The sequence below is a fragment of the Paenibacillus sp. NPDC057967 genome, assembly GCF_042887015.1.
Lineage (GTDB): Bacteria > Bacillota > Bacilli > Paenibacillales > Paenibacillaceae > Pristimantibacillus.
The window spans coordinates 230,687-288,357 of record NZ_JBHVQB010000003.1 but is presented as its reverse complement, the minus strand read 5'-3'; the positions used below and the strand labels follow the sequence as shown (position 1 = coordinate 288,357).

Genomic DNA, 57,671 nt, shown 5'->3' with positions numbered 1-57,671 from the left:
ATCAAAACGATTCTTTTTGCCATAGGCGTGATTCTCGACAAGGGTATAAGCTTTGTTTGCAAGTTGCTCATCTATGTTTCACCATGAGCCATCCTGATGAATTTATTAACTTGGACACTTTGGATGGTGGCAGCATCTAACGCAATGAGAAGCTTTATCCCTGCGCTCTCCGTGAAACAGTGCCCAAGTCAACCGTGTTTTACATACTGTAATAGTTGTTGAGTCCACTTACCAAAGCTTCTTAGACAGATGTAATCGACGCGTAGTTTCACGATATTAACTTCAAATTAGAAAGTGAGATAAACGATTGAATAGCTCGTAAGGAACTTCGCTCGGTTTGCAAGAGACGGGGGCCAAGCCGCAAGACTCCGTTTATCCAACGCCAGAGCGATAACCATCTGAATGCCTTAAGTAGCCTGCATTTAGATAAAACAACTGATACTTGGTGTAGTTAAGTGTCGTATCTTCAAAAGCCAAACTTGATAAGAATTTGCACATCTTCTTTTTTCAATAAAGATTGAACAAGGTTTGTGAACGTAGCAGACTTTTTCATGAGGTCGCCCCTTTTGAGTCGAGATCTGTGGTGGAATCGATATTACTGAAAGGACGATCTTTTTTTGATTTATAGACATTTAATTTAGGTTAATCAACAGGATTGACATAAGGGGTGAAAATATTGGATATAGCTTCATTAAAGGTTTTGGAGGAGTTAACTAATTCAAGTAGTATAGCTGGAAACGAATTGGAAACAAGAGATGTGATGAGAAACTATCTTAGAAATCTCACAGATAAAATATATACAGATAAAATGGGTAATTTGATTTGTGAAAAAAATGGTGACCAATTACTCCCCAAGGTAGGATTGGCATGTCATATGGACGAAGTTGGTTTTATAATCACTGAAATAAATGCAGAAGGTTATATATTCTTCCACAATATTGGTCGGATATGGGAACCAACTATTATATCTCAAAAAATGAATATTATAACTAGAAGTGGAAAAAAAGTAGTGGGGGTTGTAGGATCCATACCTCCACATATTATGACAGAGCAACAAAGGAATAATCCAGTAACAATAAATCAAATGTTTATAGATGTGGGTTGTTCGAGTATGTTTGAAGTAATGGCATTAGGTGTTAATGTAGGAGATGCAATATTGCCTATCAATAATTTCTCATTAATTGGAAATGAAAATATGATCATGGCAAAATCACTTGATAATAGAGTTGGTTGTGCTGTATTAATCGATATAATGAAAGAATTAAATACTACTACACACCCAAACTTAGTTTGTGGTATTGCAACTGTTCAGGAAGAAGTTGGTCGAAGAGGAGCAATTGTTGCTGCAAAAATCGTTAAACCAGATATAGCAATAGTCGTAGATACCGGAGTTCCTGGTGATACTCCTGGAATAGTCGGGAGGAATATTACGACGAGACTAGGTAACGGACCTCAGATTCTTTTACTAGATTCTTCTCATATAGTGAACCGTAATTTATTTGATTTCGTTATTGAAACTGCAAAATTAAATGATATCCCTTATCAGGTTGATATTATGCCTTGGGGAGGGACCGACGCGGGTAGCATAAATACTGCAAATGAAGGTATCCCAACTATCTCCATACTAGTCCCAACAAGATATATTCATACACCTAATTCTATTATTTCTATTGAAGATTATAATAACACAGTAAGACTTATAACTAATATTATAAAACGTATGGATTTAAGGAGTTTTGAATCAATAATAAAATACTGAAAGGCGGAAACTATAGCATAATCATAACTTCCCTTTAGGATCATTGCGGTCAATGGCACTCCTTCTTCATTCATTGGGAATGGAAGCATGGCCCTGATTTTTGAAAGTAGAAGTGAAAAACGATAAATGCTTCAATAATTTTAAATAATAACTTTTAAGATCGATTTTACCAAACTCATACCGTTGGATATATTCATCCTGCAACAAGAAATGATTGGAAGTGATAAATCGTGATTGGGTGGATCACTTCCGACATCAAATCATTGAAATCGATTTTTTGGAGGATGTAGTGTGAGAAAAGTAATGACATACGGAACTTTTGACTTATTACATTATGGACACATCAACTTATTAAAACGAGCAAAAGAATCTGGAGACTACTTAATTGTAGGTCTCTCAACCAATGAGTTTAATGAATTGAAACATAAGAAAAGTTTTTTTAGTTATGAAGAAAGAAAAATGCTGCTAGAATCCATTCGGTATGTGGATTTGGTCATCTCAGAGAGGAGCTGGGAACAAAAAGTAGAGGATATTAAAGAATTTAAAGTAGATTTACTTGTCATAGGAAATGATTGGGAAGGTAAATTTGACTTTTTGAGAAAATATTGCGAGGTTGTGTATTTAGAAAGAACACCTGAAATTTCAACAAGCATTATAAAAGAAGAGTTAGGCGACTATGAAGAAACAAATCAAGTTCATAATAAGAACCGGAGGTAATAGGAGACTATGATCTTTTAGTGTCAAGGTTTAAGGGAGAACCGTTAAAAAGTTAAGGTTTAAAGTTATTCCCCGTGGTTTTTTTTGTTGAATATACAGAATATTTCTTTCATTCACTCAATTCCAGGTTGAAAAATCCGATTTTTTCTTATCCTTAATTCGGTGATGTAGCACAAATAGAGTTAATTATTTGACAACCCGCGATCCGTAACAAGGTAAACGTTATACTTCCTTTTGTTCTAGGGATTTAATCAACTTATGTAAATTCGCTCAGTTTTCTTGTGGTGTCTGCAATGAACCTGGCAACGAGTGTGGAAGAAGCTGATAGCCATTTGGCCGTGGGGGCAGCTTTCGTCACTCGTTTTTTCTTTGTTTAGATGCCACAGCGTATAGGATAGCAAGGTTTCGGCAGCAAAAACCATTTCAAGATGGGCGAACTGGTGCGCTTCCGAAATCGAGTGGCACTCTTCAAAACCGAGTTCCTGTTTGGCCGTGCGAAAGAAAACTTCAATCCGCCAGCACTTTCCTTAGACGTCGAGCACTTCCCGGGGCGTCGTGGCGGTTGCTCACAAGCAATAAGCTCCTTTAAGTGGCCGTTTCATCATCCATATCCACGCGATTGGGCTTTTTCGTGTTTGTTAAGTGGTTTTTATCGGTAATATGCGTACAATTTAATGGGATATATGATCTTCTAGTATTTGGGACGAACCGCATAAGATAATTTATACTATGTAGGACAATTGTTGATAATACATCTAATGTCCACAACAACAGTGTTTTTTCTGCATTTTGAAACAGATGTCTTGAATAAAAGGATTACGCAAATGGAATTTAAAAACTTTATTCCGTTTAAATTGTAATTATTCTGTATTTTTGGAGGAGAAGAGATCGAATATAATAAACTTGTACGCGACAAAATTCCACAAAAAATTAAGGCAAGGGGTATGATAGCAGATATACGCGTTATGGATACTATTGAATATGTTAAGATGCTCAATGTTAAGATTCATGAAGAACTGGATGAATACTTTAATGCTAATGAAAATGATCAAATTGAAGAATTAGCTGATTTGATTGAGGTTGTTTATGCAATTATAGAGAGTAAGGGTGTTAGTATTGTTGATTTTGAAAAGGTAAGAATGGCTAAGAAAGAAGATAAAGGGGGATTTAAGGAAAAACTGCTTTTAGTAAGTGTCAAGGAATTATAAAAAAGATGAATAATTTGAACAATAAATTAGGATATTGGGGGTACGAGCATGTCTACACAATTCAATAGCTCAAACATTGATTTATATGACTCCGGTTTTTCCCGTAAAAATGAACAAGGATCTTTTATGTGTGTAGTGTGGTTAACAGGTCTATCGGGGGCAGGGAAATCGACTATTGCTAATGAACTTGATAGAAAATTTAGTGCAATTCAAGTAAAGTCTGTTGTGCTAGATGGAGATCATTTAAGGAATGGGATTAACGCTGACCTAGGCTTTTCTCGAGAAGATAGAGCCGAGAACGTTCGCAGAATTGGACATATCTCGAAATTGTTTTTTGACACGGGTATCGTTACATTGGTAGCATGCATATCCCCCTACCGAAATGACCGTGAAATGGTCAAAAAAATATTTAAGGAAGGCACATTTATTGAGGTGTTCGTGAAATGTCATATTGATGAATGTATGTCTAGGGATCCTAAGGGTCTTTACTCTAAAGTAATCGAAGGGAAAATTACTCAATTTACGGGCATTTCATCACCTTATGAGGAGCCGGAAACGGCTGATATAGTCGTTGATACGCAGAAAGAATCATTGGAACAATGTACGGAGAAAATCTTAAACTTCCTATTAAAGAAGCAAAGCTGTGTCTGACGTATATTTTTCGTCTTCATGCATTTTCAGAAAAATCGGATAGCATGATTCAATACAAATTCGTGTTCAACAACAATTGTCGGTATTACGATATATGCTGGCGAAATAGTAGCAGCTTTTTATTACCATCCGAATGATATGTTTATTGGTCTTTATGTACAGTAGGAAAGCAACGATAAGTTTAATTCTATTCAACTATGGGCTAAAGCGGTATAAAAGTTCTAGAAGAAGTCGTGACCCGATAGATTAAGTGGTTCAGATTCTGGAATATATACATATTCCCCGTGTCCATCGATTTGCCCTGTAATCACTTAAATGGAGCATTTACTTCAGATAGATGGGTGCGAGTAATCCAAAATAAAAGAAACAGAAAAGAGTATAATTGGAAACTATTTGTGAAGAAACATGTGAATACTTAAGAGTGGAAGTGTTACCGGAGTGGGAAATGCTTAACGTAGTGCCGGTAAAGCGACTTTATGGCTTCTTAAATCCCTGTAGTTACTCGTCTCTCTCTTTACATAATCACACCCACTGATGTTGATGTCCATTTGAAGAACGTTTCAATCGCCTAGCGACTTCGGTACATGTCACTGATTTCGTCACATTCAGGTCGCAATCTCACATGATATCAAGATAGATCTCGATAGGAGCAGATATTTTGGCATTGAGGATTTGAGGTAGAAATTGAAATCGCAGCCATTATAGAATCCGACATACATTGAAAATATGCTAATTATTCATTATTTAGGAAGAGGGTATTCCATCTGTCTTTCAAAGTTAATCATTACAATTATGTTATATCAGGTGAAAATGGAATTATAAATATTGGTTTAAATGTTAATCGCATAATTATACTATTAATAGAGGATGATGAAATATACATTAGCGTTGACGTTGGGGGTATTAAGTTACCCTATTATGCTATAGAGAATATTAAAGATAAATTAAATTTAGGAAAGGTTATAAGCAAAGAATTTGGTTTGTTATGTGAAAATCTTTTTGATTTGGGGATTTCTCAAAGTTACGAAAAATTAACCACATATTTGATGTGTTCAAAAGTTGAAAGGCTAAAAACCATAAAAATGAGTAATCTAGTGAAAATGAAAATTATAGATTTTGAGAAGGGGATTCAAGATGGTACGATTAACGATAGTATTTCAATCCATATATTTTATTTAGCAAAACAAAAAGGAATGCTTTACATAAATAATAGTTTTTCATAATGGAGAAAACGTATGAATCTGTCCATTAAAGCTGGATATCGTCATTTTGATACAGCATGTATTTACGGAAAATGAAGAAGCATTGGGGCGTGGAATACAGAATAGTGGTCTTCCGCGAGAAGATTTCTTTCTTACTTCAAAGGCATGGACAACCGATCTGGAGTGAGGAGGATATGGAGCGAATTGCGAGGCTGGATACTGGGAAGCGATATTCTGTCAATCCAAGAGGATATCAGGGGAATACAAAGATCGAGAATGATAGACATTTAATAGGCAACCGTTCGGAATGAACTGCACCCACGTTATCCCTAACAAGGGCAGGTGCAACTCAAGCGAACGGCTTTTTTGTGCTAGCTGCTGGCAGAATTCTGAATAGCTGCAGGTTTCTTGTTCGATTTTTTAAACCGAATATTGCTGCTAACAATCCCTATTAAAATAACGATCACGCCAATCCACTGAGGCAGACTAATGACTTCTCCCAGTACGACAGAGGACATGATAATGACGACCGGCAATTCGGATGCAGTCAGAATGGTTCCCAATCCGGAGCCGACATGCGGCATTCCAATGGAAAACAATAGGGGAGGAAGCACGACACCGAATATGCCGAGCGCCAATCCATATGGAGCTACTCCCATTAATACATCCAGATCAAATAAGAACGTAGGAGGGAATGCGCAAAACACGACGATAACCCCACCTGTGGTTAGCAGTGCGCTTTTTAGAATCGGAGGGGTCGCTCTCTCAACGATGCTGCTCAAAAAGATGAACATAGTGAAGCTGAATGCAGCAAGCAAGCCCCAGATGCATCCAGCCAAGGATAATGTCATCCCTCCCTGGAACAGTATATTTGCGGCTAAGACAGAGCCGATCAGAAGCAGACCAATGGAAAAAAGCTTGCTCCCTGTCGGCTTTTTCTTATGGAACATCCACTCTAACAGGGCCCCGATCCAAACAAATTGGAACAGAAAAATGATCGCCAGTGATGCATTTAGCGTTTGCAGAGCCTGGTAATAAAAGACACCTGTCAATCCGAATGGAATGCCCGATAGTAGCAGCTTGGTGATTTGGATGCGAGTCAGCTTCGTTTTTTTGGTAAATAAAACAGCCAGCCAAGCAAGTACAGCTCCGAATAAGTATTGGCCCCCGGTTACGTCCGACACCGAAAAGCCTGCCGCATACGCCAGTTTGACAAAGGTGGACAAGATTCCATAACAGCAGCCTCCTAAAAAAACGATCAACGCATAATGCCATAATTTCATTGTAATCCCCCTTTTTGAATGCAAAAAAGCCACACCAAAGGCCAATAAGCCTTTGTGTGGCGAAAATAGAGAGTGTTCTCCAGAAAAGTCCACATACATCCCAAACAGGTTTTATTATTTCGTTTCGGTATTCAGTATAAAAACACTTTATGATCGTTGTCAATCCTTAATTGCAAAAAATGGGGCTGGCTAATCGAAAATCCATCTTGCTGCCCGAATCACCAGACGCGGCACGTATAGCAATAACTCTATCAAAAAATCTAAAATGAATGAGCCAGTATCCAGCTTTTTTCGTGATATACGTTTCATCATAACCTCCGACGATCCAGTTTTTAGGTAATACGTTGCTGGAATGAAATGGTTTCTTCGGTTGAAAGGATTGAATGATGACGTATTATTATCTGCTGCCGGAAGATCTGACGAAGATGGAGACGATACTGCCGATGATCAGGATTGGAAAGCCGCAAATTTCATTGATATACTGGATTTATGTTTGGTTCATGGCGATTCAAGGAGGGGAACAACATGGAAGTGTTTGCTGAATATGTAGCGAATATTGTGAACGAACAGCATCGGGCAAGGACCGAAGAGGTGATGACATGGGTAGCCGAGCGATATCCGAATTTGGAGCCAAAGATCGCGTGGAAGCAGCCGATGTTCACCGATCATGATACCTTTATTATTGGCTTTAGCGTATCTAAGCAGCACTTGGCTGTTGCGCCTGAGAGGGCGGGGATGATTCAATTTGCGGAAGAAATTGTTCAAGCTGGCCATGATCATACCAAGGAGCTGGTTCGGTTTCGGTGGAATAATCCTGTTGACTTCTCATTGCTTGAGAAAATGATCGAGTTTAATATGGTGGACAAGGCAGACTGTACGACTTTTTGGCGGAAATGAATTGAAATAACGCTGAAAGAACGCGAATTTAAGGCAATAAAAAACCGATTGAGTCCTATGACTTCAATCGGTTTTTCTATTGTTTGCGTTGCTTGGGCGTCCTTCGACGCCCCAATCAATTCACTTTTAAATCAATTTTTATTTCGAAGCTGGCTTCCTGGCTGTCAAACATTTTTATTTTTTGGAAGGTATCGTCTCTTTGAACCGACAAATAAACTTGAGCATTTTCCTCGATTAAACTTAGTTTAGGGTAAGGAGGTATAATTACATATTCTTTTTTTATTTTCTGGCAGTGAACCTCCATCAACCATTCATTGCCCCAATAAGCGTGAACAATGATACGTTCAGGTTTGAGGGTATATTGATTTATTTCTTTTGGCCACCTGATAAATAGTAATTCTAAATTGTTCATTATGTATCGTGCAAATGCATCGTCGGAGCGGGATTCAATATTTCTCATCTCCCATGTTTTCATATATTGAAGAAAGAGTTCAGGTACCAATTTTATATTAAGCTGCATCGTTTTATTTTGATCGTTGTACTCGACAAGAGGATCAGAAAGGTCAATGACATGGCGTTGTGAAAAATAAACCGACTCAAAATAAGAGCGGATCAAAGTATCGGTAGGCGTTTTATATAAATTGATTTGATGGTTTACTTGAGGAATGACAATTGAAAGTAAAATCGGCAACAATAAGAGAACAGCGAGGAGCCGTTCGACCGAAAGCCACTTTCTCGTCATGAAGAACATAATAATCGCAAATAAGAGACTGGCATAAGGAGCAATGGTAAACAAAGGAGCTACAAAAATACCAATGAATGTGTAGTGGGCAAGTATGTATATGGCTAGCCATCCTATTAACCCTGCGAATAAAGTAATTAAAGTTAATCGCCTGTAGTCCATCCTAAATTTCCCCTATATCAAAATATAATCTAATGTATATCATTGATATCGACAAAATGATAAATTTATATAAATATACAGATATATACAACGAAGAGGTGTAAGTTGAAATGATGAAAAAAGGGAGGTTCATGGGCATGAACAAATCGTTATGCGCGGTAGATTCTGTAATCGAATTGCAGCAAGCTGAGCGAGAGCGGTTAGAGCAATATTTTCGAGTAGAGACAGTGGATTTCAAGCAGCTAGAAGGCGATGTACTGGCGAAATATGAGCTGGCGCTGGTTCATTCCAAGCTGACAGCTGCTGCTATATCCACTATGGACGCCTGTCGTTATATCGGCGTGCGTGCACACAATACGGATTATGTTGACCAAGCTGCAGCACAGCAGCAAGGCATCCTTGTTCAAGGCATTGATCAAATGGGCGTGCAAGCGGTCGCGGAGCATACGATTTCTTTGCTGCTGGCTATTGCCAAGCAACTGCTTCCTTATCATACGAATGTCGCCTCAGGGAGATGGAGAGAGGGGCTGCGGCCCAGCTATGAGTTGAAGGGTAAAACGCTTGGCATCATCGGCTACGGCAAAATCGGAGAACGAGTCGCAACGCTAGGTCATGCATTAGGCATGAATATTGTAATTGCGTCCGGAAACAAGGATCATGCAGAGCAAGCAGGCAGACTCCCCCTGGAAGATGTGCTAGCCCAAGCGGATATTGTGACCTTGCATGCTTCTACTCGAACGCTAACAGGTCCGCTGCTGACGAAAACCATGATTAATCTGCTGAAACCGCAAGCGATCGTCATCAATACGGCTCGGGGAGGATTAATGGATTACGCTGCATTGGAAGATGCGCTCCGGCAGGGCAAGCTGTATGGGGCGGGATTAGATGTATTTCCAGAAGAGCCGGTAACCGAGTCGAGGCTTTCCCAGTTGCCCAATGTGATCTGTACGCCTCATTTGGCGTATTATACGGATGAGACAATCAGATTAATGAATCAACAATTGATTCAGCGAGCTATTGATTACTTGTCATCCCAAAGCCCCTCCTTGACTCCTAACTAGAGGTAGTTTATAGTTGTTTCATACCCTCAGGGGTATATGTTGAGCGTAGTGCAGCAAGGTGATAAAACGAACTATAACATCAAGACGGAGGATAACGTATGGATAGCGCAACAATCATTAATCTTCTCATTGCAGCGGTGATAGGCTTCTTTTTATGGAACCGATTCGGAACGGCAAGGGGACTGAAAAATATGAGTCCGATCCGGTTCGAGCAAGAGCTGGTCGATCATACAGATGCACTGCTCATTGATGTCCGAGAGCCTCATGAATATCAAGCTAGCCATATTCCGAATGCAGTCAACATTCCGGTGTCCCAGTTGCAGGACAAGCTGACGGAAGTCCCGAAGGACCACAAAGTGCTCCTTTATTGTCAAAGCGGTCTCAGAAGCAGGAAAGCAGCGAGAATTCTGAGCAAGCTGGGCTATCGTAATATGGGGCATCTATCGAGCGGCATTATGGCATGGGGCGGACCTTTGAATACTAAGAAGTAAGGCCTATCTATCATGAGCTGTCAATCATACACATGTTTAAGCCTTCCACTTAGGAAGGCTTTTTTAACGGATCGGTAACATCCCAGATTGAGGCTGTTTCTGATGATGAGCTCTCCATACAGGAATTGGAACTGAAGAGATGCCCTCAATTTGTCCATCTTCTCCGAAGGGTATAAGAGAGGTGAACAGGAATGAAGAAACATTGTTTGTTTTGCAACGAACTGATTGATATGAAACAGGATGAAGAATTCGATCGTTATTCGGGGTGCATGTGCGCGCCCAATACGTATTATCATTTGAGCAAAGATGCTTATTCGCATATCCAGGCGTTCTCCTACGCCAAGAAACGGCAGGTGCTGCCTATCGTATCGGCCTATATTCGCGAGCGGGCCGAGAATGGGGAGCGACTATTGCTTACACCGGGCAAGATAGAAGAGATGATGGTCGATCCCGATATCCCGATGACGACGGAGGAGAAGGAGAAGAGACTTCTCCAATATTTGTACCGCCGGACGGAAGCGGCAATGGAGCCTGTTAATTTGCATCCGTTATCCAAAAGTTACAATTTGACGTATTCCACGAACTTGCAGGAGTTTGTCTATATTATGGAGAAGCTGCGGGAGACGGAACTGCTTGTCAGAGAAGGCTCCATCTTGAAGCTGACGGATCAGGGCTGGAGCGAAGCTGCGGCTTTCTCGGGAGGCGGCAAGCGCAAGCTGTTCAGCGTCATGGTCGGGGACGAGCAGATTGGCTTGGAATGGTCAGCTCAATTGCTGCCGGGCCTTGAGCAATGCGGCTACGATACCCGCCTGCTATTGCCGTCGAGCTTGCGCAAGCAAGATTCCGAGCTGCTTGAAGCACTCGCTGAAAGCCATTATATTTTGGCCGACTTGACGGGAGCCGGTCCTGAAGTGTATTTCGCTGCGGGGTATGCGGCAAAGGCGGATATCCCGTTAACATGGACCGTCAGAGCAGACCAGATCGACAGCCTGCTTACGCAAAGCGAATGGATACGGCCGATTCCGTGGGAGGATACGGAAGAGCTGGTTCAGCGGTTTCAATTAAGAAGATAGCAGGGCAGAATATGACTTAGGAATGGAATGGATAACAGCTTCAGGCTCGCCGCCGCGCGGGTCTGAAGTTTTTTTATGCCTAGGAGAACAAGTCGATTCACTGGCATGAAGATGTAAAGCGAAGGGGTGTTGACGCATGCTTATCCTTGCTACAATAAATAGATCAGGCAGACAACGAGAAGGGGAATTACGGATGAGGGGTTTCGCCATTTTTATCGCATTTCATTTGATGGGTATAGCATTGGAGAAGGGATTGTCTATTCCGCTGCCTGCGAATGTAATCGGGCTGGGGCTGCTTGCGGCCGCTTTGTTTCTAGGATGGATCAAGCTGGAGTGGGTCGAGGCAAGCTCCAAGATCGCGATACGGCATATGGGACTGCTGTTTGCCCCGGCGATTGTAGGCACGATGGTCATTACCAAGCAGATCCAGTCGGAGTGGCTGGCGATCGGCTCCAGCATTGTCATCGGCACGCTGGTGACGATGCTGGCAACTGGGCTTGCGATTAAGCTTTGGCCTGACAGGAGGGAACAGCATGACGCTAATGAATCCCATTCTGCATAGTCCGGTTTTTGGAATCGCGCTGACCATCAGTTTATATTGGGGTGCAATCAAGCTGAAGGCAAGACACCGCTGGGTACACCCGCTAATGTTCACGGCTGCCGCTATTATTGCCATTCTGCTCCTAAGCGATATTCCCTATGAGGACTACCGCATAGGCGGCGAGTGGCTCAACTGGGCGCTCGTTCCTGCGACAGTTGCGCTTGCCGTGCCGTTATACAAGCATGCATCGCTTATCCGAAGCAAGCTTGCTCCAGTCATGACGGGTATTACGCTAGGCGCAATCGTATCTGCTGGTATGACGGCTGGCATCTTTTATTTGACGGGCGCCTCCATGGAGCTGATGTTCTCCGCTATTGCCAAGTCATCGTCCGCACCATTCTCGATGGAAATTGCGAGACGGATTGGCGGTATTCCGGAGCTGGCAGCGGCCATATCAGTCATTACCGGGCTATTCGGGAGTTTGGCGGGACCGACATTTCTTCGGCTATGCGGCGTGAAGTCGGATATCGGCATAGGAGCTGCCATCGGCACATCCTCCCACGGGATCGGGACTGCGCGCCTGATGGAGACTTCCGAGCTGCAGGGCAGTGTAAGCGGCTTCGCAATGGCAGCCGCAGGCATCATATCCACGTTGCTGATGCTGCTTGTCTACTGGTGGTTGCTGTCGACGTAGCAAGCCTAATCGAAAGGGCCGCTTAACGGTAAGCCGTTACGGCTTGCCCTTAAGCGGCCCTTGTTCGTTCAGCCATTGCTTCTCGTAATAAAATTCGCAGGGTCGGCGTTCAACTCGCTAACGATGTTTTCGACTTCAGCCCATGCCTGGTCGAAGGTGATTGAGCCGGAAGCCGCTGCGCCTAATTGCTTTTGCAAAATGCTATCAAATTGCAGGTAAGCGGCATGCTTCAGCGTTTCGACCGATTTAGGGGCGGCCCTGCCTTCCGACTGGTAGATCACATCGGTGGGGAAGTCGCCGATATTAACGAATTGCGGGTAGGTGACGAAGCCGCTCGACAGGGAATTGGAGCTGATCAACGATGCGCCTTCTTCGCTCATCAGATAGACAATTACTTCCCATGCCTCATCGATATGCTTGCTCGATTTGTCCAGCGACAACGCAGCAGTCAGTAAGTAAGGGGCAGGTCCTGTATATCCTAGTCCTTTCGGCAATTCAATCATAGACCAGCCCTCAGCCGTGGCGTTGCTGGAGAGCATATTGTGGACGTAGCTCGCTCTCTCTACGAACATGCCTGTACGCGAGCGCTCTTTAAAGTCAGGGTTATAGCCGTCATTTTTGCTGACTTGGTTGCTGTAATCCTCGATAAGCTGCTCGGTTATAGCCCGCCATTCCGGCCGATCCAGTGTTAATTGGCTATTCTCAATCCAGCGGAGTCCCATCATCGTTTCGCCTACGAGGATAGGATAGTAGGACCACCAGGAACCGCTCATTTCGTAACCGGATAAGCTCTGATTTTTTTCTTTCAAGGCTAGAGCTGTCTCGCGGAAGAGCTCCCAGCTCACAGGCGCGGTTGGTTCTGCAATATGGTGTTGCTGGAACAGCTTGCGGTTGATATAGAGCACGTAACGGTCAATAGATGGGGATAAACGGGTCAGCACTCTCTCCGAATCAATCGTAGAGGCGACAACTTGCTGCTGAATCTCATTTAATTGAACGTGATCCCGCTCCAGCAGGGGGGACAAATCGACAAGTCTGGATTCCTCCGTATAGTAATCCGGCGAAAAGCTATAGTAGAGATCGGGCTGTTCCTCTTCGATGATTTGGACCGCACGACTTTCCCGCTCAGTCGCGGGTGTATTCTCTTCCCGCAGCTTGCCGTTCACATCCACTACTTCAAACGACAAATGAGGGAACTTTTCCTTTAATAATGGCACGTACGCGTTGAATTGACTGGATGATGCCAGTACTTTTAACGTAATCTTGGATTTATCCTTTGATCCAATACCTATGCTGGAGCAGCCTTGCATAAGAAGTGCAGCGAGCAGCAGAAGCGGCACGCATTTCCAAACCTTCTTCATGAAATGATTCCTCCCGTCAAATGGGGTCTCCACCTATAGAACACAGCATCAAATGGAATAGTTGCAAAATTATTGTTCAAATGAGTTCGGATCGGCATTCAGCTCTTGCACTTTTTTCTCGACGCTCGCCCATGCGGTATCGAAGGTAAGCATGCCCTTGGCCGCCGCTTCAAAATTTCCGTTAAAGCTATCGGTCAAGATGCGATGGGCGTCCTCGGTTAATGACTCAGCAGCAGGGGACCAAGGCTCTCCGTTGATGGCAGTGATGGGTTCTATAGGGTAATCCCCGATCGACATCAGATTCGGATAAGTAACAAAGCCATAGACAAGACGCTCTTCTACGAGGCGGGCCGCTGCTTCCTCACCCATCAAATAAGAGACGACTGCCCAAGCATCTTCGGTATGGGTGCTTTCGCCATGGATGGAATACCTGCTGGTCGCTGTGAAAGGAGTCATTTGAGTATGTGACGGATCTCTTGGCAGCTCTACAATTGTCCAGTCATCAGTCGTTTTTTGCTCATACAACAATTGGTGGACGAAGGCGGCAGACGTAAGATACATGCCTGAGAGCTGCGGGTCCCGTTTCGGACTGGCCCCAAGGCTTTTGAACGATTCCTTCATCATGTCCTCGTACAGCTGTTCGAATAGCTGGCGCCACTTGGGACCTGCAATGAGCAGCTGTCCGTTTTCGATTTGTTTCCAGCCCATGATATGATCCGCGACCCAATAGAAAGGCTGCATCCATGTCTCGTTCAAGACATAGCCGTGCACAGTTGCGTCTTTCTCTTGCAGCGCCAAGGCTGACTCCCGGAATTGCTCCCAGGTCATGGGACTTTGCGGTTCAGGGACGCCAAGCTCGTGGAAAACGTTCCGATTAATGAATAGTACATTCCGGTTGAAGGCATTGGAGAGCTCAATGATTCTGCCGTCCTTGCCTCCTGCTGTGTCAGCGAGCAATTGCTGGATGTCATTCAGCTGGATATTGTCTCTTGTCAGCAGCGGAGCCATATCTACGAGCGGGAAATCTGCGAGATAATTTGCGGGCGGATAATTAAAGTACAGATCGACATCCTCTTCTTCAATCATCTTGGCAATACGATTGTTCCATCCATCGACAGGTATTTTATCTGCCTTTAACGTAATCATTGGATCGATAATCTCATAGCTGATATGCGGAAACTTCTCTTCCAATAGGGGCATCATTCTTGTAAATAGATCGGTTTGCCCCATCACTTTGAGCGTGATGTTCTGCTTCTCTTCCTTTCCAATCCCAATGGCCGAGCAGCCTTGCAGCAGAAGCGCGGCAATCAATACGGCAGAAATCCAACAAGCGGTTCTTTGTTTCATCTCTATCCCCCTATAAGCAATGATACAAATCTGTGACGCCGGAGCGGGTATTGAACAATTGTTTATTCCGAATTATTCTCGAAATTAGCCGGATTCGCGTTCATTTCATTGACGATCACTTCAAGCTGGTCCCAAGCCTCGTCCAGGCCAATGTCTTCGTTCACGACAAGGTTTAACTGCCGGTTCAACGCTTGAAATAACGCCGTATTGCCGGAACGGGATAATCGGCTGGGGGACGAAGGCTTCGCGTTGGCCGGCCGGTCTCCTATTTGATTCAACACATCAAGCTGGAGTCCGCTGGATAAGATATGCTCGGTATATGTTACTGCGTAAGTAGATAGATTTCTGCTTGTAATGTCCATTGCAGCTTCTTCGCCAAGCAGATATTCGAGCATTTCCCAAACCTCATTAATATAGCGGCTGGAACTGTCGATCGAGAAGATCTCGCTCATATGGAGCTCGCTGTCATATGCTTCAGGAGAATAAGGAAACGCCATGACGGTCCAGTCTTCCGGATTTTCATTCCCTAATGCAAATTTGTGAAGATCTGCAGTCGATCCCATGTACATCGCGGTTCGGGACCATGGCCTTTCGGAAGTTGGTGCACTGGCCAGCTTGGCGGTTCCGTTCTTCAGATCGCCGACGAGTTGTCTTGCAAGCTCTCTCCACGGCTCTTGGTGGATCATCACTTGTCCGTTCTCATCCACGGCAGAAAGTCCTATTACATTAGAAATTCTGTACAGATTGGAGATCAAGTCAACGGAAGGCAGCATATACCCCGACTTTACAGGGGGGCTCGCGAACGGTTCCGCCAGCTGCCGGAATTGATCCCAGGACAGATGCGACGAGGGCTCTGTTATATGATGGCTTTGGAACATCTTTCGATTTATAAAGAGCAAATCCCTGATGTAGGTGGGCGATACGACTTCCAGTTTTTTGTCGAACGACTGATCCAATCCGAAGAGGCTGCGCTGAACAGGATTCAGCGTGATCTGGTTGAATTGAAGCAGCGGATTAAGGTCGACCAGCTCTGCCTGATCAGAATATGGGGCAGGGATGTATCCGAAATAAAAGTCCGGTTGATCGTCTTCGATAATGGAACGATTCAGCTCCTGGAATTTAGTCCAATCCTCCGGCTGCTTGAGCGTCAGATCGATCATCTCTCCTTGAGCTCTATCCAATACACCGATGACGTCAAATGTCACATGCGGAAATTTCTCCTCCAAATAACCTTTGAATTTAGCGAATTGGCCTTCGGATGCCACTGCCGCTTTAAGGGTAACGGGTTCGTTTTTTTTTCCTTTTGGTTCATTCGAGCAAGCCGACGCCACAGCGGTAAGCAGAACACCGAGCAATAGCAGTGAAATATATCTCCTCATGACAAGACGGCCACGCTTATAGCTCTGCATTGATTTGTTCGGCAGCTCTAACAATGTTAGCCCAGAAATTATTGATGCTGACGTTACCGGAGGTTAAGCTTTTAAATTCATCATCGATCAATCTGCTGATTTGTCCTACTGATTCCCAATATCTACTGTAGTCGTCCCTAACCCAGGTGCCTTGGCTGGTCAGCAAATGATCAATTGAGATTTCGCCCGTATTGTTGTATTCGGGGAACATAAGGAAGCTCTGCGGAAGCTTGGCTGCCAGATCAGGCGCTGCATCCTTGCTCATCAAATATTCGATCACTTGGGACGCTTCGTTCACATGTTCGCTTCGGCTGTCGATGGCGAATGGATCAAGCAAGAAATAAGGGGTGGTCATGCCATTGCTTGGCAAATATGGCATAGGCGCGATCAGCCATTTATCCGCGTATTGCGCATCGCCGATTTCTTGGAAGATGTCGTTCAACATGGAAACTTTGAGCGCAACGGTTTCTCCGTTATCCTCGCTCATATGCGTTTGGCGGATAACGCTGTTTACGTTATCCTCTGCAATTTGCATCGCCACAGCTTCCCATTCCGGCTGATCCAGAATAAGCCGGCCATTGTCATCTGCTACAGATAGACCGTTCACTTTTCCCGCCCATTCCAGAATGGTAAACCAGTTGTAATATTTCAGCTCGTAGCCATATCGACGAAGCGAAGCGTCAGTCGCTTGCAGAGCTATTTCTCTAAATTCATCCCATGTCCAGGTCGGACCGGGCTCGGCTACATTTTTGTCTTGGAGCATACTGCGGTTAATATAGACGACGGGCATGCTAAAGGTAGGCGACAGCTGCGTGATCTTGCCGTTATCAACGAGTGCTTGGTTGTACAGCGTCTGTTGAATATCGCTTAGCTGGTTTTGGTCTTTGATCATAATGGGCGAGAGGTCGATTAAATCAATCTCATCCGTATAATTAGCAGGATCATAGCTGTAATAGAGATCTGGCTTCTCCGCGAGAATCAAGTCCACGATATCTTCATCGCTGGCGTTAGGCTCTTTGGGAACAAGGGTGTTCAGCTTGATGTTCGGAAAACGGGCTTCGACCAATTGTATCAGCTCATTGTAGCCGTAGCCGCTGGCATACCTCGTGAAAATCTTCAATTCTACTTCTTTCTCTTTCTTGAATGAGATTTGCGAGCATCCTGAGGCCATGATGGAGACAATGAGCATAAGTGCGATAAAACGTAATGATTGCAAGATGTAGATCCCCCTTAACTACATTGATTTTCTTCCTTATGTAGAAATTTATGTATAACTATATACTAAAGTTGGTTTTTGATGCAGTCAACTTCCAGTTGCATCATGCTAGATAGTGTATAGCGTCTGCCATTAGAGGAAAGCTAAGGAGCATATCCATATGAAGGTGGAGGTTGCCAATGAAAAGGCTAAAGCTGTATATGATCGGCTTATCACTTATGCTTGCAGTCGCAGCGCCTGTCTATGCGGCAAGTTCAGAGGAGGACACGGGCGCTACAACCAGGGAAGTGAGGCAGATGCAGCTGCAAGCGGAGCGGGCAAAGGCACTGCGGAGTCCCGGTTACCAGCAACGCTCAGACTTGAATTCGTACTCTATGACATCCGTGCCGGCGGCAGATAAGGGACCCAATTGGAACTGGCTAGGCTTGCTGGGTTTGCTCGGGTTGACCGGGCTCAGACGAAGGAACCGTAAAGAGTCTTAACTCCACGACTGAACAAAAGGAACCATCTGGCCGCTTATCGGCAACAGATGGTTCCTTTTGTTAATAGGTTGTAGGGCTTGCTCGCAATTTGCTTAGTCTAAGATTAAGTTGCGAGGCGAGGTAGAGGCGATTTGCGATGATGACAGCCATGAGCCTAGTGCTGCGGGGATGAGGCTTAAGCATGCGGCAATGGCGATACCGGTCCAATCCAGCACGATGGGCAAATATAGGATGCCATAACCGTGCAACAGCGACTCAATGGAACTGGGCAGTACGAAAATTCCGGTAAGAACACCGACGATAGCGCCCGCGAAGGCTAAGCCAGCAATTCCGCTCAGGATGGATAACCGTATACGGGACGAGGTCAAGCCAATCGTTTTGTAGATGCCGTACGTCTTGCTTTCTTTGCGTATTTGAATTTTGCATGTGCTGTAGATGATAATGGCCGATACCGCGATGAACAGCAGCGCGATAAAGCCTAACGGCAGAAGCAGCAATCCTGTCGCTTCCTTGTAGACAGAATCCAGCAGCTGCTTCTGCGTGACAATCGTCATCGAGGATTGGAATCGCTCATTGTATTCAAAGGCAACGCTGTCCGCCTGCTCCAAATCGAATACGTTAATAAATGCCGTGTCCGGTTTAAAGCTGGAGGCGCCTTTGCCATCAAGAATGGCTTCTGACGAGATGCGCGCCGAATAGGACTTATTGGCGATCGCTTGATAGATGCCGGATACGACAAAGGTTCGCTTCACTCCCTGGATGTAGACCTCGGCATGCTGACCGATACCCACATTCAGCTGCCGGGCTACATTAACGCCAAGCGCGATTTCATTGCGCAGCTGCGGATTAGTACCTTGGATAGTAGTCAGTCCTGTCTCCTCAAAGCTTCCATCCAGCACACTGATATTCATATTGATCGGACTGTCTGTTACGACTACACCGTTCACCGTCGAAAGCCAGGCGAATGACCGGATTCGATTATCCTGTACCAGAGCTTCGTTAAGCGCCTCCCTGGAGAAGGAGGCAGGATTGATGGCGATGGCGGCTATATGCGAGGAATCATATCCCCATTCGCCTGCGCGCTGATCAATCGAAGCGACACTATTGACTAGCGTATAGCCGAAGGATAGCGCAGCGGCCGTTACGCATGTGATGATGAAGATGAGCCAAGAGCCCTTTTGATGACTCCGTATATTTTTCCACGCCAGCACAATAGAAGGTGAGAAGCGGTCGAGCCGGAACCATCCGGCCTGTCTTTTGCTGAAGCGGGCGTTGTCTTCCTCTGACATGCCGTAACGAATCGCCTGTGCAGGCATGATGCGGCGGGATTTGTTGACGACGGCAAAGGTACAAGCGCTGACGAGAAGCAGCACAAGCAGTCCGATGGACAGCATGGCGCCTCCTTGGAAGACAGGGCCTTCTTGATCCAGTCTCAGATTGGACAAGGTCCCGTCCATAATAAAACCTGATATGAGGCCGCTTAGAGCAAGTCCAGGGATGACAGCAACTACCGTAAGAAGGATATATTGCATCATGAATACGGCTAGCGTCCGGTTCGACGTCATGCCTAACGATTTGATAATGCCGATTGAGCGGTATTGGATAAGGATGGCGTCGGATACCGTAAAGCCGATTGTAAGAAGAGCGATAACTAGCATCGTCGCACCAAGCGCAATCATCAGATAGCCGATGAGCTTGTTCAAGATGAAATAGAAGGAAGACATCTCTTCATAAGTCAGCTTGGTTTCGATATATGGGCTGTTCAGCGATGTTTCGAATTGCTCCCATAACGCGGATCGGTCTGCCGCAGCATCGTATCGCAATCCCAGCATATAGCTGTCGCCTGCAACGCTTGTGAGTTGGCTCTTGAAATCCGCCGGATTCATCCAGACTCGGGATGAAGTGGAGAATGGCGCTCCGTACGGCAGATCAATGACAATTGCACTGACGGAAAGCTCGAACGTGCGGCTGCCGCTTTCGAACGCCAGCCGGTCGCCGACCTCAATGCCTTGTTTGTTTGCCAGCGAGGACGGCAGCCAGATGGTGCCTGGCGCTGGCTGGGTGCTCTCTTCGCCGTGTGCCACCAATAATTGGTCGACTGTCATAGGCGCGTTAGGCGTATCCATTAGATAGATGAAAACGTTGGAGATGACGTTGCCGTTCATAGACACCTTGCTTATGGTTTGATAGGGCAGCAGAGGCGTAGTGGAGACGCCCGCTTGCTCCGACCACCACTGCTGCACGTCTGCTGGAGGATGAATGCCTTGGTCGAGCAGGAGCAGCTCATGCGAGCCATTGGTTCTGTCGTGCATATCTAGGAAGACATTATCCGTATTCGCAAGCAGGATCATCGAAGTCGACATCAGCAGGGTAGAGAGCATAATAAGCAAGACTGTCAGGATGTTTTGCAGTTTTTTTCGTTTCAGCTGGGCTAGGCAAAGCGTATAAATGGCCATCATCGCATTAATCCCCCGATACATACGAAAAAATAAGATGTTCGCGGTGGGCTGTATCTGCAGGCTCATATTTGCCGAACTCCAGCATGCCGCCTACTTTGCCGTCCCGGATATAGATGAAGCGATCGGCACGGCATGCCGCCTTGATGTCGTGGGTGACCATCACGATGGACTGGCCTTGGCGGTTAAGCTCCGTCAGCATATCGAGCACTGCGACGCCTTGCGCATAATTCAGGCTGCCTGTCGGCTCATCGGCGAATAGAAGATCCGGTTCATTAATGAGCGCGCGAGCGATAGCCGCCCGCTGCTGCTGGCCGCCGGATGTATGGGATGGAAGCCGGTGCTGCTGCTCTTCGATGCCCATGGCTTTCAATAAAGACAGCGCCCGGCTTTTGACGGCGGATTTCGATTTCCCTGCCACATAACCGGGCAGCGCCACATTATCGATGAACGATAGATCCGGCACCAGATTGATGCTCTGATAGATATAGCCGATATGCTCCGCTCTGAATTTGGCAAGCTCCTTTTCGTTATATTGGTCAATGCGCTTGCCCTTGAACGTGACTTCTCCCGTCGTTAGCCGGTCGAGGCCGCTGAGCAGATAAAGCAGCGTAGACTTGCCTGATCCGGAGTTGCCCATAATGACGGTGAAGTCTCCCTCGTAGATGTCGATATCCAAATTACGGATGGCATGATAATTTTCTTTGCCGGTCGTATATGTCTTGCACAGATGGGAAGCTTGTATGATGGCTTGCTTGGTCAACGGTTAACCCTCCTAGTTGGTGATAAAGTCAGTATAGAGAGCAAACGTGAATATCCCCTTATCAAATTATGAATAAATCCTTACAGAACCGGTATGGTGAAGGTGAATCGGGTGCCTTCTCCCCGAACGCTGCGGAAGGAAATCATGCCGTGATGAGCTTCCACAATGTGCTTGCAGATGGATAGCCCCAGTCCCGAACCATCGGTTGGAAGAGCGGATTCCGCTCCGTTCGAGCGGCCTTGATAGTAACGTTCAAAGACGAATGGCATATCCTCCGGTGAGATGCCCGCGCCTGTATCCGCGATTGTAACGGCGAGGTCATCCGCAGTTCGCTCAATTTCGATTCGAATGGTATCTTCGGGTTTCGTATGCTTCAGAGCATTCATGACCAGATTGCCGATGACCTGCTCCAGCCGCTGCGCGTCCGCGGAGATCAGCACATCCGGGATCGATCGGGGTTCATGGATGATTACGCCGGTTGACCGGGCGAAATGCGCAATCGGTTTTATCATATCTTCAAATAATGCCAGGCTGTATTGCTCCCGCAGGTGGACGGATATCTGACCCAGATCCTGGAGCGCATGCAGGAGCAGATCTTCCGTTAGCCGAGACATCTTGTCCGTGTTTGTCTTCATCACGTCGACATAGGCCATGACTGATTCCATGTCGGGGCATACGCCTTCGCGAATGGCTTCGATATAAGCTTTTACGGTGGTCAGAGGCGTTTTCAGATCATGCGAAATATTCGTAATCAGCTCTTTGCGCGCCTGATCCTGCTCCATTCTTCTAGTGTCCAAATGTTTGATTTCCGCTCTCATTTGGTCAAAAACAGCGTAAAGCTCTCCGATCTCGTCCTGTTTATCATGCTTCGCTATCTCACCGTAATCGCCTTTAAGAATTTGCTCCGAATGATCTTTAAGCTTCAGAAGCGGATGCATCATGCGATTGCGCATTTTCCAGGCCATAAGAAGGAGCAGCCCTGCCAATAAGATAGCCAGGACAGCAGGGAGGAGATAGGGGGTGCTGGCGAACCAGACTGGAGATGGAAGGCCGGAGGATAAGGAGAGCCGGGACATGGAGAAGATCGCGTTCCCGATTTGGGTATCCTCCCGTTCATCTATAATGGGATACGCGATGTTGTAGCGCCCGAAATCATCATCGTTTGCGAGTCGATCATACGTTAGCAGCAGTCGCGGGTTGTAAGCCGTATTTGCCGCACCTGTGGAGTCGAATAAGACGCTTCCGTCCAATGCGAGCACAAGCACGTCGATTTCACCGTTGCGGCTAAGCATCGCAAGCTCTTTGTCATGAGTTCCTGTCCGGATTTCATACATATTCCGCTCCAGATATAGCAGCAATTCATTAACTTTCACTCTGGCGGTTTGAGCAAGCGCATCCTGTTCTCTTTGGGAGGCTGGCTGCCCGGTCTGTAGCAAATAAATAGCGCTGCCTGCCAGGGCTGCTAAGCACAAGAGTGTAGCGGCCAGCCATCTTGCAATCCACGGATTCATTCTCAAGCAGCTCCTCTATTCCGAATCGAAATCCTCGCTGAATTTATACCCTACGCCCCATACGGTCTTCAGCATTTTAGGTGAAGACGGGTCCTTTTCGAGCTTTTCTCTTAATCTGCGTATGTACACCGTAACCGTGTTTTCGTCACCGTAGACACCGTACCCCCACACGGCATCCAGCAGCTGGTTTTTGGAAAAAACCTGATTGCGATGTTTGATGAGGTGGTAGAGCAGCTCAAATTCCTTGGCAGAAAGGGATACTTCCTGCTCATGCAGCGTCACACGGTAAGACTTGCGGTCAATCGTAATCGGACCTGCTTGAAGGGCGCTTCCGGCCGGCTGTTTTGGCATTACTACGCTGTCGTATCTCCGGAAGTGCGCCTGAATCCGTGCAACCAGCTCGCTTAGCGAGAAGGGCTTCGTCATATAGTCATCCGCGCCGAAGCCGAGTCCAAGCACCTTGTCCGTGTTGCTGTCGCGCGCGCTTAAGATCAGGATGGGTACCTGGCTGCTCTCGCGAATGCGGCGGCACAGCTCAATGCCGTCGATATCAGGCAGCATGATGTCGAGAATGACGTAATCGTAAGCGGAGGCGGCCAGCATGCGCATGCCTTCTACGCCGTTGTCTGCGGTATCAGCGGCAAAGCCTTGTTTCACCAGATAATCTCTCAGCACACGTGAGATATCTTGTTCATCTTCGATAATAAGAATGGATCGGTTCGTATTCATGGGCAATAACCCCCATATTCTTCATGTAATTTCTAATCGAGTATATATCGATCCCTACAGATCGACAAGCAAAAGGAAAGCTTGATTGAGTAGAGAGGGCAGAAATGATGAGTGTTGCGAGGAAGCGCTAATCGAACGAACTAGTTAGAAACGATGGGATAGTGTTGAGAGGAAACGTTAATCGCAAATGTGCTATCGATGAGCTGGCGAAAAAAATCCTCTTTACAATACTAATGTCTTAGTGTACTATTCAGATATAACACTAATACGCTAATACAAAGAGAACAAAAATAGGAGTGGAGAAAACACATGAACACGGGGAAAAACGGGCAAGGACAGCAAACTTCCGTTCTTCAGTTGAACGGTGTGACGAAGCGGATCGGCAGCAAAACATTGGTTAGCGGCTTGTCGTTCCAGATTGCCAAGGGCGAGATTGTCGGGCTGCTTGGGCCTAACGGAGCAGGCAAGACAACCACGATCCGCATGATTGTAGGATTGATCGGCATGACGGAAGGCGATGTGCATATCGGAGGACATAGCGTCCGCACCGACTTTGAACGGGCCATCCGGCATGTTGGCGGCATTATAGAAAATCCGGAGTTTTATCCGTACATGACCGGCATGGATAACTTGAAGCAGTACGCCAGAATGTCGGAAGGCGTGACGGAAGCCCGCATTCAGGAGGTTACGAAGCTGGTCGGCTTGCAAAATGCTTTGGACAAAAAGGTTAAAGCCTATTCGCTAGGCATGAGACAGCGGCTCGGCATTGCGCAGGCGCTTTTGCATCGTCCGTCCGTGCTTATCCTCGATGAGCCGACAAACGGACTTGATCCGGCGGGTATTCGCGAGATGCGCGAATATATGAAGAGCATTGCGGAGAAGGAAGGAATTGCGATACTGGTATCCAGCCATTTGCTCTCCGAGATGGAGCTGATGTGCAGCAGGGTCGTTGTCATCCAAGAGGGCAAGCTGATCACGGTCAGATCAATTGGTGGAGAGCAGGAACAAGACAGCAATTCCGTCAGACTTGCGCTGCAGGTGTCCAATACGGAGCAGGCGAGAGGTATCCTGAACGGAATTAAAATCGATAGTCTGCAAGCGATTGAAGAGGCGGGAGTGGACCGCATCACACTTTCGATTCGTCATGAGGATATTCCTGGGATTGTTGCCGCGCTGGCTGGCGGCGGCGTCGGGCTCTACCGGATTGAAGAGATGAAATCAACGCTTGAAGATGAATTTATGAAATGGACGGAGGGGAACCGCATTGCGTAACTTTGGAGCTTTGCTTACGAACGAATGGATCAAATTATATAAGAAGAAATCGTTTTATGTGTACTTTGGCATTATGGCGCTCTTTATGGGGATAAGCGGGTATTTCATTCACCGCTACCCGATGGGCGGAATCGATAGTGCATTTGACTTTGCAGCCTTGTTCGGTTCGATGATGGGTGCTGGACAAATCTTGCCGCTGATTGCTATCATTGCAATTGCCAACGTTGTACCTTCGGAGTTCCGGATGGGTACGATCAAGCTGCTGCTCATCCGTGCGCAGAGCCGTTCGAAGATATTGGCATCCAAGTATGCCGTCACGCTGTTGTTCTCCATCGTGCTAATCGCCGCTACGCTGGTGATGGCGTTTATTACGGGCTTTATTGTGTTTGGCTTTGGCGGAGGAGATGCCAAGACCTGGTCCCTTATTGGAGAAAATACGCTATACTTGGCGGTATATACCATTGCCTTTGTTACACTGACCTTCATGGTGGGCGTCTTGACCAAATCGAGCGGCGCTACAGTTGGTATCTCCATGTTCTGCGTTATGGCGGGCGGAATATTGTCGATGTTGCTTAACCGCTACGCCTTTATCAAGTATACGCTGTTCCCGAACGTGGATCTGTCCGTTTATCAGAATGGCGGTACTATGCCTCAAGGAATGACGCTTACGTTCTCGGCGTCGGTTATCGCCGTCTATCTCATTGTATTCTTGGTTGCAAGTTTCTTCATCTTCAGAAAACGCGATGTGTCCTAGTACCATGAGTCAGGGCATCGTAAAAGGAGCATGGCCCATTGTGACTATCGAGTTCGATAATAATGCCCCCATCTACATTCAGATCATGAATTATATCAAGAAGCAGATCGTCATCGGCAAGATGGGTCCCGGCGACAAGATTGAATCTGTGCGGGACTTGGCCGCCGAATTGCAGATCAACCCTAATACGATCCAGCGCACCTTTCAGGAGCTTGAGCGGGAAGGTATCGTAGAAACGAAGCGCGGCCTGGGCCGCTACGTAACGGATGAGGAGTCGACAATCATGCAAATGAAAAAAGAGATGGCATCAGAGCTGCTGGGCCGTTTCGTCAGCGGAATGAAAGAACTGGGCTTCGCGGAGAACGATATCGTAGCACTCGTCGAGGGCGCCGTACAGCCGGATAAAGACAAGGAGGAAGCGTAGAATGGAGCCCATATTGGAGATGAAATCCATTGGCAAACGATTCGGCTCCAAGTCGGCGCTTGAAGGGATCTCGTTCAAAGCCGAAGCCGGCCGCATTATTGGCCTGCTTGGCAGCAACGGCAGCGGCAAAACAACGATTATGAAAATCGCTTCCGGCATCATTCATCCCACTTCCGGCGAGGCGCGGATATGCGGGGAACCCATTGGGCTGCAGTCCAAAGCGATGACATCGTTCATGCCGGATAAGCCGCTGACTGAGCCGTGGATGCGCGTCCGCGACGCCATCTCTTTCTATCGTGATTTTTACGCCGACTTTGATATGGCCAAGGCGAAGGAAATGATATCGTTCATGGGACTTGCGGATCGCGAGAAGATCACGTCGCTGTCGAAAGGGATGAACGAGCGCCTTCAGCTTACGCTGGCGCTCTCCCGCAACGCCAAGCTGTATCTGCTAGACGAGCCGATCGGAGGCGTAGATCCCGTCGCCCGGGAGAAGATATTGGACGCGATAGTCCAATACTATAGCGAGAACAGCTGCCTGATTATCTCGACTCATCTAGTAACGGATATAGAGAGAATTTTTGATGAGGTGATATTCATTAAGAACGGACAGCTTGCCTTGCATGAAGAAGTGGATCAAATACGGATGACGCATGGCAAGAGCGTCGTTGACTTATTCAAAGAGGTGTATGCTTAATGCTTAAGCTGCTGAAATACGATTGGAAGCGGAATGCGACGATGACGCTGGCGGGACTTGTTATTCTTCTCGTCGCGCAAATCGTCAATATAGTTGTAGGCTGGAGGAACGGATGGAATGAGCAATTCGTTATTGTCATCGCGTGCATGCTCTTTTTCTTTAGCGCGTTACTCGTTTTTTTGATGGCTTGCCAGACGTTCATGGCCAATATCAAAGCTTACAGCAGACGGTTGCTGCCGCTTCCGACGATTTATACGATCGCATCGCCTCTTGTGTTGATGTTTGGATTAACCATTGTATTGTTCTTGCTGCTTGCAGCATTTGATGCCGTTTTTTCCTCGCTGTACGACAAGACATCGTTTTTGCGGCTGCTCATTGAACAACTGACAGCTGGTGAAATCGCAATCTCCATCGTATTAGCTATATGGGGTTCTGTTTTTACGACGATGGTCATCTTCTTCTGCATGGCCTTCTCGCGAATTGTGGAGGGCAAGGGCGGGACATTCCTCGGGATCATTGTATGTATTCTTATCTTTACGATCATCCCATGGGTGGAGGATATTCTATTCTCGACGAGCGAAGTATACGGCTTTATCCGTCTCAGTCCAATTGAGTCCGGCAACGGGAGCATGACGTTGACCTTCGGTTCCTTTAACTCCATTGAGTGGTTGACGCTTGCATTTGAGGCTGGCGTATTGTTTTGCCTGGTTTATGGTACTATCTACCTGATTGAGCGTAGGATCAAACTATAGTCTTGCAACAGCATAGCATTGTCCACTCCCTTGGGCTATAATCAAGCTGAAAATAATTGATTTCATCGCAAGGGAGAGGGACAGCTTGAACGAAACAATCATAATGAGCGGAACGGAACATGACCGTTATTACGCGTTTACCTTTGATGACGGACCTGGCCGTCTTCCGATCAGCATATGGCTGGATGCCCTAGAGGCAGAGGGAGCAGTCGGGACGTTTTTCTTTACAGGCGAGTGGATGGATCGTTACCCCGAGAGGGCAAAAGAAATCATCCGGCGCGGGCATGCGCTGGCACCGCACTCCTATCATCATCGCCGTATGGCGCAAATCCCTAAGCATGTTTTCATGGAGGAATTGAAAGCGGTTGAACTGGCTTATCAGGAAGCGACAGGCTTGCCTTGTCCCGCTTACATGCGGTTCCCTTATGCAAGTTATGACGATGAACGTCTGCAATGGCTGGACGAAGCGGGATATGTCGATATCGAAGGCGTAGAATCGTTTGACTGGTCGGGGATTTCTGCCGAAGCGATCGCGAAGGTGATCATTCCCGAATTGAAGAACGGCACGATTGTTGTTATGCACAGCAACGATATCGCGATTGGATCGCCGGGTTCACTTAAGCTGATCAGCGATGTCGCGAAGCAGCAAGAGCTGAGGGCTGTTAGCATGCCGACCATGATGGAATCGCTGGGCGTCAAGCCTTCTTATAGAAGCTGGAAGATCATGGTGGACGTGCCTGAGACGCTCGAATATCCGCCGCAAGACTGGTATTCGGTTGACGTTGTGCTGCCAGAGCTGACCGCGCAGGTGGCATCATGGGGCGTGGAGCGCCATGTGAACAGCGCATCTACGATCGAAGAGTGGCAAGAGCAGCTGGAGCAGCCGCTTCCGTCACGCGGAGCGCGGGAATGGTTTGGCGCTCGTGAATTTGAAGGGTCTTACTGGGGTTATGCCCGTGCGTATGAAAGCGGAGATACGCTCATTATTCACGAGCATGGCGCCAAGGAAGCGCAAGCGGATACGCTTGTCTATATGATGAGATGGGCCATAGAACAAGCCCAGGCAGCGGGGCTGAAGCGAATCGAGGTTCGCCATGATATCCGCAGATTGCTCCAAATGTGCACGCAGTTGGATTGGAAGGCCGAGCTGGTCTCCGAGAGATTGGGCGATTTGTAAAAAACAAGCTCCGCAACTGTCATGGCCCGCATAGGATAAAGATAAGGACCGATGCGAACCTGGGAGGAGCGGGGGTATGAACAGACGGACGATCCGGATTATTTCACTCGTCTTGTATGTGATATTCGTCTTGGTAATGACAGTAAGCATCATTGTGAATTGGGAAAGTTGATCGTTAGCGCTAATAAGCCGCATTTCATTCGACCGTGAGGCCGGATGGATGCGGCTTATTTTAATGCGGCTGTGGCAGTTGAGTGCCCTTCAGCTTGCGATAATCCTTGGGCGCGAGGCCGCGGCTCTCGCGGAATACACGCGAGAACGTTTTGTAAGACCCGTAGCCGACTTCCATCGCAATCTCGGTTACGCTCATGTCCGTCGATGCGAGCAAGCCGCACGCATGCCGGATGCGAAGATCGCGCAGAAAATGGACGAACGTTTGCCCCGTTGTCTCCTTGATCAGCTCGCTGATGCGGGACATGCTCATGGAGAATTGCTTTGCCAGGTCGGACAAGGCAAGGTCGTCTTGGTAATGTTTGTGAATATAATGGATGATCGGCCATAGGGAGGCTCCCTTTCTGGAAGAGGAGGTCTCTGTTATGTCAGGCTGGGAACGGGTGCGCGCCCGGTCGAACAGCACGAGTATTTCCTTCAGACGCAACTGAATCATGGTTTGCCTCCAGGGCTGATGGCCTTGATATTCGCGGTACATATCTTCAATAAGGCCCTTCATGCGCTCGTTCTCCGCGCCGCTAAGCTGAACGTAGGGAATATCGCCTCCCAGATCGATCAGCGTGTGCAGGCCCTCGCCTGTTCCAGGTTCCATCAGAAGCTCCATGCTGAAGTTGCAATTGTACAGCTGCAGCTGGCTGCCCTCCGTCGTAAAGATTTCATGGACCTGATAAGGAAGCACAAAGGTGAAGGTGCCGGGAGACATCGGATGCTTCTTCTCGTTAATCGCTTCTGAGCCCGTGCCGTCCATGACATAAGAGAATTCCAGAAAGTCGTGACGATGAGGCCGGAAGCCTCTGGGCAGCGTGTTCAAGCTAATATGGAGGGGGCTTGACGTATTCATGTTGGGATAAGTTTTGAAATAATCGGGAAAGTACGTCATAGAATCGTCGAGCCTCCGAAAAAATGAGATATATTTCGAAAAAACAAGCACGCTTTTATGCTCTATTTATTTTAACATAAAGATCGTAAGCGATTATAAAAATAGTTCATACCACATTCATTCGGGAGGCTACTTAGAATGGGAATCCATACAATCAGAATCGGCATTATCGGAGCAGGGAATATCGGCGGCGTTCACGCCCAGGAGTTCTCCAAGCTGGCGGATCAATGCGAAATTACGGCTATTACGGATGCGTACTTGCCGCTTGCGGAAGCGAAAGCAGCCCAGTACGGTATTGGCGCAGTGGTTGCCACGCCTGAGGAATTGATTGCTCGTGACGATGTAGATGCCGTTATTATCGGAGTGCCGAACCAGCATCATGCTCCACTGGCTATTGCCGCGCTGAAAGCGGGCAAGCATGTGCTGCTGGAGAAGCCGATGGGTATAAATAGCGAAGCGGCTCGTCAAATTCTGAAAGCGAGCAGAGAGTCGGATCGGATCGTGATGGTCGGCCATCAGATGAGATGGGAAGCAGTACCCATGGCGATCAAGGAGCAGGTCGATCGCGGCGAGCTTGGCAAAATTTATACGGCCAAAACAGGCTGGTTCCGCCGGAAGGGCATTCCGGGTTGGGGCACATGGTTTACACGCATGGATCAATCCGGCGGCGGCCCGCTGATCGATATCGGCGTTCATATGCTCGACCTGGCTCTGTATTTGATGGGCAATCCGAAGCCGGTATCGGTATACGGCGCAACCTATGCGGAATTCGGTCCGAGCCGCAAAGGCATCGGCAACTGGGGAACACCGGACTGGAATGGCGTCTATGACGTAGAGGATCTGGCGACTGCCCTGATCAAGATGGAAGACGGCAGCACGCTGTCCCTGGAAGTGAGCTGGGCGGTCCATATGGATACGGACAACACGCCGTTCATCCACCTGATGGGCTCCGAAGGCGGCGCTAGCTACAAAGGCGGAACAGGCAAGCTGCTGACGGAGAAATTCGACCGTCCGCTGGAGACGCTTCTGTCCAAGCCGGAAAATGATGAAGGCGAGAGAGCGCGCCTGAGCAAGCACTTCCTGGCATGCATTCGCGAGGGCAAGCAGCCGATTACATCGGCGCTGACCGGATTTACGAACAATCTGATTCTGGATGCCATCTACGAATCGTCCCGTACGGGTCATGAGGTTATTCTGAACTGGGATCTAGACAAATAGAGAGCAGGATACAAGGGAGGACAGCATCATGCTTAGAGGACTGTCGAAAGCAGGATTAGGGACACTTGGGAGCCAGCGCGAGCTGATTGAGCTCGCAGGGAGTCATGGATTCCATTCAGTGGAACTTGACCCGCTTGCGCTGGTGGAGGAATGCGGAGAGGAAGCGGCGCAGCAGCTTTTGCGTGACAATGGCGTCGTGGTGGCTTCCTTCGGGTTGCCGGTGGAATGGCGTGCCGCGGAAGAGAAGTTTCTGGAGGATCTGGAGAAGCTGGCCGCGTATGCCGCAGCGGCTAAGAAGCTTGGCTGCGCAAGCTGCTGTACCTATATTCTTCCATCGACTGATGAGAAGGCCGCTCACTTCATGGCGGTCGCGACTCGCCGCTTGCGCGAATGCGCCGTGCTGCTGGCTGATTACGGCATCTCGCTCGGCTTGGAATTCGTAGGGCCGCATCATCTTCGCACGAGATGGGCCAATCCGTTCATCTGGACGATGGATGAGACGCTGGACTGGATTGACGCGATCGGAGAGCCGAATGTCGGACTGCTGCTTGATTCCTATCATTGGTATACTACCGGGCTTGGCGCAGCGGATATTGAGGCGCTGCTCCGTGCTCAGATCGTTCATGTTCATTTGAATGATGCGCCAGACGTGCCGGTCGAGGAAGCGCTGGACAACGGCCGCCTCTATCCGGGCGAAGGCGTGATCGATCTGCCATCCTTCCTGAGAGCGCTGGAGCATATCGGCTACGACGGGCATGTTGCGCAGGAGATTCTTTCCTCGGTACCGCCAGCTGGCACGCCAGAGGAACTGGCGAAGCGGTCGAAGGAAGGCTTTGATAAAGTGTTCGCGGCTGCCGGTCTTCATAGCTGATTTGAAATGATAAGCAATGGATTCGCATTTATAAACAAATAATGAACATGAAATGCCCCAAGATGGCCCACATCTTGGGGCATTTGCATTTCGAGCATAACAGTTGGCATAACAGACCCGCAAATAACAAATAATGAAACGGAAGGAAGCTTAGCGGTCCGATAGCTGGCGTAAGCAGACAGCTGTCCCATTGTCAGATTGGGAGTCCGGGAACCCGCGGGCGGTAAAGGAGGAAGCTCATTTGGCGCCGAAGAAACCAAACGCAGAACGATACAAGAAAATGGCGATGTCGCCAAAGGAATACCAAGCGTATGCGAAGGATAAGGAGCCGCCCAGATCAATACCGGGCAATTGCCTGAAGGCTTTTCTGATCGGCGGGTTCATATGCGTAATCGGCCAAGTGATTACAGAATTGTTCGTTCATTTGATGGACATGTCGCGGGAGGATGCCAGCAATCCCACTGTTGCCGTTTTGATCTTTATCTCGGTTGTCCTGACAAGCCTCGGGGTCTACGACAAGCTGGCCCAATTCGCAGGAGCAGGATCGGCTGTGCCGGTTACAGGCTTCGCCAATTCCATGTGCTCGGCCGCTCTGGAGCACCGCAGCGAAGGACTTGTGCTGGGTGTAGGCGGCAATATGTTCAAGCTTGCCGGTTCGGTTATCGTATTCGGCACCGTGGCCGCGTTTTTCGTCGGCATTGTTCATTTGATACTGGGCACCGGGGGGCAATAACATGCTTCGTGGCAAACAAACCTGGTGGTTTGACAATAAGCCGGTTATTATCGGTACCGCGACGGTCGTAGGCCCGGATGAGGGAGACGGCCCGCTGGCTGCGGACTTCGATCTGGTGCATCCGGAGCTGGATATGCAGCAGAAGAGCTGGGAGAAGGCGGAGCGATTGCTGCTTGAACAGGCTTCCGAGTTCGCGCTGCAGAATGCCAAGCTGGAGCGAAGCCAGCTCGACTTCTACATTGGCGGCGATCTGATGAATCAGATCATTAGCAACAGCTTTGCTGCAAGGTCGCTTGGCGCTCCTTATCTTGGTGTATTCGGGGCTTGCTCTACGTCTATGGAGTCGCTTGCGCTTGCCTCGCAGCTGGTGGATAGCGGAGCCGCAACACATGTTATGGCAGGCACCTGCAGTCACAATTGTACAGCGGAGAAGCAATTCCGGTATCCGACCGAATACGGCTCTCAGAAGCCTCCGACCGCGCAATATACGGTAACGGGCGCAGGTGCTGCCGTTGTAGCCGCGTCGGGCGATGGTCCTGTTATCGAATGCGCCACCATTGGCAAAGTTGTGGATTTGGGCATTACGGACCCGTTCAATATGGGGGCGGCGATGGCGCCTGCGGCGGTTGATACGATCCAGGCGCACTTCAATGATACAGGCCGCTCGCCCGGCGATTACGATCTAATCGTCACAGGTGACTTGGCTGGAGTGGGACATCCCATTGCCAAGGACTTGCTGAAGCAGAATGGCGTTCCGATGGACAATACGCTCTTCCAGGATTGCGGGCTGATGGTCTACGATGTCCAGAAGCAGAAGGTGCAAGCGGGAGGCAGCGGCTGCGGCTGTTCCGCCGTCGTCACTTACGGCCATCTGCTGAAGCGTATTCGGAAGGGAGAGCTGAAGCGAATCCTTGTCGTCGCGACAGGCGCGCTGCTGTCTCCCTTATCGTTCCAGCAAGGCGAGAGCATTCCCGGCATTGCCCATGCGGTAGCCATTGCTGCAGGAGAGGAGCTATAACGATGATCTTTCTATGGGCTTTCCTTGTCGGCGGCGCGATCTGCGTGCTCGGACAGCTGATGTTCGATGTGGTGAAGCTGACGCCGGCGCATACTATGGCTACCCTTGTCGTCATCGGGGCAATCGTTGATGGACTGGATCTCTACGAGCCGCTCATCAAATTTGCAGGTGCCGGCGCTACCGTTCCCATTACAAGCTTCGGTAACGCGCTTGTGCATGGCGCGCTTACGGAGCTTCACAAGTCCGGGTGGATCGGTGTCATCTCCGGCATATTCAAAGTGACGAGTGCGGGCATATCGGCAGCGATTATATTCTCGTTTCTTGCAGCTCTAATTATTCGGCCCAAGGGCTGATGAGGGGCTTGCTTACTCCCAAAAACATTCACAACCTGTTGAGCTTGCTCAACAGGTTGTTGTCGTTCCATAGTCCTAGCGGGATTTGCGGTGAATTGGAAAATTTGGCAACCTTTTCAGGAAGTTTTCGTCTATTGTTTGGAGGTGTTGTCATGCATGTCGTATTCAAAGGCAAGCTGATCCTGCTCGCGATTCTTGGGACTCTTGTCCTTGGTGCTTGCACCGGCGGTGAAGAGCAGGCAGTTCAGCCTACGAGCAGTCTGGTGCCGGTTGAGGAGCGGGCGCAGCCTGCACCTGAAGTAGAACCGACGGTATCCCTTAGCGAAATAAATCTGGTACTGTCGCCAACTAAGCAGCAGGATGGCAGCCTGCTTGTGAAGCTGAATGGAATGGGCGAAAGCTATTACTTTTATGAAAAGGCTTCTGTCGAGCTGCAAGGCCGCATCTTCCAATACTTGAATATCTTTTATGGCGATCACAACTTGACTGACGCACTTATTGCCATTGATCCGGCAGCAGGGACGGCAGACATTCAGTTCGTCCAGACCGTCTCGGGATCGAATCATCCGGGCCATATTTTTTTTAATAACAATTCCGGTATCATCGGCAAGCTCAGCGAGGATCGCGTGCTTCTTCTTGAACCCGAGGTTACGGATGAAGGTGTGAAGGTCCATCTTTCAGCTCTGCACTCGGATACTGGTCAGATGGAGCGGTTACAATCCGATATTTGGCCGGAGATGGAGCCTTATGACACGATCTATCAAAAGCGATGGGAAGAAGAGGAGAGTATGCTGTTTCTCCAAAGCTTCCAAGGAACAATCTGGCTGTTTGATCTGCAGAATGAAACGTACAAGCGATTGAATGAGCCGTTTAGAGTGATCCCTCATTCCACGACCGGGTATCCGTCACTTTTTGTATCGCCGGCCATGGATCGATTTGCCTTTGATGACGAAAGCGGAGCTTTAACTTTCTATGATATGAGCGGAAAGGCGCAGGGAGCTTATCAACTGCCGGATGACCGATATGTGCCAAGCGAAAAGGCGAAGTGGAATGAAGAGGGTACGATAGCCTGGGTCGAGTCGGCTGATGCGGCTGACAGATGGGTGAAGGATATTGATATCGATTTCTTAAGTATTGCCGCACAGCAGATTGATTTTTTGGACAAGAACGCCAAGCCGATAAGCAAGCTGCAAGCGCCCAGGGGCAGGAGCATCGAAGTAATAGGATGGCAAAACGATCGTACAGCAGTGATCAGGGAATATGAGTTTCAAGGGGGCGAAGAGATAAGAGAGACGAATGTCCTCTATTACTCGTATGAAGTGAAGACGGGCAAGAAGTCGGCTTCTTCGAGCGAAAGCCCGCTAAAACCCATTCTTCCTGCCAAGAGTCAATATGTGTATGAAATGCATACTCAATCGATTCAGTACCGCCAAGCGAAAGATGAGTAATCGTCAATCCACTCTCAATGGAGCTTGTGTTCGAGGTTTGCTAGGCATTAGGCAAATGGAACGGGCTCTTCAATTGGATGATCCTGTGGGATTCTCCAATATTTTTTGTAGCGCCGCAATTTGTGCTCCATCAATGCGTTACTGTAAAATGGTACTATTATCTCAGAACTATATTTCCGGGAGGTTATGACATGGATATCCGCACGGCTGACATGGAATTATGCACCTCGATTCTCCGAAACTTAGATACTTGTATCCTGGGAAAACATGAAGAAATTGAAAGATTGCTAATCGCGGTCATGGCCGGCGGTCATGTGCTGCTTGAGGACGTGCCGGGTACCGGCAAAACACAGCTTGTCAAAGCACTAGCAAAGTCAATAGGAGGCCAATTCAGACGGATACAGTGCAATCCCGATTTGCTTCCTACCGATATAACGGGCGTCTCGATCTATCATCCGAAGCAAGAGAGCTTTCTGTTCCGTCCCGGCCCTGTCATGACGAACATTTTGCTTGCGGACGAGATTAATAGAGCGACGACCAAGACACAATCCGCGCTGCTTGAAGCGATGGAGGAGGGCCATGTTACCGTGGACGGCGATACGTATGAGCTGCCCCGGCCTTTCATTCTGCTGGCAACGCAAAATCCGATTGAATTTGAAGGCACTTACACGCTGCCGGAGGCTCAGCTTGACCGGTTCATGATGAAGCTGTCGCTTGGTTATCCAAGCGCCGAAGACGAGCGTCGCATGATTACATCAGGCTCCGGGGACCATCCGTCCGACCGGGTGCAGCCTGTGCTGGATATTGCCGATATGATCAGCATTCAGCGGCAAGTAACCGGGGTTCATGTTGATGATGCAGTCGGCAACTATATTATTGAGCTTGTAAGGGGGACCCGCGAGCACTCCAGCATCTTGCTGGGCGCGAGTCCAAGGGCAGCGATTGCCTTGACCAAAGCGGCGAAAGCGCATGCTTTCCTTCGCCAGCGCGAGTATGTGACGCCAGATGACGTGAAGGCGCTCGCATCCTATGTACTCTCCCACCGATTATTGCTGCGGACTGAAGCGCGCATGAACGGGCTGCGCGGGGAGGATATCGTCAGCCAGCTCGTCCAATCGACGAAAGTGCCAGTCCGGCTAGAGCGTTAATACGATGAGGATTCATGCGACGAAAGCTAAACAATACCGCTGGCAATTTGTCGCCTTCGTCTATGGCTGCAGCTTGTTTTATTTTCTGTTCCAGGGCGGCAAGACGGCATTTATGCTGTTTATCATTTTGAACATGCTTCTGGCTTATTTGATACTTGGCCGATGGAGCGGCATTAATAAAGTGGCAGGAATTAGATCGTATTCCGGACATAGCGCGTCCGGCCATAGTGCGATCACGTCAGGCGAAGCGCTCGATGTAAGTTTGAATGTGAGGATTCCGGGTTTATTCCCTCTTCCTTACGTGATCGTAAGAGACGGCCTCATTCGTCATAACGGCCAGACGCTCAGCTTCGAGACTTCCTTCGTGCCGAACTGGAAGCGCAGCGGGGAAGTGATATATCGTACGCCACCGCTTGCGCGCGGCAACTATCAATTCAGAGACACGGAATGTCTGTCCTATGATGTATTCGGTTTGTTCGAGCATACGGGCCAATTTCGCTCGGATGCGGCATTCAGCGTATTGCCCCAGACGGTTCCGCTTCGCCAATGGAACGGATTCCGGCAAGGCATACGCGGGCCTTACTCGCATGCAACGGCGTCCAGATCCGCGAAGGAGACGACGCAAATTAACGGCGTGCGCGAATATCATCACGGCGACAGGCTGTCGCGCGTCCATTGGAACGCGACGGCCAAGACCGGCCAATGGAAGTCGAAAGCATTCGAGCGGGAGTCGCTGCCGCGGACGCTGCTCATCTTGGATCGTCATCTGACTGCGCAAGAAGGAGCAGTGGCGGAACGCTTCGAGCTTGCCGTCTCCGTAACGGCCTCCTTTATAGAGCACGGCTTCAGGGATGACACGGCGATGGGACTGCTGTCGGTAGGGGAAGAGATGACCATTCTGCCGCCGAAGTCGGGTGCAGATCAACGGAACTTGGTATTGAAGCATCTGACCAGCGTCGATGCGGACGCCCCCCATCCGTTGTATGCCTCCTTGCAGCAAGCGCAGTCCGCTGTAGAGCCGGGCTGCTTCGCGATTGTAATCTCCTCGGAGACCGGCGAGCAAGTCATTCAAAGTATGGAATGGCTCTCTCGCAAAGGGGTGACTCCGTGCCTCATTCATATTGGATCATCCGCGAATCGAATTAGCGGGAATGTCGCCTGGAAGCGCATTTTGGAGAGCCGGGGCTGGATGGTCTACGATATCAAGCGACTGCAAGACCTTCCCGCAGCGCTTGAAGGGAGCGGGATCGCATGAAAAAGCTGACGTTCTGGATCGCTTCTTATTTAAAGCTCCGTTGGTATGATCGTTTCGTTTCTCTATTCGTAGCGGTTATTCTTATAAGCTCGCTGTCCATTTTCGAAAATTACTGGTGGCCGGAATCATTCAAGATTGCCTATTATACGCTCGCGGTCGCGACCTTAATCGATATCGTTCTTCCTTTAAAAGGACGGATCATTCGATTGCTGCTTCAATTCGCGGCTACGGTGTTCATCACCTTTCGATTCGCGAGAATGGAATGGTCGGCTTCACCTGCGGAGAGTTCCGGAGAATGGGGCTGGTGGTTCAGAGAGATGCTGGCTGGGCTTCATCCGTTTCTATGGATCGGCTTGTCGTTGCTCGTGATCCATTCGTTATTCACGGCTTGGACCGTAACCCGGCCAAGGATGTTCGGTTTTATCGGAGCGAGCATTATGGTCTTGACGGTCGCGGATTCCTTTACGCCGATATGGCTTTGGGATAATGTCGCCGTCGTCGTATTTATAGGCCTGGCCTGGCTCGTCTTGAATCATCTGGACAGGCTTCAGCGGACGCATCCCGAGAGCTTGAAGGAACTGCTGGAGTATCCGATTCGGGTGTTCACACCCGCCGTTATTGTGTTGTCGGTGCTGCTGGTGATTGCGCTGAATGTGCCTTCCATCTCTCCTTTGCTGCAGGACCCTTATACGATCTGGAAAAAAGCGCGCGGGGAAGAGGTTCAAGTCTTCCTGGGAGACAAGGCTTTGCAAAGAGACGATTATACCGCTGAGGTAGGCAATTCCAGTTCCGGATACAGCCGGAACGACGACATCCTGGGCGGAGGCTTCGACTATGACTTCTCCCCGATGATGACGGTGTCGACTTCGCAGCGAAGCTATTGGCGCGGAGAGACGCTGGGAGAGTATACCGGCCAAGGCTGGAGGAATGCTCTGATCCTCGACGGCGACCGGGTCATTCCGGAAGCGCAGCTCTCCGACGGAGCTGGCAGGGAGCGGGCGCAGCTTACGGAAGTGCATCAGGTTGTAACATTGGAGCGTGAGGATGCTTATCCGATTCTGTTCGGCGCGGCTCCCGTCTCGAAAGTCAATTGGATCAACGATGAGACGCAAGCCGTCATGTCGAATGCAATGCGTTGGTCGCCGGAGCATTGGGAGCTGAGATGGAATGAGTCCCTGCCGTATCCGAAGTCTTATTCGGTTACCTCATCCGTCGTCTCGCTGGATGAAGAGGGGCTCCGTACTGCGGAAGCCAGTCTGCCGAGCGGTCTTGACCAATATTATCTTAGCTTGCCGACCAGCCTGCCTGATCGGGTACGGGAGCTCGCTGAGGATATAACGGCAGATGGCACAACCGATTATGACCGAGCCAAGCTGATCGAAACATACTTGCGGCAAAATTATATCTACAATAATAAGCCGGACTTATCCAAGCTTTCAGGCAACAGTGTAGACTTCGTTGACGGGTTTCTGTTCGAGCTCCAGGAAGGGTACTGCGATTATTTCTCGACCGCGATGGCTGTCATGGCCCGAAGCGTCGGCTTGCCCAGCCGATGGGTAAAGGGCTTTACGCCTGGCATCCTCCCGGTGGACCGCTACGGGCCGCCGGGAGAAAATATGCTGGACGGCGAGCGATACAATCCGACAGGCGCAGGCACATATACGGTTCGCAATTCGGATGCGCATTCCTGGGTCGAAATTTATTTCGAGGGCTTCGGCTGGATTCCGTTCGAGCCGACGTCCGGCTTCCGTTTCCCTTATGTGTCGCCGGAAGGCGAAGAGCTTGAGCTTTCCATGCCTGAGGAAGAGCTGTCGGAAACGCCTAATGCCGCTGTGAAAACATCCGGCGGACCAAGCCGATTATGGGGATTGGTGAGCCTGGCGGTGCTGGTTCTTGCTGCTGCGGCTTGGCTGATTGTAAAACGTCGTCAGATGGCAATGGCCTGGTTCAAAATCAGGCACGGTAATCTGAGCACAAACGAACAGATTGTGTTGGAGGCGAACCGTTTGATTCGCTTCTGCACGAAGCGGGGCATGAAGCGGGAAGAGCATGAAACATTGCGTGAAGCAGTAGCCCGCTGGTCGCAAAGCCAGAAGCGGCTGCAGGGAGACTTCCGCACCGTGCTGGACGGCTTTGAGAAAGCGAAGTACGGAGCTGCAGGCGCAACGAAGGAAGACGTGGAGCGTTATACGAATAAAGTCCGATACTTGATTGGCGAATTGAAGTAATTTGATCCAGGTTCACGATTGCATGGACTACCGCCTGACAGCAATGCTGACAGGCGGTATTTCTTTGCAACAAATTCCGTTTATATGGTATAGTTTCGTAAGATAGCAGGCAGAAAGCAGAGGGATATCGGTTATGTTCGAGAGATTATTGCCGAATATGCGCGTTCATTCGGTGTATGATATTGATTTGAATGTGTTGCATGCCCAAGGTGTGCGCGGCATTATTACAGATTTGGATAATACGCTCGTCGGCGCCAAGGAGCCTCTTGCCACGCCGGAGCTTGTCATATGGCTGGACAAGGTGCGGGAGGCCGGCTTCAAGGTCGTCATCGTGTCCAATAATAATGAGACGAGAGTCGGGCAGTTCGCTGCCCCGCTGGCTATTCCGTTCGTGCACGCAGCCAGAAAGCCGACGCAAGCCGCATTCCGCAAGGCACTCGCTATGCTGGGTCTTAAAGCGGAGCAGACGGTCATGATCGGCGACCAGATGATGACTGACGTGCTCGGCGGCAATCGAATGGGTCTGTATACGATTTTGGTGGCGCCTATCTCACCAGCCGACGAAGGCGTCATGACGAAGGTGAACAGAGGACTGGAGAGATTTGCGCTGGCACGGTTACGAAAGCGCGGCTTGTGGTATGAGGAGGGAACGAAGTAATGGAAGGGCAGCTTAGAGAACATACGGAGCAATCATGCGCAGGCTGCGGCGTGCGCCTGCAATCCGGCAATCCGGAAGAGGCCGGTTATATCCCGGAAACGGCAATCGCGAAGGAGCCGATCATCTGTCAGCGATGCTTCCGTATCCGGCATTATAATGAAGCTTCATCGGTCGCCATTGATCAGGATGACTTCCTGAGGCTGCTGGGGGGAATCGGCTCGACCGACAGCCTGGTGGTGCATATTGTCGACCTGTACGATTTTGAAGGCAGCTTGATATCGGGCTTGCAGAGGTTTGTAGGCAACAATCCGGTGCTGCTCGTCGTGAACAAAATCGACCTGCTGCCAAAGGGCATGAACTTGAACCGGCTCCGCAACTGGGTTCAGAAGCAGGCGAAGGCGCAAGGGCTCCGAACGGTCGATGTCGTACTGTGCAGCGCCAAGCGTAATATGGGATTCGACCATATCATCGAGTCGCTTGACCGTCATCGTCAGGGACGTGACGTCTACGTGGTCGGTGCAACCAATGTCGGCAAGTCGACGCTGATCAACCGCTTGATCCGCGATTACAGCGATATGGAGCGCGAGCTTACGACATCCCGTTATCCGGGTACTACGCTGGATGCAGTCCATATTCCACTGGAGGATGGCAAAGCGATTATCGATACGCCAGGGATTGTCTATACAAGCCGTATGACAGAGGTCGTACCGCGCAGCTTCCTGGGCACGCTTATGCCGGACAAGCCGATCAAGCCGCTTGTCTATCAATTGAATGAACAGCAGACGCTGTTCATCGGAAGCCTGGTCCGCTTCGACTTTGTCGAGGGCGAGCGCCAGTCGTTTACGCTTTATCTGTCGAATGCGCTGAATGTGCATCGTACGAAGCTGGAGCGTGCCGACGATCTGTACGACAACCATAAAGGGGAGCTGCTGGGCACGCCGACAACGGCTGAACTGGAGACAATTCCGGAGTGGACAAGGCATTCGCTCAGGGTACGGCAGGGGGAACGGCAGGATATCTTCATCTCCGGACTCGGCTGGATTCAAGCCAATGGTTCCCGAGGTGCGCTCGTTGACATTTACGCCCCGAAAGGCGTCAAGGTATTGCTTCGCGATTCCATGATTTAAGGCATGCGCTTAGGAGGGGAACGGCCATGACAGGACATATCGCAAGACCAGGCATCGACAGCCATACCGTGCTGTATGGCGTAATTGGCGATCCCATTCGCCATTCGAAATCGCCGATTATGATGAACCGGGCGTTCCGCGAGACGGGCATCAACGGCGCGTATGCGGCCTTTCACATTACCGATGATAAGCTGGAGGATTTCATTCGCGGCGTAAGAGCGATGGGCATCCGGGGTGTCAATGTGACGATTCCGCATAAGCTGCGGGTGATGGAGCTGCTGGATGAGATCCATGAAGGCGCCAGAGCGATCGGTGCTGTGAATACGATTGTGAATGACAATGGCCGTCTTACCGGATACAATACCGACGGTATTGGCTATGTCCGCTCCTTGAAGGAAGAAGCGGCCCCTTCTATAGAAGGTAAGCGGGTCGTCGTGATCGGTGCGGGAGGGGCATCGCGAGGCATCGTGTATGCCTTACTGCAAGAGAAGCCTGCACGGATTACGATTACGAACCGCACCGTTCAGCGGGCGGAAGAATTGGCGGCTTCGCTGGAAGCCGGCGGCGTGCAGCTTGACGCTTCTTCCAATGATCAGCTGGAGGAGCTTTGCGGAGAGGCGGACATTGTCATTAATACGACATCGGTCGGCATGTTCCCGCAGGTGGATCAGTCTCCCGTGCCTGGTCACTGGCTGAAGCCGGGCTCTGTGGCGAGCGATCTGATCTACAATCCGCTGAAAACCAGGTTTCTGCTTGAAGCGGAGCAGCAAGGCTGCATCGCACATGGCGGACTTGGCATGTTTATTTATCAAGGAGCCTATGCGTTCGAATATTGGACGGGCCAGCCTGCGCCGGTTGCGGCGATGAGGGAAGAGGTACTGGCTGCGCTTCAGTGATACAACAAGCGGGCTTATCGCACAATAAAATTCAAATGATAGCAAGACTGATGCAGACGAAAGAAGGATACCATTATGCTAACTGGCAAACAAAAACGTTATTTGCGCTCGCAAGCGCATCATCTACAACCGATCTTTCAGGTCGGCAAAGGCGGCACCAACGATCATTTGGTCCGCCATATCGAAGAAGCGATCGAGACGAGAGAGCTCATTAAAGTGTCGGTACTCAACAACTGCCTCGATGATCCGAAGGAAATCGGAACAGAAGTTGCTAAAGCGGCAGGCGCTGAGCTTGTCCAAGTGATCGGCAAGACGATCGTGCTGTACAAGGAATCCAAGGATCACAAAAAGATAGAGCTTCCAAGAGCCTAAAGAGTCGGCTGCGAACCGGCAAGGTTCATATAGAACTTATAGGGCTATATATTGGAGGAGGGAGCGGCCATGAGGAAAATTGGCATCATGGGCGGAACGTTCGATCCGATCCATATCGGCCATCTGCTTGCCGCGGAGACGGCGAGAGAGCAGGGGAATCTGGATGAAGTATGGTTCATTCCGACCGCAGATCCGCCCCTGAAGGAAGCGGCTCCTTCCTCATCGGCTGGAGACCGCTTCGAGATGACGCGGTTGGCCGTAGAGGGAGAAGGGCGCTTCCGGGCGCTCGATATGGAGATCAGGCGCGGCGGCACCAGCTACTCCTACGATACGGTGAAGCAGCTGCTGGAGCAGCATCCGGGTTGTTCCTTTACGTATATTATCGGCTCCGACCGTATTAACGATCTGCCGAAGTGGCATCGTATTGGGGAGCTTGCGTCCATGGCCGGTTTTATCGGTCTGGAGCGTCCGGACGAGAAGCCAATGACGGATTCGCTTCCGCCTTACTTGCAACAGTCGGTTCAGCTGGCCCGAATGCCGCAGATCGGTATCTCGTCGACTGCGATCCGCGAACGGCTGATGGCGGGGAAGTCGATCCGCTATCTCGTGCCGGAGCCTGTACGCGACTATATAAGGAGGCATGGTCTGTATGGATCGACAACTCATCATGGAGCGGGTCCGCGCTGAGATGCCTGAGCGCCGCTGGCGCCATACAGAAGGCGTGATGGAGACAGCCATAGCGCTTGCTCTCCGGTACGGAGAAGATCCGCAGCGCGCGGAGCTTGCCGCCATCATTCATGATGTTGCGAAGTTTTGGCCAATTGAGCGCCAGGGCAATGCCATTCGGGATAATGGATTGAATCAAGAGGTTCTTGGCTACGATAAAGAACTATGGCATGCGGTAGTCGGGGCGTGGGTCGCTGAACGCGATTTTGGCGTGACAGACGGCGGCGTGCTGGATGCGATCCGCTACCATACCTCCGGGCGTAGAGGCATGAGCAAGCTGGAGAAGATCGTATGGCTGGCGGATTATATCGAGCCGGGACGCGACTTCCCCGGAGTCGATGCCATCCGGGCGCTTGGCGAGGAGCATCTGGAGAGAGCGGTGCTGGCTGGACTAGACGGGACGATCGGATTTCTGATTGCCAAGGGCAAACGGATCTACCCGCTGACGATTGAGGCCCGCAATGGGTTAATTGAAGAATTGCACGCGTAAATGACAAAGGAGGTATATGATGGCTGTACAATCCAATCAATTAATGAAAATAGCGGTGACAGCCGCTGAAGATAAAAAAGCGATGGACGTTATTGCGCTGGATCTGAAAAATATTTCTCTCGTTGCAGATTATTTCATCATCTGCAGCGGCAACTCGGACACTCAGGTGCAAGCTATTGCGACTGAGGTGCGCAAGCAGGCGGATCTCGCCGGCGTGCGCATTCGCGGCGTGGAGGGCATGGACTCGGCAAGATGGGTACTTATCGATTTGGGCGATGTTGTCGTCCATATCTTCCATCGCGAAGAGCGCGAATATTACAATATCGAGAGATTGTGGTCCGACGCTAAGGTCGTGGAATTCGCATGAGTTTTGTTGCCGGTCAGACATATACACTCAAAATATCGCGAGAGGTGTCTCCGTACGGGTACTTCCTGAGCGACGGCGAATCGGAGGTACTGCTCCACTATACGGAGCTGGTCGGCTCGAAGCCTCAGGTTGGCAATTCGGTTGAGGTGTTCATCTATTACGATTCTGAAGACCGGATTGCTGCTACGATGAAGAAACCGCTCCTTCAATTAGACGAGCTGGCGCGTCTGCGTGTCGTGGACGTACATCCGAAGCTAGGCTGTTTTCTGGAGATGGGACTAGGCAGACATCTGTTGCTGCCGTTGTCGGAGCTGCCTGAGGGCATCAATTACCGTCCGCTGCCTGGAGACGAGGTATTCGTCGTCATGAAGCACGACAAGATCGGAAGACTGGTCGCCAAGATTGCCTTTGAGGAAGAGCTGTCCCCGCTAGTGTTCCATGCGCCTGAAGCATGGCGCAATACGTGGGTAGAGGGTTGGGTGACCAAGTCGCTTCAGATGGGATCGTTCGTCATGGTGGACGGAGGCGTTATCGGCTTCGGCGTGTATGGACTTATTCCAAGCCCCGACCGCACAAGAGCCTTGCGGCTCGGCGAACGCGTACGCGCTCGCGTCACGTTCATCCGCGAGGACGGCCGTGTCAATCTGTCCATGACCGAACGCAAGGAAGTAGGACGGGTGGAGGATGCTGACCGCTTGCTTGCCTTCCTGAAGGAGCGGCCGGGCGGCGGCATGCCATACTCCGATCAGACAGAGGCGGAGACGATCAAGCAACGATTCGGCATAAGCAAGTCAGCGTTCAAGCGGGCGCTCGGCAAGCTGATGAAGGATGGGCTTGTCACGCAGAAGGGCAGCTGGACCTATCTGGCTTCTCCTAGCGAACCGGCTGCGGACGCAGAAGGAGTGGAGAAGTGAGCCAATCGTACGGGCAATTCGCGCTCGTGTACGACCAGCTGATGGAGGATATGCCCTATGCTGAATGGCTGGGCTTTGCCCGGGCAGGCTGGTCGCGCTACGGCATGCCGGGAACCGTCGTGGATCTGGGCTGCGGCACGGGAAGCTTGTCGATTCCGCTGGCTCGCTCCGGCTTTCATGTGTACGGCATCGATCTGTCGGCTGATATGCTGTCTGTCGCCCGCAGCAAGTGGGAGGAGACTCCTCAGCAAGCGATACGGCCCCGTACGGGCACGATCCGTTGGCTGCAGCAGGATATGCGCCGCTGGGAGATGGCGGAGCCCGTAGATTCCGTAATTTCGTTTTGCGATTGTCTGAATTATTTGACGGAGGAAGCGGATGTGGAGGCGGCTTTCCGGGCTACCTTCGCCGCGCTGAAGCCTGGCGGATCGTTCTTGTTCGACATGCATCCGCCGAAGCAATTCGTCCGTTATGCGGAGGAGCAGCCGTTCGTCCTGGACGAGCGGGATATTGCGTATATCTGGACATGCGATTTTGAGCAATCCCGCTGCCAGATCGAGCATAATCTGACGATCTTCGCCCGTGACCGGAATGCCTCCTTCTATCGCTTCGAGGAGACGCACAGGCAGCGCGCCTATGATCCTGATTGGGTGGAAGGGGCCTTAAAGCGAGCAGGCTTCGATACGGTAGATCGTTATGCGGACTTCGAACTGAAGCCTGCCGACGCGAATTCGGAACGATTGTTTTTTGCGGCAATCAAATAAATCATAAATAAGCCTCCCTGGGTCATGACGCAGGGAGGCTTTTTCGATGAATAAAGGGAAGTGCTGAACATGACCGGCGTATCCCTCGAAAGACGCCCCAGTACCTCTGTAGATGCTTGCAGCGGTCACTGCCACTCGTAAATAGGGGGATCATTCTGAAGGTCGTCTGCAGCCACTTAGCGCGTCATGCGAATGGTCCCATGACCTCGGGGCCGTCTCATGCCGGAGACTGTCGAACAAGGAAAATCCAAGCCGAATCGCGTCACGTTTCTTCTATAATAAACTTTAAAGAAAATTCGCCATTATTCGACAGCTAAAAAAGCTCATGAACGGTTGGCCAATATCACATGTCGCTAGAGCTACTCTCTCAGCGCATCTTTGAGGCGGCTGTTCATCGACGCGGCAGACGACGCTCTTCGCGCGGCAGCCTCCCTGAACTTCCGGTTCTCGTCCTCCAGACGCTTGCATTTCGCCTCCAGATCGGAGAGATAGGGCAGCAGTCCCGATTGTTCGCGGCCGGCTTCACGAAGCAATTGGAGCAGCTCCAAGCGGGCCTCTTCCGTTGTTAATTTGTTCTCCATGGGTACCTCCAAGATAAGCTATAAAATGTCACTATCCCATCATAGCCGTATCTGTTAAAATAGTCGAGTGCGCCTAAAAAGCTCTCAAAAATCGATTCATAGTTTCTCCATAATTTTCATTGACGAGACCTATATCTTGATGTAAAATCAAAAACAGCAACTAGATGTTGATGCATGTCATGATTTTCAACATCTAGCACTAGTATGTTGTATCGAAGCGCGTCTGCCTGCTAGCGGCGGTCAGAAGCGCTTTTTGATTGCTGAAATTCAGTAAGGGAGCGGGTGTGCGGTGCTAGTTGTCTATGATTCCAAAACGGGCAATGTCAAACGTTTCATCAAAAAACTGAATATGCGTGCAGTACCGATTGACGAGCAGAATCAAGTAGACGAGCCGTTCGTGCTGGTCACTTATACAACGGGGTTCGGACAAGTGCCGGAGAAGGTCAATTCCTTCCTCGAGATGAACCATAATATGCTGCGCGGGGTATCCGCGAGCGGCAATCGCAATTGGGGACCGGGTTTCGCGAAGAGTGCGGATACGATCTCACAGAAGTATCATGTGCCTGTCATATCGAAGTTTGAATTATCGGGAACGAGTCAAGATACGTTACATTTTGTCGAAAGGGTGCAGGCAATTGAAGCATATTGAATTAAATAACGAGTTAATGCAGCGCGGAGCGGACGGATTCTACCAACTGGAGAAAGACAAAGAGGCGGTACGGGCGTTCATGGCGGAAGTGGAAGAGAAAAGCGTGAAATTCGCTTCCCTGCGCGAAAAGCTGGACTACCTGATCGAGAACGATTACTATGATAACGTTTTTGAAAAATATACATACGAGCAAGTAGAAGCTGTATTCAATCTGACGGCAAACAGCGGCTTCGAGTTCCAATCGTATATGGCGGCGTCCAAGTTCTACAAGGACTATGCGATGAAGACGAACAACAAAGCTCAATATCTGGAGCAATATGCTGATCGCGTAGCGATCGTAGCGTTGAACCTGGGCGAAGGGGATGCCGATCGCGCGCTTCGCATTGCAGAGGCGATGATTGAGCAGCGCCTGCAGCCAGCGACACCGACGTTCCTGAACGCGGGCAAGAGCCGCCGCGGTGAGATGGTCTCGTGCTTCCTGCTGGAGATGGACGATTCCCTCAACTCTATTAACTATGTGCTTGGGACATGCATGCAGCTGTCCAAAATCGGCGGCGGCGTAGCCGTCAACCTGTCCAAGCTGCGCGGACGCGGCGAGCCGATCAAAGGCGTAGAAGGCGCGGCGAAAGGCATTATGCCGGTGCTGAAGCTGATGGAGGACGCATTCTCCTACGCGGACCAAATGGGTCAGCGCAAAGGCTCCGGAGCGGGCTACTACAACATTTTCGGCTGGGATATTATTGAGTTCCTGGATTGCAAAAAAATTAACGCGGACGAGAAATCCCGCATTAAGACCCTGTCCATCGGCCTGATCATTCCGAACAAATTCTATGAGCTGGCTGCACAGAACCGTCCGCTTGTCGTCTTCGGGCCATATTCGGTACAGAAGGCATACGGCCAGCATCTGGACGACATGGATATGGACGAGATGTACGAAGAGTTGCTTGCGAACGACCAAGTGACGAGAAAAACGGTCATGAACGCGCGCGATATGCTGACGAAGATCGCTTCCATTCAATTGGAATCCGGTTATCCATACATTATGAACAAATCCAATGCCAACAGCGTGCATGCACTGAAGGATATCGGTTCGATCAAAATGTCCAACCTGTGCACAGAGATCTTCCAATTGCAAGAAACATCGGAAATTAACGACTACGGCTTCGACGACGTCATTCGCCGCGATATCAGCTGCAACCTGGCGTCTCTCAATATAGTAAATGTAATGGAACGCGGAAAAGTTAAAGAATCCGTCCATGTCGGCATCGAAGCGCTGACCACAGTCAGCGACCTGTCGAAGATCGACAACGCACCAGGCGTACGCAAAGCCAACGAGGAGCTTCACTCCGTGGGTCTCGGCGCGATGAACCTGAACGGCTATCTGGCGAAGAACAAAATCGCTTACGAGAGCGATGAGGCAAAAGACTTCGCAAATTCGTTCTTCATGATGATGAACTTCTACTCCTTGGAGAAGAGCATGGAGATCGCGAAGGAACGCGGCGCTACATTCAAAAATTTCGAGCGTTCCGAATATGCGAAGGGTACGTACTTCACGCGCTATATGGAGACGGATTACCGTCCGAAAACGGATCGTGTGAAGGAATTGTTCGAGGGTATCTATGTTCCGTCCCCGCAGGACTGGGCAGAGCTGAAGGAAAAGGTGCAGCAGCATGGCCTGTACCATGCTTACCGTCTGGCGATTGCGCCAACGCAAAGCATTTCCTATATCCAGAACGCGACATCCAGCGTAATGCCAATCGTCGAGCATATCGAGACGCGCACCTACGCAAACTCGACGACCTATTATCCGATGCCGTACCTGTCGCAGGATAATTTCTTCTACTACAAATCGGCGTACAACATCAATCAGTTCAAGCTGATCGACCTGATCGCCGAGATCGGGCAGCATATTGACCAAGGCATCTCTAGCGTCCTGCACGTGAACAGCAACGTCACGACTCGTGAACTGGCGCGTTTCTACGTCTATGCCGCTCAGAAAGGCCTGAAATCCCTGTACTACACACGGACGAAGCGCCTGTCTGTCGAAGAATGCACAAGCTGCGCCGTTTAAACCGGCTTATCAAGGTATTAAGATTACGTAGCAAAGAAGGAGTATGCCTACTATGAAAGCAGTTAACTGGAATCGCCCGGACGATGATTTCACGCTGACGTTCTGGCAGCAGAACGTGATGCAATTTTGGACGGACGAAGAAATTCCGTTATCCGATGATAAAATGGACTGGATGCAAATGACGGACGACGAGCGCACGCTGTACAAAAACGTGCTCGGCGGCCTGACCTTGCTTGATACGATACAAGGCGGCGTCGGCATGCCGAAAATTTTGGAGCATGTGGACGGCTTGCAGCGCAAGGCTGTACTTTCCTTCATGTCCATGATGGAGCAAATCCACGCCAAGTCCTACAGCAGCATCTTCACGACGCTAGCTTCCGGCGAAGAGATCGACGCGATCTTCAAGTGGGTGGAGGAGAATCCTCAGCTGCAGAAGAAAGCGAACCTGATCGCCTCCTGGTATACGAACATTACGGGCCCGAAAGAGCTGTACAAGGCGATGGCGGCCTCCGTATTCCTGGAGAGCTACCTGTTCTACAGCGGCTTCTTCTACCCGCTGTACCTGGCGGGCCAAGGCAAGATGACAAGCAGCGGCGAGATCATCGACTTGATCTTGCGCGACGAGAGCATCCACGGCCTGTATGTCGGCGTGCTTGCTCAAGAGCTATTCGCGACGTTCACTCCGGAGGAGCAGGCCTCGTTGCAAGTTGAAGTCTATGCGCTTCTGAACGAGCTGTACGAGAATGAAGTAGTCTATACGGACGACCTGTACGGCGCGCTTGGCCTGGAAGAGGAAGTGAAGGCTTATGTCCGCTACAATGCGAACAAAGCGCTCATGAACCTTGGCATGGAGCCGCATTTCCCGGAGGAACCGGTCAACCCGATCGTATTCAATGGCATAAGCACGCATACGAAGCAGCATGACTTCTTCTCCAAGAAGGGCAACGGCTACGTACGTACGATTCACGTCGAGCCATTGAACGACGATGACTTCGTCTTTAACTTCTAATTCGAAAGCTTGACTCATAGGATCAAATAGGATCGCTCCTGACTATGCCTTTTGGCAAGGCGGGGGCGATTTTTGCAAGGCGGAAGGTTCTCTAGTAAGCTGGTGATAGCAGCAATTATTCATTCAGGGGAGCGATGCGCTCACGCTGCTGTCTACAGATGAGCGGGGAGAATCGTTGTAATCGTAGAGGGGAGACGGGAACATGAAGTCTATTGCCGTAAAGGAGCTGGCCAGGCGCTTTAACCTTGAGGTGCTTGTAGGCACCGAGCATTTGGATCGGAATATCATGAAGGCGCGCGCTTACCGGCCGGGTCTGGAGTTTATGGGATACTTTGATTTCTTCCCGCAGGAGCATGTACAAATTTTGGGCAAAAAAGAAATTACGTATCTTCACCGTCTGACGGAGGACGAACGCAACTTCCATATCGGCAATATCGTCAAGTATCATCCACCATGCTTTATTGTGACCTCCGGTCAGGAGGGGCTGAAATACCTGACGAAGCATTGCGTGGAGGAAGGTATTCCGCTGCTTCGGACGCAAGAGCCTACCGCCGCTTTTGTGGGGATGCTGGATGCCTATCTGCTGAAGGAGCTTGCGCCCGAGATCGCCGTACACGGCGTCTGTCTGAACGTATCGGGCATCGGCATCCTGCTGCGGGGCAAGTCCGGCGTTGGCAAAAGCGAGACCGCTCATACGCTTATCCGTCGCGGGCACCGGCTTGTCGCCGATGATATCGTGGTACTGAAGAAGCTGAGCTCGCAGACGCTGCTGGGCAGCCACAACGAGAAGTCGAAGGAATTTCTTGCGCTGCGAAGCGTGGGGCTCGTGAATGTGGTCCGTTTGTACGGCCGCAAGGCATTCCAGGACGAGACGCGTATAACGCTTGATATCGAGCTGACCAGGTGGCGCGAAAACGATTTGAACAACGACCTGGAGCTGGAGCCGCAATATGTGGACTATATGGGTGTCCAAATTCCTCACTTTGAAATTCAGCTGCAGCCGGGCCGCGATGTGGCGGGCTTGATCGAAGCGGCGGCGAATAACTGGTATTTAAAGCAGCAAGGTTATAGCGCGGTTGAAGATTTCATGAAGCGGCTGGAATGTGATTAGATTTTGATTTTAGCCGAATACAAGTTCGTTCACGAAGGTTTCAAATGATTATTTTCGAAATAACTATCCTTTAATTGGGAAAACATGCTACACTAGCGTTGTGAAAGCTCATCCTACGGTATCGTTCCGGTGATGAAGCCAAGCAAGAGAACTGTCCGATACCAGCCAATGCCCTTCGACACCGGTTTTGTTCGACAAAACGTTAAGGAGGAACAAAGCGTGGAAAACTGCTCGATCGTCATCAAGCCTGCTTTGCAACTCGTTGGAATCAGTTATTGCGGCCCGTATTCATCCTTCCCGGATGAAGCGATTCGGCTGCAGACCGAGTTTCTCGCCAGAAAGCATGAATTGAACGATAATGTGAAGTCGACTGTGCTGTACAGCCCTAACTTTGGGAATGAAGCATTTGCTACGTATTGGGCTTGCTATGAGGTTCAACATCTGGATGAAGTACCGGAAGGCATGGTGCAGCTCACCATTCCTGGCCACCGCTATGCGATGGTTGCAAGCTCCAATAAGCGGATTGGCGAAGGGTATGAGCAATTGCATGCCTGGATGAACGAACAGGGACTTAAGAAGAACGAGCAAGCCGTCTCCTTGGAGCTGTTCTATATCGATGAGCAGCATTGGGAGGAAGAGCCGGTCGAGCTTCTGATTCCGCTGAAAGACTAAAGCTACGAAGAGCTTGCGACAAGCAGGTTCTTTTTCTTTTTTTATAGAGACATTGATGCTGATAACATAAGAAAAGGAGGTCGTGGCATGGGAACGGCTTTGCATATTATAGATGCGTTTTCTAATGAGCGTTTTAAAGGAAATCCGGCGGCTGTCTGTGTAATGGAGGGGCCGATGCCGGACTTGCGAATGCAGGAGATTGCATCGGAGATGAACTTGTCGGAGACGGCTTTTGTATGGGCAGGAGATGAGGGGTACAGGCTGCGCTGGTTTACGCCGAAGGCGGAGGTCGACTTGTGCGGACATGCGACGCTTGCGGCCGCTCATGCATTATGGGATATTGGCGTGCTCTCAGAGAGTGAAAAGGCTGTTTTTCATACAAAAAGCGGCATCCTGTCGGTGGAACGGGACGGGGAGTGGGCGAATATGGACTTTCCTGCTGAACCGGTAGAGCCGGTAACGGCGCCGAAGGAATTGATTGAAGCGCTCGGACTTATCCCGCGTTATGTCGGCCGTAATCGGATGGACTACTTGGTCGAGGTGGATAGTGAAGCAACGGTAAGATCCTTACAGCCGGATTTTCAACTGCTGAAGATATTGCAGACCAGAGGGGTCATTGTGACAAGCGCGGCAGCTCAGAGAGGAGAGAGCGCAAGTTACGACTTCGTCTCACGCGCTTTCTTCCCCGGAATCGGCGTGAACGAGGACCCGGTGACGGGTTCGGCGCATTGCGCGCTGGCACCGTATTGGGGCAGGAGGCTCCGCCGGAATGACCTGACCGGCTACCAGGCTTCCGAACGTGGCGGCTACGTTCGCGTACAGGTGAAGGACGAGCGCGTCCTTCTGTCCGGACAAGCCGTCACGGTGCTTCGAGGTGAGCTTGCAGAGTAAGCTTGGGAAGGGATTTGCAAGCCGAATTTCTCGGCTTGGAGAGCCGGTCTGAGCTCGCAAAGCAGCTGCAAGCCGAATTTCTCGGCTTGGAGAGTCGATCCGAGCTCGCAAAGCAGCTGCAAGCCGAGTTTCTCGGCTTAGAGAGCCGAATCGAGCTCGCGAATTAGCTGCAAGCCGAATTTCTCGGCTTAGAGAGCCGGATCGAGCTCGCAAAGCAGCTGCAAGCCGAATTTCTCGGCTTGGAGAGCCGAACCGAGCTCGCAAAGCAACTGCAAGCCGAGTTTCTCGGCTTGGAGAGCCGGAGCGAGCTTGCCAGGCGTGTAACGCTGGCTAATCAGCAGCGGTAAAGTTGTTCGGATCGCTGTTGATCTCTTGAATAGCTGTTTCGACGCGCTCCCAGCCTTGGTCGAACGTTATGGTGCCTTTGGCAACAGCTTCGAATTGCTCCGCGAACACATTGCTGAGTTGCCAATACGCTTCACCGGTAAAGGTAACAGTCGATAGAGGCGGGGCAGCGCCGTTCGTCTCGAAGATCACGTCAGCCGAGAAGGGGCTAAATGATACCGCATCCGGATAGGTGACAAAACCATATGGATTCTGCGTCGCCCCAAAGCCTTTGGCCCCAATCCCGCCAATCACTTCAGCATCAATCCGCGCGGCCGCTTCTTCGCTCATGAGATAGGCCATGACCTGCATCAGTTCGTCGATATATTCGCTCTCCGCATGGACGGCAAACGGATTCGTTGCCCAGATCGGCATACGGTATTGGTTCATAGGGTCGCGCGGCAGCTCAACGATCGACCAGTCTTCCGGCGATAGACCGCCATTTATTAGTGATCGGATATAATCGGCTCCGGAGATGAAGAGTCCTGTATTGTCAAAGGTGCGCGGAGAATATATTTTGTTTTCTAAAAAACTTTCCTTCATTCCATCCTCATACAGCTGTTCGTACAATTGTCGCCATTCCGGACGATCCAGCGTCAACTGGTTATCTTCGACGACGTTCCAGCCCATAATCGTGCGTCCGACCCATACTAAACCTGAGAATTGCGGCAAGTTTGCCATATAACTTTTCACTTCGGGATACTGCTCTTTGACCGATGAGACTGCTTGTCTGAATGCTTCCCAAGTCATCGGACTTTCCGGCTCATCCACATTGAGTTCGCGCAATAGCTTCCCATTTATAAACAATACACGTTTATTAAACGTAGGAGACAATTCAGTCAAGGTGCCATCGGGTCTTGTTGCTTGGTCGGCCAGTATTTTTTGATGATTGTTTAGTTCAATCCCGTAAACATTAAGCAATGGAGCCAGATCAAGCAGTGGATATTCCTCTATGTAAGCATCCGGAGAAAGGTTGAGAAAAAGATCTGCATCCGTATCCTCTACGAGTGCAATGACTGCTTCCAGTTGATCCTGAGGTGAAATATTTACATTTTCTCCTACCTCTTTAATAGGGTCTATCGCTTCAAATGTCATATGTGGGAATTTCTCTCGCAGCAAAGGCTCGAAGCTGGTGAATCGCTCCAATGGCTCCGCGATTACTTTGACGGTTATGTTCGGCGGCTTTTTCTTGCCGATTCCTATCGCAGAGCAGCCCTGGGCAAGAAATACGAGCAGAAGCAAACAAGCGATCCCTATCTTACCAAATCTGTTCAATGCCATGTCCTCCTTGAGCATCCATTCATGATATGGAAGCACTAGTATATAGAATTAACTATGTATAGGAACGGTACGAGCTCTTATTTTGTTGCGCAATTATGTAAAAATTAACATATTGAGGACATAGTGAGTGAATTTGTAACGACGCAATGGCACGAAATAATAGGGATGCCTCATCCCTATTCATTCTCGCTCATACAAACAGACCATCGTAAGATAACTGAGCATATATCAAAAAAGGGAAGCATCGCGCATGGATCAACCATGCGGATACTTCCCTGTCTTCGTTATACACTCATTCCCTTTCTGGAAGCGGGAATCGCTTTATAGGCGGTGACGCGGTTTTTGCCGTTGGTCTTGGAGTAGTACATGGCCTCGTCCGCAAGCTTGACCATCTCCTGGACGGAGGAGGTGTCTTTGGTCGTGCTGAACCCGACGCTGATCGTGACGATCGTCTCCGTTTCTACGCGTCTGCGTATCGATTCTGCGACGATCTCCGGCTTGACGCGGTCCGTGCCAATGCAGGCCAGCAACTCTTCACCGCCGTACCGCCCGGCAGCGCCGATGCCGCTGGATTCCTCTTTAATGATTTCGGCTACGCGCTTCAACACTCCGTCTGCTTTGTGATGGCCCTGCGTATCGTTCAGCTTCTTGAAGTTATCGATATCGCAGAAGATGACAGCCACTGATTTGCTGCTTGCAAGCAAGCCCTCCGCTTTGGAATGAAAGTGACGACGATTGTATAGCCCTGTCAAGCCGTCGACGATCGAAGATTGATAGGTCGACATCAGCCGTTCAATGACCCATTCAAACAACAGCATGAACAGCAGCGAGAAGTATAGAATCGGCATTAGCATCGAAAGCAGAATCAGCCATGGCTGGGACCCGTGGAATACGTAGCCTTCGGCGATGCGTGCCAGCTCGTAGATGAAAAAGACGACAAGACCCGTATAATATTTGCTGTTCATGTCGGCGCTTCGCGTTGCAAGCAATATAATGAGGGTAACGACGATGCTGTACACATCAAGCATCGGGAAGGCGAAATCCCCCGCTGTCCGGTCCATGCCCTCGAACGGCTGGATGGCGACTTGAATGGCCGCCAAACCTACGGTGGCGAGCGACATGAGGGCGAACGGAACAATCCGAAGCTGCGCGGAACGGTAAGTATATAATTTCATGAACACAAAGTTTATAATAATAAATGAAACAATATGCAGCACATCCGACAGCAAGTAGAGCCACGGCGAGAGATTCCATCCCGGGAACGCCAGAGCAACTAATGCGCCTTGCCGCACAATGCTGAGCATTATGGCTGTGATAAGCAGCCTGTAGGTATGCTTGTTGCGATAGCTTACGTATAGCTTTATAGACATGAAGAGCATCAGAATCAGAATGACGATTACTGATGAAGAGGAAAACAATTGTCCGTTCGGGCCTGTCAGCCATTGCATGATTGTCATCGTCCGACCACCAATATTGTAGGATAAGTAGCAAACTTTACAGAAACATACGTTCTATTATATCATATTTCAGTAGATGTTGAAGCTAGAAGTTAACGAGCATTCGAAGCGATCACCGCTTCAGAACCTATCAGGAGCTGGAACAAATGAATATATTGCAAGCATTGTTTTTTCCTCCGGAACAGCCCGGCGGCGTATCGTCCATGATCCCTTACATTCAGGAACGCTTCCACAAGCTGGGATGGGGGATGGACTTGTTCTCCCTCCCGAAGCGCGTCCGGAACAAAGGCCAGGAAGAGGTCTCGTTCCGAACTTTCGATCATACCCCTTATATCGGCAATCCGCTCGTCGATAAATATATCCAGACTTATAAAGATTACGTATGGTGGACGCGTATGCGCATCCAGAAGCCCTACGATATTATTCATGCGCATCATCCCATCGCCGCAATGGTCATGAAAGACCTGTTTCCCGACACTCCGCTAGTCATGACGCTTCACTCCAGCTATGAGCGAGAGCTTATGCTGAATGGCAAGATTAAAGAGGGCAGCGTAGAGCACCGCTTCCTGACTTCCATATACCGTGAGTTGGAATTGAAGGCCGACAAGCTGATGACCGTATCGGAATCGTTCCGCAATTACATTTCTCCGTACATCGATCATGCCGAGCGCATTAAAGTGATTCCGAACGGCTTTGACGAGAAAAGATTCAAGCCGATCGCCCATGAAAATGAAGTGACGCAATTAATTACGGTATGCCGTCTTGTCCCTGCCAAAGGGATCGATGTGCTGCTTCATGCTTGTGCGGAGCTGAAGCGCAGAGGTCATCCGTTCGTGCTTCATATTATTGGCGACGGACCCATTCGCGAAGAGCTGGAGGAGCTGGCTCTGAAGCTCGATCTGTATGACGACATTATCTTCTACGGTTACATGCTTCATCCCGAAGAGTTCATGCCGTTTTTTGACGTGTTCGTATTGCCTTCACGCGCTGAGGCATTCGGCTCGGTATTTGCCGAGGCTGCATTATGCTGGCTGGCG

General features: G+C 49.7%; 57 protein-coding genes (1 of these 57 cut by a window edge). 43 read left to right on the top strand and 14 right to left on the bottom strand.

What is annotated here, in order from left to right; genetic code table 11:
- The first annotated feature begins 667 nt into the window (after positions 1–667).
- From ACFVSO_RS08730 to cysC, 4 genes are all read left to right on the top strand, one after another.
- Positions 668–1,759: a M42 family metallopeptidase gene (locus tag ACFVSO_RS08730; protein WP_387472256.1), complete on the top strand. Its 1,092-nt coding sequence runs from the start codon at positions 668–670 to the stop codon at positions 1,757–1,759.
- A gap of 291 nt (positions 1,760–2,050) precedes the next feature.
- On the top strand, positions 2,051–2,476 hold the full coding sequence (gene tagD / locus ACFVSO_RS08725) for a glycerol-3-phosphate cytidylyltransferase (RefSeq protein ID WP_387472254.1): 426 nt from the start codon (positions 2,051–2,053) through the stop codon (positions 2,474–2,476).
- 965 nt (positions 2,477–3,441) lie between these two features.
- A complete protein-coding gene (locus ACFVSO_RS08720; RefSeq protein ID WP_387472251.1) occupies positions 3,442–3,684 on the top strand; it encodes a phosphoribosyl-ATP pyrophosphohydrolase in 243 nt (80 codons plus the stop codon).
- 48 nt (positions 3,685–3,732) lie between these two features.
- Complete coding sequence (gene cysC / locus ACFVSO_RS08715) at positions 3,733–4,335, top strand: adenylyl-sulfate kinase (protein ID WP_387472249.1); 603 nt, start codon at positions 3,733–3,735, stop codon at positions 4,333–4,335.
- A 1,573-nt stretch (positions 4,336–5,908) separates the two neighbouring features.
- Here the strand turns inward: cysC and ACFVSO_RS08710 are convergent.
- Positions 5,909–6,820 carry an EamA family transporter gene (locus ACFVSO_RS08710; RefSeq protein WP_387472247.1) on the bottom strand — a complete coding sequence of 304 codons (912 nt, stop codon included), beginning with the start codon at positions 6,818–6,820 and terminating at the stop codon, positions 5,909–5,911.
- A gap of 525 nt (positions 6,821–7,345) precedes the next feature.
- On the opposite strand from ACFVSO_RS08710, the gene ACFVSO_RS08705 reads away from it, so the two are divergent.
- On the top strand, positions 7,346–7,717 hold the full coding sequence (locus ACFVSO_RS08705; protein ID WP_387472245.1) for an iron chaperone: 372 nt from the start codon (positions 7,346–7,348) through the stop codon (positions 7,715–7,717).
- Between the two features lie 115 nt (positions 7,718–7,832).
- On the opposite strand, the gene ACFVSO_RS08700 is transcribed toward ACFVSO_RS08705, so the two are convergent.
- The gene (locus ACFVSO_RS08700) at positions 7,833–8,621 is read right to left on the bottom strand and encodes a hypothetical protein (protein WP_387472243.1); all 789 of its coding nucleotides are present in this window, start codon (positions 8,619–8,621) and stop codon (positions 7,833–7,835) included.
- Between the two features lie 137 nt (positions 8,622–8,758).
- Here ACFVSO_RS08700 and ACFVSO_RS08695 point away from each other — a divergent pair, with 137 nt between their 5' ends.
- The 5 genes from ACFVSO_RS08695 to ACFVSO_RS08675 all read left to right on the top strand — a co-directional run bounded on the left by ACFVSO_RS08695 (position 8,759) and on the right by ACFVSO_RS08675 (position 12,481).
- On the top strand, positions 8,759–9,682 hold the full coding sequence (locus ACFVSO_RS08695; protein ID WP_387472241.1) for an NAD(P)-dependent oxidoreductase: 924 nt from the start codon (positions 8,759–8,761) through the stop codon (positions 9,680–9,682).
- 98 nt (positions 9,683–9,780) lie between these two features.
- Positions 9,781–10,173: a rhodanese-like domain-containing protein gene (locus tag ACFVSO_RS08690; RefSeq protein ID WP_387472239.1), complete on the top strand. Its 393-nt coding sequence runs from the start codon at positions 9,781–9,783 to the stop codon at positions 10,171–10,173.
- Between the two features lie 191 nt (positions 10,174–10,364).
- Positions 10,365–11,246: a hypothetical protein gene (locus ACFVSO_RS08685; RefSeq protein ID WP_387472237.1), complete on the top strand. Its 882-nt coding sequence runs from the start codon at positions 10,365–10,367 to the stop codon at positions 11,244–11,246.
- Between the two features lie 193 nt (positions 11,247–11,439).
- Positions 11,440–11,808 (top strand): CidA/LrgA family protein, encoded by a 369-nt coding sequence (locus tag ACFVSO_RS08680; RefSeq protein ID WP_387472235.1) that lies wholly within the window; start codon positions 11,440–11,442, stop codon positions 11,806–11,808.
- Positions 11,780–12,481: an LrgB family protein gene (locus ACFVSO_RS08675; protein WP_387472232.1), complete on the top strand. Its 702-nt coding sequence runs from the start codon at positions 11,780–11,782 to the stop codon at positions 12,479–12,481. The genes ACFVSO_RS08680 and ACFVSO_RS08675 overlap by 29 nt, the downstream gene beginning before the upstream one ends.
- Positions 12,482–12,549: 68 nt before the next feature.
- Here ACFVSO_RS08675 and ACFVSO_RS08670 read toward each other — a convergent pair whose 3' ends face one another.
- From ACFVSO_RS08670 to ACFVSO_RS08655, 4 genes are all read right to left on the bottom strand, one after another.
- A complete protein-coding gene (locus ACFVSO_RS08670; protein ID WP_387472230.1) occupies positions 12,550–13,842 on the bottom strand; it encodes an ABC transporter substrate-binding protein in 1,293 nt (430 codons plus the stop codon).
- 69 nt (positions 13,843–13,911) lie between these two features.
- Complete coding sequence (locus ACFVSO_RS08665) at positions 13,912–15,189, bottom strand: ABC transporter substrate-binding protein (RefSeq protein WP_387472227.1); 1,278 nt, start codon at positions 15,187–15,189, stop codon at positions 13,912–13,914.
- Positions 15,190–15,251: 62 nt separating this feature from the next.
- On the bottom strand, positions 15,252–16,568 hold the full coding sequence (locus ACFVSO_RS08660; protein WP_387472225.1) for an extracellular solute-binding protein: 1,317 nt from the start codon (positions 16,566–16,568) through the stop codon (positions 15,252–15,254).
- A gap of 16 nt (positions 16,569–16,584) precedes the next feature.
- Positions 16,585–17,814, bottom strand: a complete 1,230-nt coding sequence (locus ACFVSO_RS08655) for an ABC transporter substrate-binding protein (RefSeq protein ID WP_387472223.1) — start codon at positions 17,812–17,814, stop codon at positions 16,585–16,587.
- Between the two features lie 179 nt (positions 17,815–17,993).
- Between ACFVSO_RS08655 and ACFVSO_RS08650 the strand changes: the two genes are divergently transcribed.
- Positions 17,994–18,296 carry a WGxxGxxG family protein gene (locus ACFVSO_RS08650; RefSeq protein WP_387472221.1) on the top strand — a complete coding sequence of 101 codons (303 nt, stop codon included), beginning with the start codon at positions 17,994–17,996 and terminating at the stop codon, positions 18,294–18,296.
- 92 nt (positions 18,297–18,388) lie between these two features.
- Here the strand turns inward: ACFVSO_RS08650 and ACFVSO_RS08645 are convergent, their stop codons facing one another.
- From ACFVSO_RS08645 to ACFVSO_RS08630, 4 genes are all read right to left on the bottom strand, one after another.
- Positions 18,389–20,755: an ABC transporter permease gene (locus tag ACFVSO_RS08645; protein WP_387472219.1), complete on the bottom strand. Its 2,367-nt coding sequence runs from the start codon at positions 20,753–20,755 to the stop codon at positions 18,389–18,391.
- A gap of 4 nt (positions 20,756–20,759) precedes the next feature.
- A complete protein-coding gene (locus ACFVSO_RS08640; RefSeq protein ID WP_387472217.1) occupies positions 20,760–21,515 on the bottom strand; it encodes an ABC transporter ATP-binding protein in 756 nt (251 codons plus the stop codon).
- An 80-nt stretch (positions 21,516–21,595) separates the two neighbouring features.
- On the bottom strand, positions 21,596–23,026 hold the full coding sequence (locus ACFVSO_RS08635) for a sensor histidine kinase (RefSeq protein WP_387472215.1): 1,431 nt from the start codon (positions 23,024–23,026) through the stop codon (positions 21,596–21,598).
- Between the two features lie 15 nt (positions 23,027–23,041).
- Entirely contained in the window at positions 23,042–23,755 is a 714-nt protein-coding gene (locus ACFVSO_RS08630; RefSeq protein WP_387472213.1) for a response regulator transcription factor, read from the bottom strand.
- Positions 23,756–24,064: 309 nt separating this feature from the next.
- Here ACFVSO_RS08630 and ACFVSO_RS08625 point away from each other — a divergent pair, with 309 nt between their 5' ends.
- From ACFVSO_RS08625 to ACFVSO_RS08600, 6 genes are all read left to right on the top strand, one after another.
- Positions 24,065–25,027, top strand: coding sequence for an ABC transporter ATP-binding protein (locus ACFVSO_RS08625; protein ID WP_387472211.1), 963 nt, complete (start codon positions 24,065–24,067; stop codon positions 25,025–25,027).
- Positions 25,020–25,781, top strand: coding sequence for an ABC transporter permease (locus tag ACFVSO_RS08620; protein WP_387472209.1), 762 nt, complete (start codon positions 25,020–25,022; stop codon positions 25,779–25,781). The genes ACFVSO_RS08625 and ACFVSO_RS08620 overlap by 8 nt, the downstream gene beginning before the upstream one ends.
- A gap of 40 nt (positions 25,782–25,821) precedes the next feature.
- Complete coding sequence (locus ACFVSO_RS08615) at positions 25,822–26,205, top strand: GntR family transcriptional regulator (RefSeq protein ID WP_387472207.1); 384 nt, start codon at positions 25,822–25,824, stop codon at positions 26,203–26,205.
- Position 26,206: 1 nt separating this feature from the next.
- Entirely contained in the window at positions 26,207–26,902 is a 696-nt protein-coding gene (locus ACFVSO_RS08610; RefSeq protein WP_387472205.1) for an ABC transporter ATP-binding protein, read from the top strand.
- Positions 26,902–27,654 (top strand): hypothetical protein, encoded by a 753-nt coding sequence (locus ACFVSO_RS08605; RefSeq protein ID WP_387472203.1) that lies wholly within the window; start codon positions 26,902–26,904, stop codon positions 27,652–27,654. Before ACFVSO_RS08610 ends, ACFVSO_RS08605 begins: the two co-directional genes overlap by 1 nt.
- An 85-nt stretch (positions 27,655–27,739) precedes the next feature.
- Complete coding sequence (locus ACFVSO_RS08600) at positions 27,740–28,831, top strand: polysaccharide deacetylase family protein (RefSeq protein ID WP_387472200.1); 1,092 nt, start codon at positions 27,740–27,742, stop codon at positions 28,829–28,831.
- A gap of 232 nt (positions 28,832–29,063) precedes the next feature.
- Here the strand turns inward: ACFVSO_RS08600 and ACFVSO_RS08595 are convergent, their stop codons facing one another.
- Complete coding sequence (locus ACFVSO_RS08595; protein WP_387472197.1) at positions 29,064–29,942, bottom strand: helix-turn-helix domain-containing protein; 879 nt, start codon at positions 29,940–29,942, stop codon at positions 29,064–29,066.
- A 138-nt stretch (positions 29,943–30,080) separates the two neighbouring features.
- On the opposite strand from ACFVSO_RS08595, the gene ACFVSO_RS08590 reads away from it, so the two are divergent.
- The 18 genes from ACFVSO_RS08590 to ACFVSO_RS08505 all read left to right on the top strand — a co-directional run bounded on the left by ACFVSO_RS08590 (position 30,081) and on the right by ACFVSO_RS08505 (position 46,528).
- Positions 30,081–31,160, top strand: coding sequence for a Gfo/Idh/MocA family protein (locus ACFVSO_RS08590; RefSeq protein WP_387472195.1), 1,080 nt, complete (start codon positions 30,081–30,083; stop codon positions 31,158–31,160).
- A 28-nt stretch (positions 31,161–31,188) separates the two neighbouring features.
- A complete protein-coding gene (locus ACFVSO_RS08585) occupies positions 31,189–32,031 on the top strand; it encodes a sugar phosphate isomerase/epimerase family protein (RefSeq protein WP_387472193.1) in 843 nt (280 codons plus the stop codon).
- Positions 32,032–32,311: 280 nt separating this feature from the next.
- On the top strand, positions 32,312–32,764 hold the full coding sequence (gene spoVAC / locus ACFVSO_RS08580) for a stage V sporulation protein AC (protein WP_387472864.1): 453 nt from the start codon (positions 32,312–32,314) through the stop codon (positions 32,762–32,764).
- Position 32,765: 1 nt separating this feature from the next.
- Positions 32,766–33,782, top strand: a complete 1,017-nt coding sequence (gene spoVAD, locus ACFVSO_RS08575) for a stage V sporulation protein AD (protein WP_387472191.1) — start codon at positions 32,766–32,768, stop codon at positions 33,780–33,782.
- Positions 33,783–33,784: 2 nt separating this feature from the next.
- Positions 33,785–34,135: a stage V sporulation protein AE gene (gene spoVAE / locus ACFVSO_RS08570; protein WP_119798397.1), complete on the top strand. Its 351-nt coding sequence runs from the start codon at positions 33,785–33,787 to the stop codon at positions 34,133–34,135.
- A gap of 152 nt (positions 34,136–34,287) precedes the next feature.
- Positions 34,288–35,583: a hypothetical protein gene (locus ACFVSO_RS08565; protein ID WP_387472189.1), complete on the top strand. Its 1,296-nt coding sequence runs from the start codon at positions 34,288–34,290 to the stop codon at positions 35,581–35,583.
- A gap of 191 nt (positions 35,584–35,774) precedes the next feature.
- Positions 35,775–36,731 (top strand): AAA family ATPase, encoded by a 957-nt coding sequence (locus ACFVSO_RS08560; RefSeq protein WP_387472187.1) that lies wholly within the window; start codon positions 35,775–35,777, stop codon positions 36,729–36,731.
- A 4-nt stretch (positions 36,732–36,735) separates the two neighbouring features.
- Positions 36,736–37,986, top strand: coding sequence for a DUF58 domain-containing protein (locus ACFVSO_RS08555; RefSeq protein WP_387472185.1), 1,251 nt, complete (start codon positions 36,736–36,738; stop codon positions 37,984–37,986).
- Positions 37,983–40,214 carry a transglutaminase TgpA family protein gene (locus tag ACFVSO_RS08550; protein WP_387472183.1) on the top strand — a complete coding sequence of 744 codons (2,232 nt, stop codon included), beginning with the start codon at positions 37,983–37,985 and terminating at the stop codon, positions 40,212–40,214. The genes ACFVSO_RS08555 and ACFVSO_RS08550 overlap by 4 nt, the downstream gene beginning before the upstream one ends.
- A 133-nt stretch (positions 40,215–40,347) precedes the next feature.
- Positions 40,348–40,872, top strand: a complete 525-nt coding sequence (locus tag ACFVSO_RS08545; RefSeq protein WP_387472180.1) for a YqeG family HAD IIIA-type phosphatase — start codon at positions 40,348–40,350, stop codon at positions 40,870–40,872.
- The gene (gene yqeH, locus ACFVSO_RS08540) at positions 40,872–41,999 is read left to right on the top strand and encodes a ribosome biogenesis GTPase YqeH (protein WP_387472177.1); all 1,128 of its coding nucleotides are present in this window, start codon (positions 40,872–40,874) and stop codon (positions 41,997–41,999) included. The genes ACFVSO_RS08545 and yqeH overlap by 1 nt, the downstream gene beginning before the upstream one ends.
- A 26-nt stretch (positions 42,000–42,025) precedes the next feature.
- Positions 42,026–42,895 (top strand): shikimate dehydrogenase, encoded by an 870-nt coding sequence (locus tag ACFVSO_RS08535; protein WP_387472175.1) that lies wholly within the window; start codon positions 42,026–42,028, stop codon positions 42,893–42,895.
- Positions 42,896–42,970: 75 nt separating this feature from the next.
- Complete coding sequence (gene yhbY, locus ACFVSO_RS08530; RefSeq protein WP_387472173.1) at positions 42,971–43,267, top strand: ribosome assembly RNA-binding protein YhbY; 297 nt, start codon at positions 42,971–42,973, stop codon at positions 43,265–43,267.
- A 69-nt stretch (positions 43,268–43,336) separates the two neighbouring features.
- Complete coding sequence (locus ACFVSO_RS08525; RefSeq protein ID WP_387472171.1) at positions 43,337–43,954, top strand: nicotinate-nucleotide adenylyltransferase; 618 nt, start codon at positions 43,337–43,339, stop codon at positions 43,952–43,954.
- Positions 43,917–44,483 (top strand): bis(5'-nucleosyl)-tetraphosphatase (symmetrical) YqeK, encoded by a 567-nt coding sequence (yqeK, locus tag ACFVSO_RS08520; protein ID WP_387472169.1) that lies wholly within the window; start codon positions 43,917–43,919, stop codon positions 44,481–44,483. The genes ACFVSO_RS08525 and yqeK overlap by 38 nt, the downstream gene beginning before the upstream one ends.
- Before the next feature lie 19 nt (positions 44,484–44,502).
- Positions 44,503–44,850 (top strand): ribosome silencing factor, encoded by a 348-nt coding sequence (rsfS, locus tag ACFVSO_RS08515; RefSeq protein ID WP_387472862.1) that lies wholly within the window; start codon positions 44,503–44,505, stop codon positions 44,848–44,850.
- Positions 44,847–45,764 carry a CvfB family protein gene (locus ACFVSO_RS08510; RefSeq protein ID WP_387472167.1) on the top strand — a complete coding sequence of 306 codons (918 nt, stop codon included), beginning with the start codon at positions 44,847–44,849 and terminating at the stop codon, positions 45,762–45,764. The genes rsfS and ACFVSO_RS08510 overlap by 4 nt, the downstream gene beginning before the upstream one ends.
- 41 nt (positions 45,765–45,805) lie before the next feature.
- Complete coding sequence (locus ACFVSO_RS08505) at positions 45,806–46,528, top strand: class I SAM-dependent DNA methyltransferase (RefSeq protein WP_387472860.1); 723 nt, start codon at positions 45,806–45,808, stop codon at positions 46,526–46,528.
- Between the two features lie 359 nt (positions 46,529–46,887).
- On the opposite strand, the gene ACFVSO_RS08500 is transcribed toward ACFVSO_RS08505, so the two are convergent.
- Positions 46,888–47,109 carry a hypothetical protein gene (locus ACFVSO_RS08500; RefSeq protein WP_387472165.1) on the bottom strand — a complete coding sequence of 74 codons (222 nt, stop codon included), beginning with the start codon at positions 47,107–47,109 and terminating at the stop codon, positions 46,888–46,890.
- Between the two features lie 289 nt (positions 47,110–47,398).
- Here ACFVSO_RS08500 and nrdI point away from each other — a divergent pair, with 289 nt between their 5' ends.
- The 7 genes from nrdI to ACFVSO_RS08465 all read left to right on the top strand — a co-directional run bounded on the left by nrdI (position 47,399) and on the right by ACFVSO_RS08465 (position 53,679).
- Entirely contained in the window at positions 47,399–47,758 is a 360-nt protein-coding gene (gene nrdI / locus ACFVSO_RS08495) for a class Ib ribonucleoside-diphosphate reductase assembly flavoprotein NrdI (RefSeq protein ID WP_387472164.1), read from the top strand.
- On the top strand, positions 47,745–49,829 hold the full coding sequence (gene nrdE, locus ACFVSO_RS08490) for a class 1b ribonucleoside-diphosphate reductase subunit alpha (protein ID WP_387472163.1): 2,085 nt from the start codon (positions 47,745–47,747) through the stop codon (positions 49,827–49,829). Before nrdI ends, nrdE begins: the two co-directional genes overlap by 14 nt.
- Before the next feature lie 52 nt (positions 49,830–49,881).
- Complete coding sequence (nrdF, locus tag ACFVSO_RS08485; RefSeq protein ID WP_387472161.1) at positions 49,882–50,838, top strand: class 1b ribonucleoside-diphosphate reductase subunit beta; 957 nt, start codon at positions 49,882–49,884, stop codon at positions 50,836–50,838.
- Between the two features lie 202 nt (positions 50,839–51,040).
- On the top strand, positions 51,041–51,949 hold the full coding sequence (gene hprK / locus ACFVSO_RS08480) for an HPr(Ser) kinase/phosphatase (RefSeq protein ID WP_387472159.1): 909 nt from the start codon (positions 51,041–51,043) through the stop codon (positions 51,947–51,949).
- A 219-nt stretch (positions 51,950–52,168) separates the two neighbouring features.
- Positions 52,169–52,621: a GyrI-like domain-containing protein gene (locus ACFVSO_RS08475; protein WP_387472157.1), complete on the top strand. Its 453-nt coding sequence runs from the start codon at positions 52,169–52,171 to the stop codon at positions 52,619–52,621.
- An 87-nt stretch (positions 52,622–52,708) separates the two neighbouring features.
- Positions 52,709–53,512: a PhzF family phenazine biosynthesis protein gene (locus ACFVSO_RS08470; protein WP_387472155.1), complete on the top strand. Its 804-nt coding sequence runs from the start codon at positions 52,709–52,711 to the stop codon at positions 53,510–53,512.
- A 14-nt stretch (positions 53,513–53,526) separates the two neighbouring features.
- Positions 53,527–53,679: a hypothetical protein gene (locus tag ACFVSO_RS08465; RefSeq protein ID WP_387472153.1), complete on the top strand. Its 153-nt coding sequence runs from the start codon at positions 53,527–53,529 to the stop codon at positions 53,677–53,679.
- A 163-nt stretch (positions 53,680–53,842) separates the two neighbouring features.
- Here the strand turns inward: ACFVSO_RS08465 and ACFVSO_RS08460 are convergent, their stop codons facing one another.
- Positions 53,843–55,171, bottom strand: coding sequence for an extracellular solute-binding protein (locus ACFVSO_RS08460; RefSeq protein WP_387472150.1), 1,329 nt, complete (start codon positions 55,169–55,171; stop codon positions 53,843–53,845).
- A gap of 290 nt (positions 55,172–55,461) precedes the next feature.
- Positions 55,462–56,634, bottom strand: a complete 1,173-nt coding sequence (locus ACFVSO_RS08455) for a GGDEF domain-containing protein (protein WP_387472148.1) — start codon at positions 56,632–56,634, stop codon at positions 55,462–55,464.
- A 146-nt stretch (positions 56,635–56,780) separates the two neighbouring features.
- On the opposite strand from ACFVSO_RS08455, the gene ACFVSO_RS08450 reads away from it, so the two are divergent.
- Positions 56,781–57,671, top strand: the 5' portion of a protein-coding gene (locus ACFVSO_RS08450) for a glycosyltransferase family 4 protein (RefSeq protein ID WP_387472146.1). The gene runs 249 nt beyond the window's last position; only the first 891 of its 1,140 coding nucleotides appear in the window; its start codon is at positions 56,781–56,783; its stop codon lies beyond the right edge, outside the window.

Excerpts from the sequence above, each read along its gene's own strand:
- ACFVSO_RS08720 (WP_387472251.1), top strand. The coding sequence starts at position 3,442 with ATGGATACTATTGAATATGTTAAGATGCTCAATGTTAAGATTCATGAA.
- cysC (WP_387472249.1), top strand. The coding sequence starts at position 3,733 with ATGTCTACACAATTCAATAGCTCAAACATTGATTTATATGACTCCGGT.
- ACFVSO_RS08710 (WP_387472247.1), bottom strand. The coding sequence starts at position 6,820 with ATGAAATTATGGCATTATGCGTTGATCGTTTTTTTAGGAGGCTGCTGT.
- ACFVSO_RS08705 (WP_387472245.1), top strand. The coding sequence starts at position 7,346 with ATGGAAGTGTTTGCTGAATATGTAGCGAATATTGTGAACGAACAGCAT.
- ACFVSO_RS08700 (WP_387472243.1), bottom strand. The coding sequence starts at position 8,621 with ATGGACTACAGGCGATTAACTTTAATTACTTTATTCGCAGGGTTAATA.
- ACFVSO_RS08695 (WP_387472241.1), top strand. The coding sequence starts at position 8,759 with ATGAACAAATCGTTATGCGCGGTAGATTCTGTAATCGAATTGCAGCAA.
- ACFVSO_RS08690 (WP_387472239.1), top strand. The coding sequence starts at position 9,781 with ATGGATAGCGCAACAATCATTAATCTTCTCATTGCAGCGGTGATAGGC.
- ACFVSO_RS08685 (WP_387472237.1), top strand. The coding sequence starts at position 10,365 with ATGAAGAAACATTGTTTGTTTTGCAACGAACTGATTGATATGAAACAG.
- ACFVSO_RS08680 (WP_387472235.1), top strand. The coding sequence starts at position 11,440 with ATGAGGGGTTTCGCCATTTTTATCGCATTTCATTTGATGGGTATAGCA.
- ACFVSO_RS08675 (WP_387472232.1), top strand. The coding sequence starts at position 11,780 with ATGACGCTAATGAATCCCATTCTGCATAGTCCGGTTTTTGGAATCGCG.
- ACFVSO_RS08670 (WP_387472230.1), bottom strand. The coding sequence starts at position 13,842 with ATGAAGAAGGTTTGGAAATGCGTGCCGCTTCTGCTGCTCGCTGCACTT.
- ACFVSO_RS08665 (WP_387472227.1), bottom strand. The coding sequence starts at position 15,189 with ATGAAACAAAGAACCGCTTGTTGGATTTCTGCCGTATTGATTGCCGCG.
- ACFVSO_RS08660 (WP_387472225.1), bottom strand. The coding sequence starts at position 16,568 with ATGAGGAGATATATTTCACTGCTATTGCTCGGTGTTCTGCTTACCGCT.
- ACFVSO_RS08650 (WP_387472221.1), top strand. The coding sequence starts at position 17,994 with ATGAAAAGGCTAAAGCTGTATATGATCGGCTTATCACTTATGCTTGCA.
- ACFVSO_RS08645 (WP_387472219.1), bottom strand. The coding sequence starts at position 20,755 with ATGATGGCCATTTATACGCTTTGCCTAGCCCAGCTGAAACGAAAAAAA.
- ACFVSO_RS08635 (WP_387472215.1), bottom strand. The coding sequence starts at position 23,026 with ATGAATCCGTGGATTGCAAGATGGCTGGCCGCTACACTCTTGTGCTTA.
- ACFVSO_RS08630 (WP_387472213.1), bottom strand. The coding sequence starts at position 23,755 with ATGAATACGAACCGATCCATTCTTATTATCGAAGATGAACAAGATATC.
- ACFVSO_RS08625 (WP_387472211.1), top strand. The coding sequence starts at position 24,065 with ATGAACACGGGGAAAAACGGGCAAGGACAGCAAACTTCCGTTCTTCAG.
- ACFVSO_RS08610 (WP_387472205.1), top strand. The coding sequence starts at position 26,207 with ATGGAGCCCATATTGGAGATGAAATCCATTGGCAAACGATTCGGCTCC.
- ACFVSO_RS08605 (WP_387472203.1), top strand. The coding sequence starts at position 26,902 with ATGCTTAAGCTGCTGAAATACGATTGGAAGCGGAATGCGACGATGACG.
- ACFVSO_RS08595 (WP_387472197.1), bottom strand. The coding sequence starts at position 29,942 with ATGACGTACTTTCCCGATTATTTCAAAACTTATCCCAACATGAATACG.
- ACFVSO_RS08590 (WP_387472195.1), top strand. The coding sequence starts at position 30,081 with ATGGGAATCCATACAATCAGAATCGGCATTATCGGAGCAGGGAATATC.
- ACFVSO_RS08585 (WP_387472193.1), top strand. The coding sequence starts at position 31,189 with ATGCTTAGAGGACTGTCGAAAGCAGGATTAGGGACACTTGGGAGCCAG.
- spoVAC (WP_387472864.1), top strand. The coding sequence starts at position 32,312 with ATGGCGATGTCGCCAAAGGAATACCAAGCGTATGCGAAGGATAAGGAG.
- spoVAD (WP_387472191.1), top strand. The coding sequence starts at position 32,766 with ATGCTTCGTGGCAAACAAACCTGGTGGTTTGACAATAAGCCGGTTATT.
- spoVAE (WP_119798397.1), top strand. The coding sequence starts at position 33,785 with ATGATCTTTCTATGGGCTTTCCTTGTCGGCGGCGCGATCTGCGTGCTC.
- ACFVSO_RS08565 (WP_387472189.1), top strand. The coding sequence starts at position 34,288 with ATGCATGTCGTATTCAAAGGCAAGCTGATCCTGCTCGCGATTCTTGGG.
- ACFVSO_RS08560 (WP_387472187.1), top strand. The coding sequence starts at position 35,775 with ATGGATATCCGCACGGCTGACATGGAATTATGCACCTCGATTCTCCGA.
- ACFVSO_RS08555 (WP_387472185.1), top strand. The coding sequence starts at position 36,736 with ATGAGGATTCATGCGACGAAAGCTAAACAATACCGCTGGCAATTTGTC.
- ACFVSO_RS08550 (WP_387472183.1), top strand. The coding sequence starts at position 37,983 with ATGAAAAAGCTGACGTTCTGGATCGCTTCTTATTTAAAGCTCCGTTGG.
- ACFVSO_RS08545 (WP_387472180.1), top strand. The coding sequence starts at position 40,348 with ATGTTCGAGAGATTATTGCCGAATATGCGCGTTCATTCGGTGTATGAT.
- yqeH (WP_387472177.1), top strand. The coding sequence starts at position 40,872 with ATGGAAGGGCAGCTTAGAGAACATACGGAGCAATCATGCGCAGGCTGC.
- ACFVSO_RS08535 (WP_387472175.1), top strand. The coding sequence starts at position 42,026 with ATGACAGGACATATCGCAAGACCAGGCATCGACAGCCATACCGTGCTG.
- yhbY (WP_387472173.1), top strand. The coding sequence starts at position 42,971 with ATGCTAACTGGCAAACAAAAACGTTATTTGCGCTCGCAAGCGCATCAT.
- ACFVSO_RS08525 (WP_387472171.1), top strand. The coding sequence starts at position 43,337 with ATGAGGAAAATTGGCATCATGGGCGGAACGTTCGATCCGATCCATATC.
- yqeK (WP_387472169.1), top strand. The coding sequence starts at position 43,917 with ATGGATCGACAACTCATCATGGAGCGGGTCCGCGCTGAGATGCCTGAG.
- rsfS (WP_387472862.1), top strand. The coding sequence starts at position 44,503 with ATGGCTGTACAATCCAATCAATTAATGAAAATAGCGGTGACAGCCGCT.
- ACFVSO_RS08510 (WP_387472167.1), top strand. The coding sequence starts at position 44,847 with ATGAGTTTTGTTGCCGGTCAGACATATACACTCAAAATATCGCGAGAG.
- ACFVSO_RS08505 (WP_387472860.1), top strand. The coding sequence starts at position 45,806 with ATGGAGGATATGCCCTATGCTGAATGGCTGGGCTTTGCCCGGGCAGGC.
- ACFVSO_RS08500 (WP_387472165.1), bottom strand. The coding sequence starts at position 47,109 with ATGGAGAACAAATTAACAACGGAAGAGGCCCGCTTGGAGCTGCTCCAA.
- nrdF (WP_387472161.1), top strand. The coding sequence starts at position 49,882 with ATGAAAGCAGTTAACTGGAATCGCCCGGACGATGATTTCACGCTGACG.
- hprK (WP_387472159.1), top strand. The coding sequence starts at position 51,041 with ATGAAGTCTATTGCCGTAAAGGAGCTGGCCAGGCGCTTTAACCTTGAG.
- ACFVSO_RS08470 (WP_387472155.1), top strand. The coding sequence starts at position 52,709 with ATGGGAACGGCTTTGCATATTATAGATGCGTTTTCTAATGAGCGTTTT.
- ACFVSO_RS08455 (WP_387472148.1), bottom strand. The coding sequence starts at position 56,634 with ATGACAATCATGCAATGGCTGACAGGCCCGAACGGACAATTGTTTTCC.